The sequence below is a fragment of the Pararhizobium sp. LjRoot255 genome, from assembly GCF_964252905.1.
In the GTDB taxonomy this organism is placed as follows: domain Bacteria; phylum Pseudomonadota; class Alphaproteobacteria; order Rhizobiales; family Rhizobiaceae; genus Pararhizobium.
Map to the genome: position 1 here is coordinate 3,244,378 of NZ_CAXUPQ020000001.1, position 57,671 is coordinate 3,302,048.

51 protein-coding genes, 1 pseudogene and 1 riboswitch (2 of these 53 only partly in view) are annotated in these 57,671 nt (G+C 60.9%); of the genes and pseudogenes, 22 read left to right on the forward strand and 30 right to left on the reverse strand.

Annotated features, from left to right (window positions below; genetic code table 11):
- The 3 genes from cysT to ACSQ2W_RS15595 all read right to left on the reverse strand — a co-directional run.
- On the reverse strand, positions 1-630 hold the 5' portion of the coding sequence (cysT, locus tag ACSQ2W_RS15585; RefSeq protein WP_436087066.1) for a sulfate ABC transporter permease subunit CysT. It extends 228 nt beyond the left edge of the window; only the first 630 of its 858 coding nucleotides appear in the window; its start codon is at positions 628-630; its stop codon lies beyond the left edge, outside the window.
- A gap of 6 nt (positions 631-636) precedes the next feature.
- Entirely contained in the window at positions 637-1,662 is a 1,026-nt protein-coding gene (locus tag ACSQ2W_RS15590; RefSeq protein ID WP_436087067.1) for a sulfate ABC transporter substrate-binding protein, read from the reverse strand.
- 349 nt (positions 1,663-2,011) lie between these two features.
- Positions 2,012-2,299 carry a membrane lipoprotein lipid attachment site-containing protein gene (locus tag ACSQ2W_RS15595; protein WP_436087068.1) on the reverse strand — a complete coding sequence of 96 codons (288 nt, stop codon included), beginning with the start codon at positions 2,297-2,299 and terminating at the stop codon, positions 2,012-2,014.
- Between the two features lie 503 nt (positions 2,300-2,802).
- On the opposite strand from ACSQ2W_RS15595, the gene ACSQ2W_RS15600 reads away from it, so the two are divergent.
- The 6 genes from ACSQ2W_RS15600 (at position 2,803) to ACSQ2W_RS15625 (ending at position 11,780) form a co-directional block, all read left to right on the forward strand.
- Positions 2,803-3,363 (forward strand): DUF924 family protein, encoded by a 561-nt coding sequence (locus ACSQ2W_RS15600; RefSeq protein WP_436087069.1) that lies wholly within the window; start codon positions 2,803-2,805, stop codon positions 3,361-3,363.
- 186 nt (positions 3,364-3,549) lie between these two features.
- Positions 3,550-6,039, forward strand: a complete 2,490-nt coding sequence (locus ACSQ2W_RS15605) for a mechanosensitive ion channel domain-containing protein (protein ID WP_436087804.1) — start codon at positions 3,550-3,552, stop codon at positions 6,037-6,039.
- Positions 6,040-6,206: 167 nt separating this feature from the next.
- A complete protein-coding gene (locus tag ACSQ2W_RS15610) occupies positions 6,207-8,768 on the forward strand; it encodes a GcvT family protein (protein ID WP_436087070.1) in 2,562 nt (853 codons plus the stop codon).
- 262 nt (positions 8,769-9,030) lie between these two features.
- The gene (locus tag ACSQ2W_RS15615) at positions 9,031-9,294 is read left to right on the forward strand and encodes a hypothetical protein (RefSeq protein ID WP_436087071.1); all 264 of its coding nucleotides are present in this window, start codon (positions 9,031-9,033) and stop codon (positions 9,292-9,294) included.
- A 103-nt stretch (positions 9,295-9,397) separates the two neighbouring features.
- Positions 9,398-10,231, forward strand: a complete 834-nt coding sequence (locus tag ACSQ2W_RS15620; RefSeq protein ID WP_436087072.1) for a response regulator — start codon at positions 9,398-9,400, stop codon at positions 10,229-10,231.
- Between the two features lie 262 nt (positions 10,232-10,493).
- On the forward strand, positions 10,494-11,780 hold the full coding sequence (locus ACSQ2W_RS15625; protein ID WP_436087073.1) for a GGDEF domain-containing response regulator: 1,287 nt from the start codon (positions 10,494-10,496) through the stop codon (positions 11,778-11,780).
- A 51-nt stretch (positions 11,781-11,831) separates the two neighbouring features.
- Here the strand turns inward: ACSQ2W_RS15625 and ACSQ2W_RS15630 are convergent, their stop codons facing one another.
- From ACSQ2W_RS15630 to ACSQ2W_RS15665, 8 genes are all read right to left on the reverse strand, one after another.
- Positions 11,832-12,836, reverse strand: a complete 1,005-nt coding sequence (locus tag ACSQ2W_RS15630; RefSeq protein WP_436080959.1) for a GlxA family transcriptional regulator — start codon at positions 12,834-12,836, stop codon at positions 11,832-11,834.
- Between the two features lie 456 nt (positions 12,837-13,292).
- Positions 13,293-13,508, reverse strand: a complete 216-nt coding sequence (locus tag ACSQ2W_RS15635; protein WP_436087074.1) for a hypothetical protein — start codon at positions 13,506-13,508, stop codon at positions 13,293-13,295.
- 376 nt (positions 13,509-13,884) lie between these two features.
- Entirely contained in the window at positions 13,885-15,390 is a 1,506-nt protein-coding gene (locus ACSQ2W_RS15640; RefSeq protein ID WP_436087075.1) for a tripartite tricarboxylate transporter permease, read from the reverse strand.
- 9 nt (positions 15,391-15,399) lie between these two features.
- Positions 15,400-15,861, reverse strand: coding sequence for a tripartite tricarboxylate transporter TctB family protein (locus tag ACSQ2W_RS15645; RefSeq protein WP_436087076.1), 462 nt, complete (start codon positions 15,859-15,861; stop codon positions 15,400-15,402).
- Between the two features lie 146 nt (positions 15,862-16,007).
- A complete protein-coding gene (locus tag ACSQ2W_RS15650) occupies positions 16,008-16,991 on the reverse strand; it encodes a tripartite tricarboxylate transporter substrate-binding protein (RefSeq protein ID WP_436087077.1) in 984 nt (327 codons plus the stop codon).
- A 203-nt stretch (positions 16,992-17,194) separates the two neighbouring features.
- Complete coding sequence (locus tag ACSQ2W_RS15655; protein WP_436087078.1) at positions 17,195-18,550, reverse strand: sigma-54-dependent transcriptional regulator; 1,356 nt, start codon at positions 18,548-18,550, stop codon at positions 17,195-17,197.
- On the reverse strand, positions 18,547-20,373 hold the full coding sequence (locus ACSQ2W_RS15660; protein WP_436087079.1) for a sensor histidine kinase: 1,827 nt from the start codon (positions 20,371-20,373) through the stop codon (positions 18,547-18,549). Before ACSQ2W_RS15660 ends, ACSQ2W_RS15655 begins: the two co-directional genes overlap by 4 nt.
- 165 nt (positions 20,374-20,538) lie before the next feature.
- Positions 20,539-20,784 carry a hypothetical protein gene (locus ACSQ2W_RS15665; RefSeq protein WP_436087080.1) on the reverse strand — a complete coding sequence of 82 codons (246 nt, stop codon included), beginning with the start codon at positions 20,782-20,784 and terminating at the stop codon, positions 20,539-20,541.
- Between the two features lie 123 nt (positions 20,785-20,907).
- Between ACSQ2W_RS15665 and ACSQ2W_RS15670 the strand changes: the two genes are divergently transcribed.
- Positions 20,908-21,792, forward strand: coding sequence for a LysR substrate-binding domain-containing protein (locus ACSQ2W_RS15670; RefSeq protein ID WP_436087081.1), 885 nt, complete (start codon positions 20,908-20,910; stop codon positions 21,790-21,792).
- A 79-nt stretch (positions 21,793-21,871) separates the two neighbouring features.
- Here the strand turns inward: ACSQ2W_RS15670 and ACSQ2W_RS15675 are convergent, their stop codons facing one another.
- Positions 21,872-22,531, reverse strand: coding sequence for a TetR/AcrR family transcriptional regulator (locus tag ACSQ2W_RS15675; protein WP_436087082.1), 660 nt, complete (start codon positions 22,529-22,531; stop codon positions 21,872-21,874).
- A 96-nt stretch (positions 22,532-22,627) separates the two neighbouring features.
- On the opposite strand from ACSQ2W_RS15675, the gene ACSQ2W_RS15680 reads away from it, so the two are divergent.
- On the forward strand, positions 22,628-23,080 hold the full coding sequence (locus tag ACSQ2W_RS15680) for a hypothetical protein (protein WP_436087083.1): 453 nt from the start codon (positions 22,628-22,630) through the stop codon (positions 23,078-23,080).
- Positions 23,081-23,111: 31 nt separating this feature from the next.
- On the opposite strand, the gene ACSQ2W_RS15685 is transcribed toward ACSQ2W_RS15680, so the two are convergent.
- From ACSQ2W_RS15685 to ACSQ2W_RS15730, 10 genes are all read right to left on the reverse strand, one after another.
- A complete protein-coding gene (locus ACSQ2W_RS15685) occupies positions 23,112-24,215 on the reverse strand; it encodes a DNA topoisomerase IB (protein WP_436087084.1) in 1,104 nt (367 codons plus the stop codon).
- A 57-nt stretch (positions 24,216-24,272) separates the two neighbouring features.
- On the reverse strand, positions 24,273-26,276 hold the full coding sequence (locus ACSQ2W_RS15690) for an ASKHA domain-containing protein (protein WP_436087805.1): 2,004 nt from the start codon (positions 26,274-26,276) through the stop codon (positions 24,273-24,275).
- A 55-nt stretch (positions 26,277-26,331) separates the two neighbouring features.
- On the reverse strand, positions 26,332-26,658 hold the full coding sequence (locus tag ACSQ2W_RS15695) for a hypothetical protein (protein ID WP_436087085.1): 327 nt from the start codon (positions 26,656-26,658) through the stop codon (positions 26,332-26,334).
- A gap of 22 nt (positions 26,659-26,680) precedes the next feature.
- Positions 26,681-27,646: a methyltetrahydrofolate cobalamin methyltransferase gene (locus ACSQ2W_RS15700; protein WP_436087086.1), complete on the reverse strand. Its 966-nt coding sequence runs from the start codon at positions 27,644-27,646 to the stop codon at positions 26,681-26,683.
- Between the two features lie 100 nt (positions 27,647-27,746).
- On the reverse strand, positions 27,747-28,841 hold the full coding sequence (locus tag ACSQ2W_RS15705; RefSeq protein WP_436087087.1) for a methylenetetrahydrofolate reductase: 1,095 nt from the start codon (positions 28,839-28,841) through the stop codon (positions 27,747-27,749).
- 3 nt (positions 28,842-28,844) lie between these two features.
- Positions 28,845-29,420 (reverse strand): methylenetetrahydrofolate reductase C-terminal domain-containing protein, encoded by a 576-nt coding sequence (locus ACSQ2W_RS15710; protein WP_436087088.1) that lies wholly within the window; start codon positions 29,418-29,420, stop codon positions 28,845-28,847.
- Entirely contained in the window at positions 29,413-29,715 is a 303-nt protein-coding gene (locus ACSQ2W_RS15715; protein WP_436087089.1) for a virulence factor, read from the reverse strand. The genes ACSQ2W_RS15710 and ACSQ2W_RS15715 overlap by 8 nt, the downstream gene beginning before the upstream one ends.
- Before the next feature lie 113 nt (positions 29,716-29,828).
- Positions 29,829-30,605 carry a formyl transferase gene (locus ACSQ2W_RS15720; protein WP_436087090.1) on the reverse strand — a complete coding sequence of 259 codons (777 nt, stop codon included), beginning with the start codon at positions 30,603-30,605 and terminating at the stop codon, positions 29,829-29,831.
- Positions 30,606-30,616: 11 nt separating this feature from the next.
- Entirely contained in the window at positions 30,617-31,258 is a 642-nt protein-coding gene (locus ACSQ2W_RS15725; protein WP_113003969.1) for an exopolysaccharide biosynthesis protein, read from the reverse strand.
- A 129-nt stretch (positions 31,259-31,387) separates the two neighbouring features.
- Complete coding sequence (locus tag ACSQ2W_RS15730) at positions 31,388-32,008, reverse strand: DUF1638 domain-containing protein (protein ID WP_436087091.1); 621 nt, start codon at positions 32,006-32,008, stop codon at positions 31,388-31,390.
- A gap of 34 nt (positions 32,009-32,042) precedes the next feature.
- Between ACSQ2W_RS15730 and ACSQ2W_RS15735 the strand changes: the two genes are divergently transcribed.
- Entirely contained in the window at positions 32,043-32,201 is a 159-nt protein-coding gene (locus ACSQ2W_RS15735; protein ID WP_436087092.1) for an entericidin, read from the forward strand.
- A 78-nt stretch (positions 32,202-32,279) separates the two neighbouring features.
- Here the strand turns inward: ACSQ2W_RS15735 and ACSQ2W_RS15740 are convergent, their stop codons facing one another.
- Positions 32,280-32,978, reverse strand: coding sequence for a cobalamin B12-binding domain-containing protein (locus ACSQ2W_RS15740; RefSeq protein WP_113003972.1), 699 nt, complete (start codon positions 32,976-32,978; stop codon positions 32,280-32,282).
- Positions 32,979-33,367: 389 nt separating this feature from the next.
- Here ACSQ2W_RS15740 and ACSQ2W_RS15745 point away from each other — a divergent pair, with 389 nt between their 5' ends.
- The 5 genes from ACSQ2W_RS15745 (at position 33,368) to ACSQ2W_RS15765 (ending at position 39,303) form a co-directional block, all read left to right on the forward strand.
- Positions 33,368-34,942, forward strand: coding sequence for a trimethylamine methyltransferase family protein (locus tag ACSQ2W_RS15745; RefSeq protein ID WP_436087093.1), 1,575 nt, complete (start codon positions 33,368-33,370; stop codon positions 34,940-34,942).
- Between the two features lie 107 nt (positions 34,943-35,049).
- Positions 35,050-35,754, forward strand: coding sequence for a ferredoxin (locus tag ACSQ2W_RS15750; protein WP_436087094.1), 705 nt, complete (start codon positions 35,050-35,052; stop codon positions 35,752-35,754).
- 65 nt (positions 35,755-35,819) lie between these two features.
- Positions 35,820-36,572: a phosphodiester glycosidase family protein gene (locus tag ACSQ2W_RS15755; protein ID WP_436087095.1), complete on the forward strand. Its 753-nt coding sequence runs from the start codon at positions 35,820-35,822 to the stop codon at positions 36,570-36,572.
- A 74-nt stretch (positions 36,573-36,646) separates the two neighbouring features.
- A complete protein-coding gene (locus ACSQ2W_RS15760; protein WP_436087096.1) occupies positions 36,647-37,168 on the forward strand; it encodes an RNA polymerase sigma factor in 522 nt (173 codons plus the stop codon).
- Positions 37,165-39,303 (forward strand): vWA domain-containing protein, encoded by a 2,139-nt coding sequence (locus ACSQ2W_RS15765; RefSeq protein ID WP_436087097.1) that lies wholly within the window; start codon positions 37,165-37,167, stop codon positions 39,301-39,303. Before ACSQ2W_RS15760 ends, ACSQ2W_RS15765 begins: the two co-directional genes overlap by 4 nt.
- A 12-nt stretch (positions 39,304-39,315) precedes the next feature.
- Here the strand turns inward: ACSQ2W_RS15765 and ACSQ2W_RS15770 are convergent, their stop codons facing one another.
- The 6 genes from ACSQ2W_RS15770 to ACSQ2W_RS15795 all read right to left on the reverse strand — a co-directional run bounded on the left by ACSQ2W_RS15770 (position 39,316) and on the right by ACSQ2W_RS15795 (position 45,700).
- Positions 39,316-39,660 carry a hypothetical protein gene (locus ACSQ2W_RS15770; protein ID WP_436087098.1) on the reverse strand — a complete coding sequence of 115 codons (345 nt, stop codon included), beginning with the start codon at positions 39,658-39,660 and terminating at the stop codon, positions 39,316-39,318.
- A 182-nt stretch (positions 39,661-39,842) separates the two neighbouring features.
- Complete coding sequence (gene bmt, locus ACSQ2W_RS15775; protein ID WP_436087099.1) at positions 39,843-40,859, reverse strand: betaine--homocysteine S-methyltransferase; 1,017 nt, start codon at positions 40,857-40,859, stop codon at positions 39,843-39,845.
- Between the two features lie 74 nt (positions 40,860-40,933).
- The gene (locus tag ACSQ2W_RS15780; protein ID WP_436087100.1) at positions 40,934-42,184 is read right to left on the reverse strand and encodes an O-antigen ligase family protein; all 1,251 of its coding nucleotides are present in this window, start codon (positions 42,182-42,184) and stop codon (positions 40,934-40,936) included.
- A gap of 243 nt (positions 42,185-42,427) precedes the next feature.
- Positions 42,428-43,480 (reverse strand): quaternary amine ABC transporter ATP-binding protein, encoded by a 1,053-nt coding sequence (locus ACSQ2W_RS15785; protein ID WP_436087101.1) that lies wholly within the window; start codon positions 43,478-43,480, stop codon positions 42,428-42,430.
- On the reverse strand, positions 43,473-44,381 hold the full coding sequence (locus ACSQ2W_RS15790; RefSeq protein ID WP_436087102.1) for an ABC transporter permease: 909 nt from the start codon (positions 44,379-44,381) through the stop codon (positions 43,473-43,475). Before ACSQ2W_RS15790 ends, ACSQ2W_RS15785 begins: the two co-directional genes overlap by 8 nt.
- A 320-nt stretch (positions 44,382-44,701) precedes the next feature.
- On the reverse strand, positions 44,702-45,700 hold the full coding sequence (locus tag ACSQ2W_RS15795) for an ABC transporter substrate-binding protein (RefSeq protein ID WP_436087103.1): 999 nt from the start codon (positions 45,698-45,700) through the stop codon (positions 44,702-44,704).
- 748 nt (positions 45,701-46,448) lie between these two features.
- Here ACSQ2W_RS15795 and ACSQ2W_RS15800 point away from each other — a divergent pair.
- The 6 genes from ACSQ2W_RS15800 to cobO all read left to right on the forward strand — a co-directional run bounded on the left by ACSQ2W_RS15800 (position 46,449) and on the right by cobO (position 55,461).
- Entirely contained in the window at positions 46,449-46,754 is a 306-nt protein-coding gene (locus tag ACSQ2W_RS15800) for a hypothetical protein (RefSeq protein WP_436087839.1), read from the forward strand.
- An 88-nt stretch (positions 46,755-46,842) separates the two neighbouring features.
- On the forward strand, positions 46,843-48,297 hold the full coding sequence (locus tag ACSQ2W_RS15805) for a cobyric acid synthase (protein ID WP_436087104.1): 1,455 nt from the start codon (positions 46,843-46,845) through the stop codon (positions 48,295-48,297).
- Between the two features lie 50 nt (positions 48,298-48,347).
- Positions 48,348-48,745: riboswitch (cobalamin riboswitch) on the forward strand.
- A gap of 141 nt (positions 48,746-48,886) precedes the next feature.
- Positions 48,887-49,411, forward strand: a complete 525-nt coding sequence (cobU, locus tag ACSQ2W_RS15810) for a bifunctional adenosylcobinamide kinase/adenosylcobinamide-phosphate guanylyltransferase (RefSeq protein WP_436087105.1) — start codon at positions 48,887-48,889, stop codon at positions 49,409-49,411.
- Positions 49,412-49,414: 3 nt separating this feature from the next.
- Positions 49,415-50,479, forward strand: coding sequence for a cobalamin biosynthesis protein CobW (gene cobW, locus ACSQ2W_RS15815; RefSeq protein WP_436087106.1), 1,065 nt, complete (start codon positions 49,415-49,417; stop codon positions 50,477-50,479).
- Positions 50,480-50,670: 191 nt separating this feature from the next.
- On the forward strand, positions 50,671-54,771 hold the full coding sequence (gene cobN, locus ACSQ2W_RS15820; protein WP_436087107.1) for a cobaltochelatase subunit CobN: 4,101 nt from the start codon (positions 50,671-50,673) through the stop codon (positions 54,769-54,771).
- A gap of 45 nt (positions 54,772-54,816) precedes the next feature.
- Entirely contained in the window at positions 54,817-55,461 is a 645-nt protein-coding gene (gene cobO / locus ACSQ2W_RS15825) for a cob(I)yrinic acid a,c-diamide adenosyltransferase (protein WP_436087108.1), read from the forward strand.
- Positions 55,462-55,473: 12 nt separating this feature from the next.
- Here the strand turns inward: cobO and ACSQ2W_RS15830 are convergent, their stop codons facing one another.
- A complete protein-coding gene (locus ACSQ2W_RS15830) occupies positions 55,474-56,259 on the reverse strand; it encodes a TSUP family transporter (RefSeq protein WP_436087109.1) in 786 nt (261 codons plus the stop codon).
- A 333-nt stretch (positions 56,260-56,592) separates the two neighbouring features.
- Here ACSQ2W_RS15830 and ACSQ2W_RS15835 point away from each other — a divergent pair.
- Together ACSQ2W_RS15835 and cobA are read left to right on the forward strand one after the other, a co-directional pair.
- A pseudogene (locus ACSQ2W_RS15835) lies at positions 56,593-57,003 on the forward strand (cobalamin biosynthesis protein); the annotation flags it as partial.
- 107 nt (positions 57,004-57,110) lie between these two features.
- On the forward strand, positions 57,111-57,671 hold the 5' portion of the coding sequence (gene cobA / locus ACSQ2W_RS15840) for a uroporphyrinogen-III C-methyltransferase (RefSeq protein WP_436087110.1). The gene runs 282 nt beyond the window's last position; 561 of the gene's 843 nt are visible here — the first part of the coding sequence; it begins with the start codon at positions 57,111-57,113; its stop codon lies beyond the right edge, outside the window.

The window sequence follows — 57,671 nt, forward strand, 5'->3', positions numbered from 1 at the left end:
CAGCGCGAAACCGGTGAGAACCGCGGGAGAGAGCCCCGGCAACAGCACGCGTCGAATCGTCTGGAGACGGTTGGCACCGAGCGTTGCCGCCGCTTCCTCCACTTCCTTGTCGATTTCCTCCATGATCGGCTGCACGGTCCGGACGACGAAGGGCAGGCCGACGAAGACGAGCGCGAAGACGATGCCGAGCGGGGTGAAGGCGACCTTGATGCCGAGCGGCGTCAAGAGGCTGCCGATCCAGCCGTTCGGTGCGTAGAGCGTCGTCAGCGCGATGCCGGCGACGGCCGTCGGCAGCGCGAACGGAAGGTCGACCATGGCATCGATGACGCGCTTGCCGGGGAACCGATAGCGCACGAGGACCCAGGCGAGGATGACGCCGAAGACGACATTGATCAGCGCGGCAAGAAAGGCCGTGCCGAAGCTGATGCGAAGCGCGTTGACCGTGCGCTGGTCGGTGGCCAGTTCCCAGAAGGTTGCCCAGCCCAAGGCGCTGGAGCGCCAGACGAGGCCGGAGAGAGGAATGAGAATGATGAGAGTGAGCCATGACAAAGTAACGCCGAGCGCCAATCCGAATCCCGGAATGACGCTCGGCTGTCTGATTTGCCACAGCGAAGCTGTGCGTGTGCTCATAAAGTCTTATTGTCCTGGCTTGTAGATCTGGTCAAAGAGCCCACCGTCCCCAAAATATTTTGGCTGAGCTTCCTTCCATCCGCCGAATTCGTCAATAGTCACGAGCTTAACATCGGCAAAACGTTTGATGTCCTCCGGGTCGGCGGCCTCCGGTTTGAAGGGGCGATAGTAGTGTTTTGCCGCGATCTTCTGGCCGACGTCCGAATAGAGATACTGCAGATAGGCCTCCGCTACCTTGCGGGTTCCCTTGGCATCGACGTTACCATCGACCAGCGCGACCGGCGGTTCAGCCTTGATCGAGATGGACGGTGTGACGATATCGAAGTTATCCGGGCCGAGTTCCTCGAGCGAGAGATAGGCTTCGTTCTCCCAGGCAAGCAGAACGTCGCCGAGACCGCGCTGCACGAAGGTGGTCGTCGCACCGCGGGCACCGGTGTCGAGCACGGGAACATGCTTGAAGAGCTGGCCGACATATTCCTGCGCCTTGGCATCGTCGCCGCCATTGGCCGCGCGCGCCCATGCCCAGGCGGCCAGGAAGTTCCAGCGGGCACCGCCCGAGGTCTTCGGGTTCGGCGTGATCACCTGGATGTCATCCTTCACCAGGTCGCCCCAGTCCTTGATGCCCTTGGGATTGCCCTTGCGCACCAGGAACACGATGGTTGAGGTATAAGGAGCGCTGTTGTTTTCGAGTTTCGTCTTCCAGTCCGCCGGAATCTTGCCGGTTCCCTTGGCGATGGCGTCGATGTCGGCCTCGAGCGCCAATGTCACGACGTCGGCTTCCAGCCCGTCGATGACGGCACGCGCCTGTTTGCCGGAGCCGCCGTGCGATGCCTGGATCGTCACCGTTTCTCCCGTATCCGCCTTCCACTTTTCAGCGAAGGCTGCGTTGAAATCCTTGTAGAGTTCGCGCGTCGGGTCATAGGAGACATTGAGGAGCGTCGTATCGGCAAATGCGAAACCAAGCCCGCCGATCTGGATGCTGCTGGCGAGAATCGCCATCGTAAAAAAATTCGTGAGTCGTTTCGCTCGCATGTCTACCTCCGTTGTTAGCAGGCATACTCTATTCATTAAGTGGGATATTATAACGCAGAACTTTTCCTTTCCCGGATCACAGGGAGAAAGTCCTGCCCTTGGCATGGGCCAATGCCGAAATCATTTGCTTCAAGCCACCTCAGGCTCCTTGGCCGTTGCTGGGAGGCTACCACATCGCAGCGCCTTCCGGAACGTCAATCCTCGGCAAAGCCGCTAAAACCATGTTTTGCTGGCGACATGCTTGAGCGACGCGGTCGACTATAATGCCATAGATCGCCTCGATCCGTTCACCCGGGGCAGGGGCAGGGCGCGCAAAGCGGTGATCTGAGCATCCCTCGTCCGGAACGTCCTACAATCGGCCGCCCGGGTTCAGCGTGAACTCCAGGGATCTGCGTCTTGCAATAAGCTTGAGCGAGCGATCGGGTTGTATCTGGTAGGTCTCGCTCCAGCCGTTTCCGGCAGGGTCGAGGAAGGTGTGACTGAACGTGCTGCCGATCGGCGATTTGGTCAACTTGGTTCGGGGCTGGCCGCCATAGGTGATGCTGCCCGCTATCGGCTGAAGTTCGCTGTTGGATTGAGTTTGTGCGCAGGACGTCACGAGCAGAGCGGCAAAGGCCGCAATGATTATCTTTTTCATCGCAGAATTCCCCCTGGGGATATTTTGATCCCCTGCTTCTGCGGACATAGTGTTTGCGCGGATATATTCCAACCCTCAGAGGCTGGCTTGGAGGCGCGAAGACGTGATGGAAAAGATCGCCGACATCGTCGCCTTCGCCCGTATACGTCCAGCGCTGGAGATGGATACGGTTTTCGGTAACCGCGATCGCCACCAGCCAGAAAATCGGAAAATCCAACCGCGATTACGACGAGATCGACGCGATGACCAATGCGCGTGACGATGCGATGCGCCGCGGCAACGCTGAAGTTGCATGCGAAACCGGCAGGCAGCAGTATCGGCCGGGCGGGAATGCCTTGCCGGGCCTGCTGCGCAAGAGATAAGCTTTCCCAAAGCCGCGCGGACTTCCAGGCGCGGAATCCTGACCTCGAAGCGCGCCATGGAAAGCGAGAACACGTTTCTATGTCCGTCCAGCGGCGATAGCGGCGCTTTGCGGTTCCGAACGGATGACGAAGGAGGCGATCATGGCGGATGCCGCCGGCATATGTTTACCGGGCGAAATTCTGTCGTTCTGGTTTGATGAACTGCGTCCCGAACATTGGTTCAATCCCCCTCCGGGGCTGGACCAGCAATGCGACCGGCGGTTCCGCACGACGCATCTGGCGCTTTCGAGGGGTGTTGAAGCCGAATGGCGGGAGACGCCGGAGACCCGGCTTGCTGCCGTGATCGTCCTCGACCAGATGCCGCGCAACATGTACCGGGCCTCGCCGATGGCTTTTGCGACAGACGGTCTGGCGCTGAGGGAAGCAAGCCTTGCGCTGGACGCGGGTGTCGATCAGGAGATGTCGGTCGATCAGCGCGCCTTCCTCTACCTACCGTTCACGCATTCGGAAAATCTCGTCGATCAGGCGCGTGGCGTGAAGCTCTTTACCGAGCTTGGCGATGCCGAATACCTCAATTTTGCCATCCGCCACTGCGAGATCATCCGGAAATTCGGCCGGTTCCCGCATCGCAACGCGATTCTGGGTCGCGTCTCGACGGCAGCGGAGATCGACTTCCTGTCGCAACCGGGTTCTCGGTTCTGATGCGCGCGAAGGATCAACTGCTCCGCAACGCCAAAATCGGATTTTGCATCTGGCGGCGCCCCGGCCTATGCAACGCCGACCCGTCCGAGCCGCGCTTCGATTCTGTTTTGCAGTGCCGGCCGCCGGAAAAGGAAAATGTGATTGCCGATGATGTCGAAACTCTTTGCCACCCTTCTGTCCTTGTGGATGGTTGCAGCCCCCGCGCTCGTCATGGCGCAGCAACCGGCCGCGAATGTCATTCCGCAGCAGGCTGAGGAGGTAGCGAGCCCACAGGCGCAGCCTGGCGAGCAACTTGAGACGGCCCGCAAGAACCTGGCGCGGCTGGCAGAGCTTGTGTCAAAGGAGAAAGATAACGATAGCCGCCTTGCCGAACTCAAGGTCGAGGTCGATGCGACGGCCAAGCAGATTATAGCGACCTCGGTCGCCACCCGGCCGCGTCTGGATGAACTCAAGGCGCGATTGACGGAATTGGGGGATCCGCCCGGCGACGGCGCGCCGCCAGAGGCCGAAGTCGTGGCGCAGGAACGCAAGCGCCTTCTCGCCGAGCGGGGCGAGATCAACGCGCTGACGGGCACCGCTGAAGATCTGTCGATCCAGGCAACGAAACTGTCGAACAGCATCACGGCGACGCGGCGTGCTCTGTTCAGCAATACGCTGCTCAAGCACACCGATATCAACCGGACCATGGTGATGGATGCGATCGCCGCTATCAACCTGGAACGCCAGACATTTATGCGCACGGTCGGCAGCTGGCTGACCTTCGCGTGGAACTTCAAGCGTTTGCAATTGCTTTCGGCTCTGTTCCTGTCGCTCTGTGCGGCACTCGTTCTGCTTGCAGGCACGCGCCGGTTGTTTTCTCCGTTCATCCACCGCGAGGTCCGGAGCGAAGAGCCGGGCTACATCACCCGCCTGTCGGTGGCATTCTGGTCAACGATGATACCGACTATGGCGATGGCGGCCTTTGCCACGACGAGTTACTTTTTCCTGCAGAATTTCAATGTGCTGCGGCCCGACATTGCGCCGATCGTTTCGGTCACCTTGGCGGTTTGTGTCGCCTTGCTGTTTGTCTCGACCTTGTCGAACGCCGTTCTTGCGCCCCGACAGAGCGGCTGGCGCCTTGTGCGCGTTTCCGATCGCGGTGCGCGTTTGCTGGTTTGGTCGATCTTCGCCATGACGGTTGTCAATGGTCTCGATTATCTGGCCGGCACGATCAGCGAGGTGATGGGATCGCCGATCGTTCTCACTGTCGTCAAAAGCCTGATCGCGTCGATCATCATCGGCCTGATCCTGATGGCCATGTCGTTGATCAAGCCGATCGTTCCGGCCGGCAAAACGCTGGATAGTCAAGGCACGCCCTGGCCGCGCGCCGTTTGGTTGCTGTTCGTTTTGACCGGCGCTGCGCTCATCATTGCCGCGCTGTCGGGGTACGTTGGTCTTGCCCGGTTCGTTGCAACGCAGATCGTCATGACCGGTGCGATCCTGGTGACGATGTATATCGGCATCCTGACGGGCAAGGCCGTCGCCAAGCAGAACGCGCTCGCCGACACGATCGTTGGCCGCTATCTCGAAAAGCGTTTCCGGATGGAGCAGATCGCTCTCGATCAGGCGGGACTGGTTGCCGGTCTCGGCATCTATGCGCTGGTTATTCTGTTCTTCATCCCGCTCTTCCTTTTGCAGTGGGGCTTCCAGATCGCCGACATCCAGGCATGGGCGTACCGTATTTTCACGGAAATCAAGATCGGAGGCATCACCATTTCCATTACCGGCATTCTTGCCGGGATATTGCTTTTTGCCGCGGTTTATGTCGTCACCCGCTGGTTCCAGCGCTGGCTCGACGGCAGTGTCATGGCCCGCAGCCGCGTCGATCCGGGCGTTCGCAATTCGGTGAAGACCGGGGTCGGCTATCTCGGCTTGGGGCTCGCCGGCCTGATGGCGATTTCGGCGGCAGGGCTCGACCTTTCGAACCTGGCGCTGGTTGCCGGTGCGCTTTCCCTCGGCGTCGGTTTCGGTCTGCAGAACATCGTTTCCAACTTCGTTTCCGGGCTCATTCTGCTGGTCGAACGGCCGTTCAAGGTCGGGGACTGGGTGGTGACGGGCACGACGGAAGGGTTTGTGCGGCGCATCTCCGTTCGCGCGACTGAGATCGAGACGTTCCAGCGCCAGACGATCATGGTGCCGAACTCCCTGTTCATCAACGCTTCCGTCGGTAACTGGACGCATCGCAACAGGCTCGGCCGGTCGGATATTCCAGTGACGGTCAGCTACGATGCTGTGCCCCGGCAGGTGATGGATACGCTGCTGCAGATTGCAGGCGCCCATCCGCTGGTATTGAAGAACCCCGAGCCGCAGGCCGTATTCACGACTTTCGGCGAAACGACCATGACCTTCGAAGTGCGCGTTTATCTGGCCGATATCGTCAATGGCAACAGCGTGCGCAACGATCTCAGGCTGGCGATTTACGAGCGTTTCCGGGAAGAGGGGCTGGGGGCGCCGTTTCCCAGGGATGAACTCGAACCGGAGGAGCCAATGCCCGAGCTGGCGCTGGACACGCCGGCGCAACAGACCGCGCCCGCAGAAGGCGTTGAGAAACCGGTCGTCGACGAGCCGGTCAAGCGCAGCGGCACGCAGCGGCGGCCCCGCAGGGTCAGCGTCGAGGCGGTGGGCGACAGGGATTGAGAGCCCGGCGATCAACCACCAGCGTCTCATCCCAGTTACCAACTGGTCCCCATCCGTGGACTGCGCGGCTCTGGTCGTGCAGCATGATGATTATGTCGTAGACAGGCTCTACTCCTCCAGGGCCAAGCCCTAAAGTCCGCTTCCAGTATTCAATCAGGGTCCAAGCAATGGCAGAATTTCCTCAAAAGGCGAAGGTCGTAATTATCGGGCTGGGCGGTATCGTCGGCGCATCAATCGCTCATCACCTGATCGAGCGGGGATGGGACGACATCGTCGGCATCGACAAGTCCGGCATTCCGACCGACATCGGCTCGACCGCGCACGCTTCCGACTTCTGCTATACGACAAGCCACGACTATCTCTCGGTCTGGACGACGCAGTATTCGATCGATTTCTACGAGAAAATGGGTCACTACGCCCGCATCGGCGGCCTTGAAGTCGCGCGTACCGGCGATGAAACCTGGATGGAAGAGATCAAGCGCAAGGTGTCTTCCGCCAAGGCCTTCGGCACCCGCGCCCATTATGTTTCGCCTGCCGAGATCAAGGAAAGGTTCCCGCTGATCGAGGAAGATCAGGTTATGGGCGGCCTGTTCGATCCCGACGCCGGCCTCGTCGTTCCGCGCTCGCAGACGGTTGCCGGCAAGCTGGTCGATGCTGCCGAGAAGTCGGGCAAGCTTCAGATGTTCGGCAATACGCCGGCCCAGTCGCTGATCGTCGAAAATGGCCGCATCAAGGGCGTCGTCACCCATCGCGGCACGATCATGGCCGATCACGTGATCGTCTGTGCTGGGCTTTGGGGTCGGCTGATCGCCGAGATGGTTGGCGAGGACCTGCCGGTCATGCCGGTCGATCACCCGCTGACCTTCTTCGGTCCGTATAACGAGTTCGAAGGTACCGGCAAGGAAATCGGCTATCCGCTGCTGCGTGACCAGGGCAATTCCGCCTATATGCGCGACACCGGCGACCCGAAGACCACCGAAGGCGGTCAGATCGAATGGGGTTACTACGAGAAGGACAATCCGCGCATGTGCCATCCGCGCGAATTGCTCGAGAAGCACGAGGCGCGCCTGTCGCCCTCGCAGCGCGACCTCGATATGGAGCAGATCATCGAGCCCCTCGAGCGCGCCATGGAACTCACCCCGATCCTCGGAGAACTCGGCTATAACGAAGGCCACTCCTTCAACGGCCTGCTGCAGGTCTCCGCCGCCGGCGGCCCGTCCTGCGGCGAGAGCCAGAAGGTACGCGGCCTCTGGTACTGCGTTGCCATCTGGGTCAAGGACGGCCCGGGCTACGGCAAGCTGATCGCCGACTGGTTGACGGATGGCCGCACCGAGATTGATCATAACAGCATCGACTATGCACGCTTCTATCCGCACCAACTGACGGAAGAGTTCATCGCCAACCGCTGCTACGAGGCTGCCCAGAAGATCTACTTCCCGGCCGTGCATACCCGCGAACCCTATGCCTCCAGCCGTGGCGTCAAGCGCTCGCCCTTCCACGAGCGCGAGAAGGAACTCGGCGGCTACTTCATGGAGCTCGGCGGCTGGGAGCGCGCGCACGGCTACGCCGCCAACGAGCACCTGCTGGAGAAGTACGGCGACCGCGTGCCGGTGCGCGAGAACGAATGGGACAACCGCCATTTCTGGCGTGTCTCCAATGCCGAGCATCTGGCGATGAGCGAGGATTGCGGCATCGTCAACCTCTCGCATTTCCACATGGTGGACATCGAGGGACCCGATCATGTCGAGCTGCTGGAATGGCTGTGCGCTGCCAAGATCGGCGGCGACAACAATATCGGCAAGGGCATCTACACCCACTTCCTCGATGATGAGGGCATGGTCCGCGCCGACTTCACCGTCATCCGCATGGCCGACCGCTGCCGCCTGATCAACGGCGCCGATGCCGGCCCGCGCGATTTCCACTATATGCGCCGCGTCGCCGAAGACCGGGGCCTTGACGTCACCATCACCGATGTGACCGAGAAGTTCATCACCATCGGCATCTGGGGCCCGAATGCCCGCGAGACGCTGAGACAAGTCGTCGCTGATCCGGCCGGTCTTGATCCGGAAAACTTCGCCTTCGCCGCCATCAAGCAGATCGAGATCGGCGGCAAGCCGGTCACCGCTTTCCGCATCTCCTATGTCGGCGAGCAGGGCTGGGAACTGCATATGAAATACGAGGATGGCCTCGCCGTATGGGACGCGCTGCGCTCCACCGGCGTCATGGCCTTCGGTGTCGAAACCTATGCCAATTCGCGCCGCATGGAAAAGAGCCTGCGCCTGCAGAACGCCGACCTCATCACCCAGTACAACCTCATCGAGTGCGACCTTGCGCGCCCGAAGGTCAAGGAAGCCGATTTCCGCGGCAAGGCCAAGCATTTGGAATACAAGGCCCGCGATCATCAGCCGGCCATGCTCTGCACGCTGGTGATGAGCGACAATGTCGATGCCAAGGGCGTGGCCCGCTATCCGGTTGGCTCGATGCCGGTCATGGACCCCGCGTCCGGCGAGACGCTGGTCGACGAACTCGGCCGCCGCTCCTACACGACCTCGGTCGCCTATGGCCCGACGATCGGCAAGAACATCGCGCTTGCCTATCTGCCTTGGGCCTATTGCCAGGAGGGGCGCAAGCTCAATGTCGAGTATTTCGGTGAGACCTTCCCGGTTGAGGTGGCAGGTGTCGGCTACAAGCCGCTCTACGATCCGCAGAACCTGAAGCCGCGGAGCTGATCTTCCCAGACGGTTCGATAGACCATCTGCCAACGATCTTGGCGCGCCTGCCCGAAACCGAGCAGGCGCGCTTTTTCATGGCTGCGTAGCCCAAGCCACGCGGCCATTCAGCCTCTATTCAGCCGACCCGCAATATTTATCATGCAATTCTTCCGGCGTGAGTTACGTTGAAGTCGGGCTGAAGGGGTGTCTCGTCTCGTCCGGGTACGTCGCCTGGAACCGCAAGACGCCAAGAGGGGCGGCGCTGGGGCGCTGATGGGCAATGAAAACATTCGTAAGTGCATGTGTTCTGACTGTACTCACAGCTCTGCCGGCGTGGTCCGCCACCGTGACCAACACGGACGGTGAGGCTGCCGTGCTTGTTGTCGTTGAAGGCGAAAGCCGTATGGAAGTGGCAATCAGTGCCGGCGGCACGGAATCGATCTGCCCCAGCGGCTGTTTCATCACGACGCCGAGCGGCGACCGCATTGGCCTGCAGGGCGATGAAACCATCGAGATCGTCAACGGTTCGGCGGTCGTGAAATAATACCATCGACGATCCCTGGTATATTTCAGCAAGCGATTAACGACTGCGAAAACCTTTCTGCGTAGCTTGGGCCTAGGGGACAATCTTTTCAGATAGGCGATCTATGTCATTTTTCGGTGTGTCCGGAATGTACTATTCCGGTGAATCCTTGCAGCAGCATCGCATTGTGCTTGCAGAGGACTCCAATCTCTTCTCCGCCATGGTTTCCAAGCGGCTGAAGGAACTTTTCGACATCGACGTGATCGTGTGCCGTGACTATGAAGAACTGCAGTTTTCCGTCGAAAACGCCTCCTTTCCGGCAACGCTTGCCATTTCCAATATCAATCTCCCTGGTGCCGAGAACGGCGAGGCTTTGTCCTACCTCATCGACATGAGCGTACCGACGGTCGTCTTCACCGGCACCTTCAAGGAAAGCACGCGCGAGACGATCCTCGCCCAGGACATTGTCGACTACGTCATCAAGGACAGCGTTTTTGCCGTCGACATGCTGGCCGAATCCGTCTGCCGGTTCCTGACGAACCACCGGCACCACGTGCTGATCGTCGATGACAGCCCGACGGCGCGCGCGCTGCTGACGACGCAGTTGAAGCGCTACAATTTCCGCACGAGCTCCGCCGAAAGTGGCGCTGCGGCACTGGAACTGCTGAAGAAGCATCCCGACATCGGCCTGGTCATCACCGATTACAACATGCCCGATATCGACGGTTTTGAGCTGACGCGCCGCATCCGCGCGGCCTATGGGCCACATCAATTGCGGATCATCGGCGTTTCGTCCTCGGACAACCGGCTCCTGTCGGCACGGTTCCTGAAGGCGGGCGGCAACGATTTCATGCTGCGCCCGTTCGTCAACGAGGAGTTCTACTGCCGCGTCAACCAAAACCTCGACACCTTGACGAAAATCCAGACTTCGGGTGCAAAAATTGCCCGTAAGGCCTGAGATCGGGCACTGAGCGGTAACATTTTCCCGTACGCGGGTGGTCATTTTTGCCGTAAGGCATGAGCAATTAACGAATTTGCAATCACAAGTGGATTTGATGGCGTGACGGGACGAGGATGGGAAGCGGCGTCAGTCCGCTCACAAAATCCATTATCGTGAAAATGTTATCTGAGAGCCAGCGTTCAGCAATAGCGGCGCCTGCGGCTCATATGGGACTGGCAGGAACGTGGGCTTTCGCAAAGTGTCGGGGCTGGGAAACAGCGTGCAGAAGCATTCGGGCCGGCGAATGCTCCTCGTCGAGGATTCCCGCATGTTCTCGACGGTGCTCAAATACGCACTGGAAACCATCCACGGTCTCTCCGTCACCCATTGCTCGTCGCTTTCGGCTCTTCGCAGTGCTGTGGACGATGGCTATGGCGAATTTTCTCTCGCGGTCCTCGATCTCAATCTTCCCGATGCGCCGAATTGCGAGGCGTTGGACTATGTGATCTCCAGGAGCATCGCCGCGATCGTGTTTACCGGTTCGTTCAATGATGGCACTCGGGACACCGTCCTTAATCGAAATGTCGTGGATTGTGTCATCAAGAACCAGCCGGATTCCATCGGTCACCTCATTTCGGTCGTTGATCGGGCGCTGACCAATGGGCGCACCCATGTTCTTTTGGCCGATTCCGAGGAGGCCTCGCGCGCCGAGCTTCTGGCGCTTCTGCGGCAGCAGCAATTCAACGTGACCGAGGCCGGCAGCGGCGCCGAGGCTCTGCGCCTGCTCGACGCCCGCGACGACATCGACATGGTGCTGTGCGATATCGCGCTCTGCGACATGACGGCCTACGGCCTGCTCGGTGAAATTCGTCAGCGACATCACGAGGATGCCGTCAGCGTCGTCGCTGCCTCCGACGATCGCGCCCACGCCGCCAAGTTCCTGCAGAGCGGCGGCACGGAGTTCATTCAGAAGCCCCTTTTCGTTGAGGAGTTCAACGGCCGCCTGTTTCAGGTCGCAAACATCCAGAAGCGCATCCAGGCCCTGCACCGCCTTGCCGCTCGCGACTATCTGACCGACATCTACAACCGCCGCTACTTTTTCCAGTACGGTCCAAGAATGGTCGATCAATGCCTGCGGCGAGGCGGGACGACCTCGATCGCCATCCTCGACATCGATCATTTCAAGCGGTTGAACGACACCTATGGCCACGAGGTTGGTGATCTTGTGCTCAAGGCGGTGGCAAGACGCCTTCGCGCGCTGGTTGGAGACGAGCACCTGCTCGCCCGCCTCGGTGGCGAGGAGTTCGGCATCCTTTTCAACGAACTCGACGTCTCCGCTGCCCATGATTTCTGCGAGACCGTGCGCCTTGATATCGCGGGAGCCAAGGTGATAGCCGATGACGAGGAATTATCGATCACGATATCGATCGGGCTTGCCACGATCGAGGGGCCGGAAACCTTCGACAACTACCTGCACGCCGCCGACCAGTTCCTTTACATGGCTAAATATGACGGCCGTAACCGGATCGTTTCCGAACGGACCGTTCTCAAGGCCATGGTGTCCTGAACTGCGGCTGGTTTCGCCGTCATGTCTGGTCCGAAGATCGAACCGTGTGTTTTATCGCGCTGCCTGCAGCGTGAGTTTGCGCTCGGCGCGCTCTTGCTGAGGGGAACGGTTGTAGAGCTCGCGATAACACTTCGAGAAGTGCGAGGCGGAAACGAAACCGCAGGCGACGGCCACCTCGACCACCGGCATGGCCGATTGCACCAGCAGGTGGCGGGCGCGATCGAGCCGGATTTCCAGGTAGTAGCGGGCCGGGGAGCGCCCCATTTCCTGCCGGAACAGCCGCTCGATCTGGCGCCGCGACAGACCGGCGCCGTCGGCGATTTCGAGAAGCGAAAGCGGCTCGGAGAGATTGCCTTCCATCAGTTCGATGATCGACAGAACCTTGGCGTTCTGGACGCCGAGGCGGGCACGCAGCGGCAGGCGCTGGCGGTCGTGCGGGCCGCGCACCCGGTCGGTCAGCGCCTGTTCGCAGACGCGGTTGACGAGGTTCTCGCCGAAATCCTGGTCGATCAGGTTCAGCATCATGTCGAGCGACGCGGTGCCGCCGGCGCAGGTGTAGATGTTGCTGTCGATTTCATAGAGGTCGGCATAGACATCGACCTGCGGGAAGCTCTCAGCAAAGCCGGGCAGGTTTTCCCAGTGGATCGCACAGCGCTTGCCCGTCAGCAGACCCGCTGACGCCAGCACATGCGCGCCAGTACAGAGGCTGCCGACCGAGACGCCGCGATTGTAGACTTCGCGCAGCCAGGCATTGACCGACTTGTTGTTGAAGTCCTCCACATAGATGCCGGAACAGACGAGAACCATCGAGGGCCGGTTCTCGCCGCCGAGGAACTTGCGTTCGTCGGCAAGCGAGGTGTTGACCTCAAGCCCGATACCGCTCGACGACAGGACCTGGGTGCCGTCGGTGGAGGCGAGCCGCCAGGTATAGGCCTCATAGCCCAGCATGCGATTGGCGATCCGAAGTGTTTCGATTGCCGCGGAAAACGGCAACATGGAAAAGTTCGGTACCAGGAAGAAGACGAGCGAACGTTTTTTGGTCAATGGCTTGTTCATTGAAAGGGTTCCATGCGCCGCAGATGTCGCATTTGTCACGCGGAAAAGCGGCATCTGGCTTTTCTGAAAACGACATTGGCATGGACGCGAGCGACTGCAAAGAAATAAATGTTTGCGACATCGAACAATCTGCTGCGAAAATCGGCATGAGTCCTAAAAAGCGCCCAGTTTTTTCACTCTGAACGACAAAAATGTCGCATTCCAATCTTGTATCTACAGGCGCATGGAATGCCACCAACGCGCATTGTGATGTTCTGTTTGCAATTTGCGACATACGTTGCTGCGGCGAACCTGTCGGAAACAGACTATGCCGAACGGCGGCGCCAGTGCCTCGAGATTGCTAGCCGGAAAATGGAAAGGGCATTTCGCCATCATGGTCGAAATGCCCTTTTCAAGCGTCATTCACATTTGTTCGACACGGAGGACCATCCTCGGCCGCTACGGGTGTCCGATCCGTCATTTGGCCGGCGTATCCTTGTGGGCCATGCCTTCCGCCATGTCGATGGACGGAAAGCCGATGTCCTTGAGCGTATCATAGGAAAGGCTTTCGAGAGCCCGCTCCGCGCGGTGACGCTGCCAGGATGCGACGGCGCGAGCGCGCAGGCCCGCGAGGCCAGACACAAAGGACGAATGCCTTGGATCGGGTGTATGTTCTAGACTGAAGAATGCCATGTTGTGGTTTCCTTTTGATTGGGAGGCTTCAAAAGGTCGCGACCATGAAAGAGTAATGCCGCACGGCCATTCATCATTCAAGCGAATATAATTGATCTCATGCATCAAATATCATGATGCTTCGTGAGGGTTGAAACATCTTTGTCAGGTCCTCGAAAGCAGAGGAACAGCTTGGCTCTCCAGCCGTTTTCCTTAGAATTTTTTGGCTGTTTTTAAGGCTGAGCCGGAGGCAGGGTGCTCCACATCGTTTGAGCATCCTGGTTGAAATTCGCAGTTAAGGCTCGGAAGACCGGCCTTTGTTTTTGGACAAACCGCGATGTTGAACGCATGACCGGTATGCCCGGCAAGCCGGTCATGCGTGTCGGCGACGGGTAGATCAATCCTCTTCCTGGAAAACCGCTTCGCGTTTGGCTTTGACGGCCGGCAGGAACACGACGACCAGGACTGCGAGCGCAATCAACAGCAGGAAGGCGCTGATCGGCCGTGTGACGAACGTCATCGGATCGCCGCGCGACAGGATCATCGCCCGCCGCAGGTTTTCCTCCAAAAGCGGCCCGAGAACGAAGCCGAGCAGCAGCGGCGCCGGCTCGCAGCGCAGCTTGACCAACAGGTAGCCTGCGATGCCGAAGAAGGCCACGGCATAGAGGTCGTAGACGTTGGAATTGACGCTGTAGACCCCGATCGAGCAGAAGGCCATGATGATCGGGAAAAGCACGTAGTAGGGGATGGTGAGCAGCTTCACCCAAAGCCCGATCAGCGGCAGGTTGAGCACGACCAGCATCAGGTTGCCGATCCACATCGAGGCGATGATGCCCCAGAACAGCGCCGGCTGCTCGATAGCCACATTCGGGCCGGGCACGATCCCTTGAATGATCATCGCGCCGACCATCAGAGCCATGACCGGATTGGCCGGGATACCGAGGGTCAGAAGCGGAATGAACGATGTCTGCGCACCGGCATTGTTGGCCGACTCCGGTCCGGCGACGCCGGCGACCGCACCGCGGCCGAATTCCTCCGGCGTATTGGAAAGCCGCTTCTCGACGGTATAGGAGGCAAAGGCTGCAAGAATGGCGCCACCGCCCGGCAGGATGCCAAGCGCCGAACCGATAACGGTACCGCGTAAGACCGGTGCGAACATCTGCCTGAAATCGTCGCGCGTCGGCAAAAGGCCGCTGACCTTGGCCATCAGCACCGTGCGGGTCTTCTCGCCCTCCAGATTGCGCAGGATTTCGGCGACGCCGAAGACGCCGACAGCGACCGCGACGAAGTTCAATCCGTCGGCATATTCGCGGATGCCGAGGGTAAAGCGAGGCGTGCCAGTGTAAATATCCGTACCGACGAGGCCGAGCAGCAAGCCGAGCGCCACCATGGCCAGCGCCTTGACGATGGAGCCATGCGCGAGCGCGATCGACGAGACGAGGCCAACGACCATCAACGAGAAATATTCGGCGGCCCCGAATTGCAGTGCGATGCCGGTGAGCGGAATGGCAAAGATCGCCACCAGAAAAGTCGAGACGGTCCCGGCGAAGAATGAGCCGAGGGCGGCGATCGACAGTGCCGCGCCGGCCCGGCCCTTGCGGGCCATCTGGTAGCCGTCGATGGCGGTGACGGCGGAGGAGGATTCGCCCGGCATGTTGATCAGGATCGCCGTGGTCGAGCCGCCATATTGGGCGCCGTAGTAGATGCCGGCAAGCATGATCAGCGAGGAGACGGGCTCCAACTGGAAAGTGATCGGCAAAAGCATGGCGATCGTCGCGGTGGCACCGATGCCGGGCAAAACGCCGATCAACGTACCGAGCAGCACGCCGATCAGGCAGAACAGGAGGTTTTCGGGCGAACCTGCGGTGGAGAAGCCGAGTGCGAGATTACTGAAAAGGTCCATGATAATGTCCTAGAATCTGACCCAGGGGCCGAAACGCACGAAGGGCAGGCCGAGCGCGTAACTGAACACGCCGACCGAAAAGAACGTCAGCGCGATCGAGAGCACGATTGCGGTCAGCGGCTTCATGCGGTGAGAGGCGAAGCAGGCGATCAGCGTGGTGAAGAACAATGAGGGCACGAAGCCGAGGCCGCGCACCGTCAGCCCGAAAAAGATCGGCGCGGGCAGGATGAACAGCATGCCGCGCCAAGCGATTGGGCCGAATGGTTCCCCGTGCACACGCGCCGCCTGGATCAGGATGACGAAACCAAGAAGAGTCAGGATAACGGCGAGGATCAGCGGAAAATAGCCAGGCCCCATTCTCAGCCCCGTGCCGAGCTCAAGACCGAGGCATTGATAGACGAAGAAGCCGCCGGTGGCGATAAAGAGCGCGCCGCACAGCGCATTGGTCGTGTCGAGTGATAGGGATTTCATAGTTGCCTCCGTGAAATCGGCCCAGTCGTCAACGTTCATCATCTCTTGAAAGGACAGCGAAGGGAAGAGAGGTAAACGGGCGCCTTCCCCCTCGAGAGGCGGAAGGCGCAAGACGTGTCAGGCCCTTGCCATGACGGGAACAAGGATCAGTCGGCGTACTGGCCAGCTGATTCGATGACCGGCTTCCAGCGGGCGATCTCGCCTTCGAGCTTGGCCTTCAGGGCGGCCGGCGTTGCGTCGGCTTCGGAGGACGGGACCGTGCCGAGCTCGGCGAAGCGCGCGACGACGTTCGGATCCTTCAGCGCCACCTGCAGCGCCTTCGACAGGCGTTCGACCGCTTCCGCCGGCGTGCCCTTCGGCGCATAGACGCCATGCCAGATGCCGACCTGGAATTCCGGCAGGCCGCTTTCGGCCGCTGTCGGGACGTCCGGCAGGATGGGCAGGCGCGCCGCCGAGGTGACGGCATAGGCCTTGATCGTACCGCCGAGGATCTGCTTGGTCGTGTTGGTGCTCTGGTCGCACATGATATCGACCTGGCCGCCGAGCAGATCGGTCATCGCCGGGCCGGTGCCCTTGTAGGGGACGGTAACGAGCGGCGTTTCAATGGCGCTCATGAACATCATGCCGCAGAGATGCGAGGCGGCACCGATGCCGGCATTGGCGACGGTCACCTTGTCCTTGTTGGCCTTGACGTAATCGATCAGGCCCTTGAGATCGGTCGGCTCGAAATCCTTGCGCGCGACGATGGTCATCGGCACCTCGGTGACGAGGCCGACATATTCGAAGGCGTTCAGCGTGTCATAGGCGAGCTTGCGATAAAGCGTGGCGCTGGTCGCCATGCCGATATGGTGCAGGAGCACGGTGTAGCCGTCCGGATCGGACTGTGCCACCCGGCCGGCACCGAGCGTTCCGCCGGCGCCGCCGACGTTTTCGACGATGATCTGCTGGCCGAGATCCTTCGACATGGATTCAGCGACGAGACGGGCGACCGTATCTGTCGGTCCGCCGGCCGAGAAGGGGACGACCATGGTGATCGTGCGCTCGGGATAGGTCTGGGCATTTGCAGAAACGGAAATGAGCGAAGCGGCAGCAAGAGCCGTCATGCCAAGCATGGCTTTGAAGATTTTCATCGAAGTCCTCCCGGATGAATATGTGACCAGCTGGCGCAGCTCCTCCCGCGCCGATTCTGGATGCGTCATTTGCGACCGATATCGAAAAGGGATCAACGGTTTCACCGAGGCATTCGTTCCTTTTTCTCAATGCGTGCGGTGCATCATGGGTGAGATCGGAAACAATTGCCGTTTTGAATGGGTGGATTTCCACCCAATTCCGCTCAAACGACGTAATCATCATCCGTAATCGTCATCTTCTTGTCGAGGCCGTACCGCTGCATTTTCTCGTAGAGCGTCTTTCGCGAAATACCGAGTTGCTCGTAAACGGGTCGTAAACTGCCGCCATGGGCAGCCAGCGCGCTTGCGATAATGCCCCGCTCGTAGGCTGCCACCTTGTCTGCCAACCGCTGCCGCTCCGCCGGGGCGGGCGTCTCCTCCGGTTTTGGATCGAGGCCGAGCACAAGCCGGTCGGCAGCGTTGCGCAATTCGCGAACATTGCCCGGCCAGGTTCGCTCGGCGATCTCGGACACCAGTTCGGGCGGCACATCGATATCGTTGCGCATATAGCGGGCTGCCGCCTCTCGGACGAGCTGGAGAAAGAGGAGCGGGATGTCGGCCTTGCGCTGCGTGAGCGACGGCACGTGCAGCGTCGCGACGTTCAGCCGGTAGAGTAGGTCGGCGCGAAAGCGACCGGCGGCAACCTCCGCCTCGAGATCGACCTTGCTGGTGGCGATGAAGCGAACGTCGAGCGGCACCGGCTCGTTCGATCCGAGGCGGGTGATAACCCGTTCCTGCAGAACACGTAGAAACTTTGCCTGCAGATCGAAGGGCATGGAGCCGATCTCGTCGAGCAGGATAGTGCCGCCGCGGCCGTGCTCAAACTTGCCGTAGCGGGGGCGAAGCGCGCCGGGAAAGGCGCCGGCTTCATGGCCGAAGAGTTCACTTTCGATCAGGTTTTCCGGAAGTGCTGCGCAGTTGATGGCGATCAGCGGCCGGTCGGCGCGGGCGCTGATATCGTGCAGCGCCCGCGCGACCACTTCCTTGCCGACCCCGGTTTCGCCGATGATCAGCGTATCGGCGTCGGTTGCGCCGATGGCACGCAGCCGGTAGCGCAGATCAACCATCGCCTGGGTCCGTCCAGGAAGCCTCGCCTCGATGTCATCGCGCTTGCCGGCAACGGCCCGTAGCCGGCGGTTTTCCAGAACAAGGCTGCGGCGGTCCATGGCGCGACGGGCGATGGCGGCCAGATGCTGCGCGGCGAACGGCTTTTCGATGAAATCATAGACGCCTTCGCGCATCGCCTTGACGGCCAGCTGCACATCGCCATGGCCGGTGACCAGGATCACCGGGATTTCGGCATCCACTTCGCGGATGCGCTGCAAAAGGGTCATGCCGTCCATGCCGTGCATGCGAATATCGCTGACCACCACACCGGAAAAACTATAGCCGATCAGTTCCAACACATTCTCGGCGCTGGAAAACGTATCGACGTCAAGCCCGAACAGACCCAGCGCCTGCGCGGTGGAATGGCGCATTTCCTCTTCGTCGTCGACCAGAAGGACGCGGGTTTCACTCATTCGGCGGCCTCCTGTGCCACCGTGGCGGCCTCCAGTTCGATGCGAAACAGGGCGCCACCCTCGGTATGGTTCGAAACGGACAGGCTGCCGCCGAAATCCTTGATGATGTTGTAAGAGATGGAGAGGCCAAGGCCGAGCCCCTTGCCGACGCCCTTGGTGGTGAAGAAGGGGTCGAAGATGCGCTCGGCGATCGCGGCCGCCACGCCCGGGCCGTGGTCCCTGATTGTCAGGATGACCTTACCGTCGAGATGCTCAGCGGAAGCGTGAATGCGCCGGTCAGCGAGGCCTTCGACCGCGTCCGCCGCATTTGTGATGATGTTGACGAGAACCTGCTGCAGCCGAACGGAGCCCGCCTTGACCATCGGTGTATCGGCCAGATCGATCTGTAGATCGGCATCGGCTGTTTTCAAGCGCGCGGCGACGATTTCCAACGTGTCGGCCATGACGGCATCCAATGCCACCGGCCCGAGTTTCTCGTTCGGCTTACGGGCGAAATTGCGCAAGTGGCGGCTGATCGAGGCCATGCGGTCGATCAGGCCGGAAATGCGCCGGACATTGTCGCGGGCTTCGTCCACCCGCTCGAGGTCGATCAGCATTGCGGCGCTGTCGGCGTAGGTCTTGGCCGCAGCCAGCGGCTGATTGAGTTCATGGCTCAGTGCTGCCGACATCTGGCCCAGTCCGGCGAGCTTGCCTGCCTGGATGAGATCGGCTTGCGTCTTGCGCAGTTCCTGCTCGGTCAGCCGCCGCTCGGCAATCTCCTCCTCGATGCGCCGGTTGACGAGGGCGAGATCGGCAGTGCGCTCTTCGACCCGGTGCTCCAACTCGTTGCGCGCTTCAAGTTGCATGCGCATGCGCTCCTCCAGCCGGGCTCGCCGCTGCAGGAAAATCGCAAGCGCAAGGCCTGCGAGGCAGAGGAACAGCACGATGGCGACGATGGTGGTGCGCGCCTGGGCGCGCGCGGAGGCCGTGTCCATCAGGACGTTCACCGTCCAGTCAGCTTCCGGCATATATTGCGACAGCACCAGATATTCCCGCCCGCCGGGGTCGTTCGCGGTCATCAGCTGGTGGCCTTCCAGGCTGCTGCGCTTTATCGGAAGGTGTTTGAGCTCAGCCTCGGCATAGCGCCGCGACGCCTGCGTCCTTTGCAGGCGTTCGGCGTTCAGAGGCAGGATGCTGGAATAGAGCCATTCCGGGCTGCCGGTCATGAAGATGATGCCTTCGGGGTCGGAGACGAAGATCTTGTATTCGCCGCCGCGCCAGGAGGTCTCGATGGAATCGATATCGACCTTGAAGACGATGACGCCGCTGATTCGGCCGTCGACGTTTATCGGCGAGGCGAAGTAATAGCCGCGTTTCAGGGAGGTCGTTCCGAGCGCGTAAAACCGCGACTGGCCTCCCTTGGCTGCTTCCTGGAAATAAGGCCGGTAGCTGAAATTCTGGCCGACGAAGCTTGTCGGCTGCTCGTAGTTGCTGGCGGCAATGGTGCTGCCATCCATCGTCATGACGTAGATGTCGGAGGATTCGAGCAACGTGTTGATCTCTCTCAGGTAGAGGTTCGCCGCCTCTCGCAGGGAGTTGTCGTTCGGATGCGCAACCAGGTCCTTGATGCCGTCATGATCGGCGATCAGCGCCGGCAGCGGTTCGTAGCGGCTGAGATGTCCGCTCAATGCCGAGACCGCCAGACGCAAGGCCGAGCCAGCCTGAAGCGATGCTTCATTCATATAGCTTTGTGTCGCCAGCGCTCCGCCCTGGAAAATCACGGCGTAGAGAAGGGCGGGAATCAGGCAAATCGCCAGGACAAGGCGGTATCTAACGGACTGCAAGGCTCCTCCCTCATTCCTCCCGGCGGCCTTGGCGCAGCCGAGAGAAAGAGTTTAGAGGTCAATGCCACCGTTTCCAAGAGCCGTCGTGATGGGGCTCCGCTTGTGCGTCATCGGGTTCGATCTTGGCGAGCCCGATGAGAAGTGCGTGCTGTTCACCGCTTTTGATTAGGACCAGTCACGCTCGATAACTGCGCCGTCGGCCAATCCGAGATCCTGCCGCAGGCTGGGTGGCAAAGTGGCGATCTCGCGCTCAGCGGCTCTGCGCGTTTCTTCGATCTTGCGAGCGTGGTGCCTCTCGCTGACCTGACGAATAAGGGGCGCAAACATTTGGCGCATTGCGAATGTAAAACTGCCGGCGCGCAGGCTGACGGCATTCTTCCGGCTTGTCGTCGTGTCGTGTTGCAGGGACATGGGAAGCTCCTTTCATCACGTCTTCGATGTTTGCAACTTGACTATCGCCCTCCAATGAGGTTCAATCAAACGAAATGAAGTAATGGTATCATTCAGAAAATCTGATCCGAGAGGTTTCGACCCATGAACATGATGCTGCGGCATGTCCTTCCGCTTCTCGAATTGGACATCCTGAAAACCTTCGTCGCCATTGCCGAAACCGGGAACTTCACCACGGCTGCCGAGACCGTCTACCGGACGCCGTCGGCCGTCTCGATGCAGATCAAGAAACTCGAGGAAATGCTTGGCTGCGTTCTGTTTTTGCGCGACGCCCGGTCCGTATCGCTGACCCCGAAGGGCGAGGTGCTGCTCGGCTTTGCGCGGCGCATGCTGGCGCTCAACAACGAGACGGTCTCGCGCTTCTTGCTGCCGGACATGAACGGCGTCGTGAGGGTCGGCGCGCCCGAAGATATCGGCGAGCGTATCCTGCCGGAAGTACTCAAGCGCTTTGCCGAATCCTATCCGAACGTCACCGTCGACGTGACCATCGGCAACAGCAGCGCCCTACGCAAGCGTGTCGATGAACACCGAATGGATGTCGCCCTCTTCAACAGTATGGCCGGTGAAAATACCGGCGGCGGGGAAATCCTCGTGTCCGAGAAGCTGGTCTGGGCCGGAACGAAATGCGGTACCGCGCATACGCGCGATCCGTTGCCGATCTCCATGTGGGAGGACGGTTGCGTCTGGCGTGCCGATGCGGTGGAGCAGCTCTCCAGAGCCGGTCGCAAGTTCCGTGTCGCCTTCCTGAGCGCCCACACGACCGGACAGCGCGCCGCCATCCAGGCGGATCTGGCGATTGCGCCGCTGCCGCGTTATCTGGTCCAGGGCGATCTGGTCGCGCTCGGCGACGCGGAGGGCCTGCCGGAATTGGGCCACTACAATATCGGCCTGCAGGTGATCGACAACGCCTCGGCCCCGGTTCTGGCCGTTGCGGAACACGTCCGGACCGCCTTCGTCGGTCTGCAATAGTTCAGACAAGGGCGGCGCTCGCTGGATCTCATGCGTACAGGCTTGTCCACACGCGTTGAGAGGGCCTTTTGGGCGCTCCCTAACGCGCTATGTCCGACGAGACGGTCATCTGGCTCATGAAAAGACTGAGAGCCCTTTGTGCTGCACGGGATGGCGGATCGGATGGATGCCACTCCGGGAAATGACCATCTATCGCCATACGTGCCAAACCGTATACGAGCGCGCGGGCAGCAAGCACCAGATGATCAAAGTCGATGTTGCGGGCAAGCTTGCCGTGTTGCTGCGCTTGGGCAAGGAGATCGACCATGCTCCGGCGAATGGCTTCGTTCTGATTGCGAAGGCTGTCCGATGCCTCGAAATCGATTAGGGTGCGGGAACTGATAATCTGGAAATGTGTGGGATTGGCGATCGCCCATTGCAAATAGCCGTGTCCGATTGCCTCGAAGGCCGCGAGCGGATCCGCGCTATCGACGGTTGACCGGGCCTTCCCGACAGCCTCTGTCAACCGATCCATCGCCTGTTCAGCGACTGCAGTCAACAGTGCTGTTTTCGACCGAAAGTGCCGGAACGGGGCGCCTGGCGAAACGCCGGCCCGTTTTGCTGCCTCACGTACAGACACATGCTCGACGCCACGTTCCTGGATGATCTCCACGGTTGCGGTGATGAGCGCCTCGACCAAATTGCCGTGGTGGTAACGCTTGGAATGGTCGGGAACATTGCTGCTTGAACTCTTGGCCATGTGGGAGCGATATCACAATATCGTTATGTAATCACCGTTTATTTTCTTGCGACGGTCCATTATGTAATCGTCGATTACATACCAACGGAGGTTCCCATGTTTCGTTCAGTCGCACTTACCAGCTTTGCCCTCATCGCAGCGTCATTCGTGCCGGTCCAGGCTCAGGATCGGCCCACGCTCGAAATCGTCTGGCCCAACAAGGGCTCCGTCATTGAGCTCGCAGGTGATCCGGAGAAGGCCATAGGGGTCGTCGTAAGGAGCAACTTCACATTGCTTCCCGCGGGGCAGTGCGGCGAAAACAGACAATGCGGTCATGTGCATATGAAGATCGATCCCGATGGCGACACCTGCAATATTCCCGGGAAGCCGTACAACAGCATGAACAGCGATTTCGGCGGTAGTCTCATCATGGCTCGCTTTGGCCATTGCCCGAACGCCGCGGGCACGCACGTCATTGGGATACTCCTCGCCGACGACCATCATCGCCCCGTTCTCGTGGACGGAAAACCGGTTACCGTTTTGGTGACCGTGATAACGAAGGAGAGGTGATCAGACGCTGTGCGAGAACGGACGGCGGCGGCTACGCCGTTGGACTCGATCGTTGCCCGGCGTCGCCCTTCTTCAGCCAGCGCTGCACCCTGATCTCGTCGTCGTCCATCCAGCGCGTCAGCGTTTCGCTCCTGCTCGGCCGCATCTGCAGGAGGCCGCCGAGTTCACCACTCTCGAAATCCTCGAAAACCTGCGGATGAATATAGGATGACCGGCAGACTGCGCGGGTATTGACCAAACGTGCGGCGATGGCATCGACAACATCGTTGACCTGCTGCTTTCGCTGCCGCTGGCTGGGACCGCGCTCGACGGCCGCCAATGCCGTCGCTGCCATACGGGTCGCTCCCCACGTGCGGAATTGGCGTGAGGAGAAATCGGCGCCGCAGGCCTCACGGATATAGGCATTGACGTCTTGCGAGCGGATCGGACGGCGATTGCCATCTTCGTCGAGATACTGAAACAACAGTTGGCCCGGCAATTCCTGCAGCATGCGGATCGCCTTGGTGATCCGCCGGTCGCGGTAGCTGAGGCGCCATTCCTTGCCGGACTTGCCCGTGAAATTGAAATGAACGCTGTAGCCCTCAGTCTTCACATGACGGTTGCGCAGTGTCGTCAGTCCGTAGGAACCGTTTTCTTCGGCGTAACTGGTGTTGCCGACGCGGATATAAAGATTGTCCATGAGCCAGACGACCGTCGCCAGGGCCTTGTCCATGCCCGGTTTTCTGGGGCGCAGGTCGGTATCGACCTTTTCGCGGATGTTCGGCAACCTGGCGGCGAAGTCCGGTAACAGGGCGAATTTGGCCTTGTCGCGCTCGGCCGACCAATCGGGATGATAGCGATATTGCTTGCGACCCTTGGCGTCACGTCCGGTTGCCTGCAGATGCGAGTTCGGATCGGGAGAGATCAGCACATCGGTATAGGCGGGCGGGATGGCAAGGGCTGCGATCCGGTCAAGTTCCGCCCGGTCCGTAATCCGCCGACCGGCGGCATCGTAGTACAGGAATGCGTGTTTGCCCGGTCTGCGGGTTATGCCGCCGTCGAGATCGGCGCGATAGACGAGCTCCGTCGATCGCGGTGCTACCGCATCGGTTTCTTGCGCGTTTGGTTTTCCGGTGTGAGAGGGTGTCTGGTCCACAGTGACGCAAAAACGCCGCCGTGATCATTTGGTTCCAGTCGTGAACCTGGTCCTGCGTTATTCGCGGCTGCGACGCCGACGTCGGCCGCCACCTTCGCCGCCGCCATCGTCGGCAAGCAGCTTGCGCTCCGGCAGTGTGACCACCTGAGCCAGTTTCGGGAAGGTGTCGACCTTGTTCGGAAGAGCCATCGCGTACACGAAATGCTCCTGAAATTTCGATTCAAGCGCCGTCTCTATCTTCTCGATTTTCTTGATGGTTTCCTCGATCTCGCGGCGATGGCCGCGGTTGAGCAGCGCCATCAACGCGCCGGTACCGGCGGCGTTGCCGACGGCCTTGACCTCGGAGAGCTCGCAGTCGGGAATGAGGCCGAGAACCATCGCATATTTCGGATCGATGAAGGAGCCGAACGCGCCGGCGAAGCGGATCGTATCGACATGGTCGATATCGAGCTTTTCCATCAAGAGCTTGATGCCAGCATAAAGCGCAGCCTTGGCGAGCTGGATGGCGCGCACGTCGTTCTGCGTCACCGTGATGCGCTGGTCGCCCTCATGGAGCAGATAGGAGAACGTGCGGCCGTTCTGGATGATGCGCGGGCTTTTTTCCGCCATCGCGCCATCGACCACGCCGTCCTCCGAAATGATCCCCGAGAGATACATCTCGGCGACGACTTCGATGATCGCCGAGCCGCAGATACCGGTGACGCCGACTGCCGCCGATGCCTCGGCAAAACCATCCTCGTCGGACCATTTGTCGACGCCGATGACACGGAATTTCGGCTCCAGCGTTTGCGGATCGATGCGCACGCGCTCGATCGCTCCCGGTGCCGCGCGCTGGCCAGACGATATCTCGGCACCTTCGAAGGCAGGGCCGGTGGGCGAGGAGGCGGCGACGACACGCTGACGATTGCCGAGCACGATTTCGGCGTTGGTGCCGACATCGACCAGAAGCATCATCCGGTCCTGCCGATATGGACCTTCAGCAAGCGTCGCCCCGGCGGCGTCGGCGCCAACATGGCCGGCGATGCAGGGCAGCATATAGAGGCGGGCGCCGCGGTTGACGTCGATATCGATCTCATGCGCCCAATATTGCAGAGCCCCTGAAACGGCGAGCGCAAACGGCGCCTGGCCAAGCTCCGTCGGGTCGATGCCGAGGAAGAGATGGTGCATGATCGGGTTGCCGACGAAGACCATGTCGAGAATGTCGTGCCGGTCGACTTCGCCCTCTTCGCAGACCTTGCCGATCAGCGAATTGACGGCGCCGCGCACGGCCTTGGTCATCGCCTCGCGGCCGTCCGGGTTCATCATCACATAGGAGACGCGGCTCATCAGGTCTTCGCCGAAGCGGATCTGCGGGTTCGAGGTGCCGGACGAGGCGACGATACGGCCGGAGAGCAGCGACACCAGATGCATGGCGATCGTCGTCGAGCCGATATCGCAGGCAATGCCATAGGCTTCGTTCTTCAGGCCGGGCCAGAGGCCGACGATGAAGGGGCGCGAGGAATCCATGTCGCGGTGGATGGCGGCCGTGACGCCCCAATTGCCCTTGCGGAGAATCCCTTGAATCTGCGGAATCAGATGCGGCGCGATGAGAAGGTCTTTCCAGCCCCAGTCCTTTTCCAGCATCACCTTCAGGCGATCGAGATCGCCGAGCGGCTTGTGCATGTCGGGCTCGTCCACCTCTACATAGCAGAGCTGGACGGCGGCATTGCGCTCGATCACCCGGTCGGTCGCAGCCTTGCGCACCACCTGCGCATTGATGACGGTGTCCTGCGGCACGTCAATGACGAGATCGCCGAGGACCTGCGAGGAGCAGGAGAGGCGGCGACCATCCGGCAGGCCGCGAATGCTCTCGTAGCGCTCTTCCTTTGGTCCCTTGACGGAAATGTTTTCGAGCGAGGAGACGATCTTGTGCTTGGCGAAATTGCCTTCCTGAACCGACACCTGGCAGCGCCCGCAGGTGGCGCGACCGCCGCAGACGCTTTCGACGTAGACCCCTAAAGAACGTGCCGCATCGAGGATCGGCGTGCCGATGGGAAAACGGCCGCGTTTGCCGGACGGCATGAAAAGGACGAGGGGATCGCTTTTGTTTTCCTGGGCCGACACGGTCAATTCATTCCTATTTGCTGAGGCGCAGCACGTTGGCGCGGACCCGCTCGCCATATGGTTTCAGCGCCGCCACTGCAACGCGGTCGGAAGCGCCGGCCAGGCCGGCGCTCGTTCCCATCGCAAAGCCCGCGGCCGCGTCAATGCCTTCCTTCACGAGCGCCACATTCACGGCAGAGACGCTTTCCATCGCGGCCGCCAGTTTCTCGGTCACCATTCGGCCCATCTCGCTCGAACCGCCGAACACGCCGGAGAAAGCAAAATCCTGCATGCGGCTGGACATTACGAGGGGTGCCTGAAACCACAGGACGGCGAATTCTTCGATGAGGTCGGCTTTCACGGGCTTATCTCTTTCCGGGCGGTCATTCCGCCCTTGCGTTTCCGCCGGCGCGCCCGGCGCGACCGCCACGGCGGCCGCCGCCGGCACCTGCCGGGGATGCTGCGGCGGCAACAGCGCCACCTTCAGCCGGCTTGTGATCACGATAGGTCATGATCCAGTTGCCGCAGTTCGGATCGGTGCCGTTCAGGACGTTGGCCGCGCGAACGGCTTCCATTTCCTGCGGACGGCAGGGGTTCATGATCGCCGACGTCATGCCCGCACCGATAACCATCGGGATGAAGCCGGCATTGATGCCATGACGATGCGGCAGGCCGAACGAGATATTCGACAGGCCGCAGGTGGTGTTGACCTTCAATTCGTTGCGCAGGCGGTGCAGCAGCGCGAAGACTTGGCGGCCAGCATCGCCGAGAGCGCCGATCGGCATAACGAGCGGATCGACCACGATGTCGTGCGGCTTGATACCATAGTCCATGGCCCGTTCGACAATTTTCTTCGCAACTGCGAAACGAACGTCCGGATCCATGGAAATACCGGTCTCGTCATTCGAGATCGCAACGACCGGAACATCGTATTTCTTGACGAGCGGCAGAATGGCTTCGAGCTTTTCCTCTTCGCCGGTGACGGAGTTGACCAGCGGCCGGCCCTTGGCGACACGCAGGCCGGCTTCGATCGCGGCGGTTACCGAGCTGTCGATCGACAGCGGCACGTCGACGAGCCCCTGCACGATTTCCAGCGTCTTGACGAGCAGGCCCGGTTCGGTCTCGTTAGGATTGACGGAAGTGACGCCGGCATTGACGTCGAGCATGGTGGCGCCCGCTGCCACCTGTTCCAGCGCATCCCTGATGACGGTCTCGAAATTGCCCATGATCATCTCGGCTGCCAGCTTCTTGCGGCCGGTCGGGTTGATGCGTTCACCAATGACGCAGAAGGGCTGGTCGAAGCCGATGATGATTTCGCGGGTGGCGGAGGCAACGATGGTGCGGGTCATACTGGTCCTCTGGGTCGGTGGGCGCGTCTTCTAGTACAGCGCCGTAATGGATTGCGATAGGCGCGGATGTCGCGACGCCTTGAGTTGTTCACTGGCATTGTCAATGCGGATGATGTGCGGCGATGTCGGCCATCTCTTCCTGATTTTCCGTCTTGCCGTCCTTCAGTTGCTCCAGCCGCTGGGCGACCATGCTGTCGCCCGGATTTTCCTCGCGCTTCCACGGCGTGCGGCCCTTCAGCACGCCCGACTCATGGACGATCTCGGCGACATATTCCTCCTGCCGGTAGGCCATGACATGCACTCCGGAGACGCCCTTGATCTCCTTCACCTCGTTGATGATGTCGATGCAGAGCTGCTTGCCTTCCTTCTTCTGGTCCTGTGCGCCTTCCAGCCGCTTGATGACCGCGTCGGGAATGTGGATGCCCGGCACGTTGTTGCGGATCCAGTTGGCGGTCTTGGCTGACGCCATCGGGCCGACGCCGACGAGGATGAAGCATTTTTCGTCAAGCCCGAGGTCGCGGACCTTCTTCATGTATTCCCTGAACATCGGAACATCGAAGCAATACTGGCTCTGGACGAACTGCGCGCCGGCCTCGATCTTCTTGGCGAGGCGGTAGGGGCGGAAGTCGTAGGGCGGTGCGAAAGGGTTGATGGCAGCGCCGAGGAAAACCTGCGGCGGCGAAGTCAGCTTTCGGCCCGACAGGAATTTCGCATTGTCGCGCATGATGCGCACGGTTTCGAGCAGCGACATGCAGTCGAGGTCAAACACCGGCTTCGCGCCCGGCTGGTCGCCGGCCTGCACGCCGTCGCCCGTCAGGCACATGATGTTGGCGACGCCCATGGCGGCTGCCCCCAGCACGTCACCCTGAATGGCGATGCGGTTCTTGTCGCGGCAGGCGATCTGCATGATTGGCGCGTAACCCATGCGGGTCAAAAGCGCGCAGATGCCGACGGACGACATATGGCAATTGGCGCCCGACGCATCGACCGCATTGATGCCGTCGACCCAGCCTTCGAAGATCGCTGCGCGTTCGTAGACGTCCTCCGGATTGGCGCTGTCGGGCGGGTTGAGTTCCGCCGTGACGGCGAATTCGCCGCGGCGCAGGACGCGCTCGAGACGGCCCCGCGAAGAATGTCCGGGCAGGGGATCGAGCGGCAGGTGGCGGCCGAGCGGATTTTCGTCGATATGGGCCATGCATCAAGCGTCCTTGTTTGCCGCAGCTTCGCGGGCTTCGGCGGCCTGCGCCGTCACCCGCAGCCAGGAGGAGGTTTCCCTCAGCGACTGGTTGACGGGCTTCTGCACGTTCATGATTGCATCGCCCCTCACCATGTTGCGCGAGCCTTCCCAGGCCTTCACCCAGACGCAGGGCATATCCGGCTCGACTTCGCAGTTGCCATTGGCGCGCACGCCACCGCAGGGGCCGTTGCGCAGCTGTTTCGGGCAGTTCATCGGGCAGGACATGCCGGTCGACGACAAAACGCACTGGCCGCACATGCGACAGTCGAACAGCAGGCCCTTGACGTTGCGCTCGACGAAGGTGATCGGTGTTTCCACGCGGTCATAGCCGAGCGCCTTCCACAGAGGATGGAGAAGCAGGAACATGTCGGCGAAACGGCTGTAGAACCATTCGAGGAAACGCGAATGGCGCACCGCCCAAAGGCGGATCGTGTAGCTGCGGCGGGCGCGGCGATTGGGCGAGACGCCGGAGGGCGTATAGGCGCCGGTCGCGGCCTTCTTGGCGGGAGCGGCATTGCCGGGTTTTGGATCAGCCATTGTCTTTGCCACCGGATTTGACGAGGGCGACGAGACGCTGCTTGTCGTAGGCTGCCTCGAGCTCTGCGGCGGCCTTGTCGGCCTCCGCCTCCAGATCGTCGGATACAGGGACCGGGTCGGCCTTGCGCCATTCCGCGAGATAATCGCCGCTGTCGGCAGCACCGGTGCGCATCGCGCACATGTCGATCGCCTCAGTGAAACGCAGGGTCAGTTCCCGCTTGGCGCTCTTGCGGCCCTGCTTGATGATGACCTGTGCGGGAATGTCACGCCAGTAAACGATAATGCGATCTGCCATATGCCCGAAATCTCCTCTTGGCCGACAATGCGCATCTATGCGCCTCATGGCTCACCTTGGCACGACGCGCGCCATGCTCAAAAGCGACCCCGTTGTCCATGCTGAGGATATAACTACCAGATGCCGCGCGTGAAGCCGTTCCAGAGCCACGTCCAGATCGGCGGATGATACCATTGGCGGGAAGATCCGTTTGCTGGCAAGGGTTTGAGGGTGCCAGAAAGGGCGTCTTCGACAGCACGGATCGTGATGGCGGTTGAGGCTGCCGTCTGAAGCAACGGGTAGGTGTGCAGCGTGTCGCTTTTCGACGGTTTCATGCGCGACTGATAGAGAACGTCGCCGGTATCGACGCCTGCATCAACCAGATGCACGGTCGCACCGAAATTCTCCTCGTCGTCCTCGACTCGCGCCCAGTATCCACCCATCAGGCCGCGATATTGCGGGTTGATGCCGGCATGGAAATTGATAACCGGGCAGGGCATGGCCGCCAGAGTCGAAACCGAGAGCATGCGGCAGCTGACGAGGAATACGACCGCGGGACCGATTCGCCGGATGTGCTCGATCGCCGCCGTGCTGTTGATCGATTCGATCTCGGTGATCGGGACCGTTGGATCGACCGCGTCGCTGACGCCATAGTCGCGCACGATGTCTTCGGCGCGTTGCTCGGCAAACCGTTTTCCAAACTTCGACACCACCATCGTCGCGAACTGACCGGCAGCGGTCGTCCAGCCGAGTTTGCGGGCGCGGCGCTTCAGGAAGAGCGTCTTTGATTCCGGCTGTTCGATGAGAACCGTGACGTTGGCAAAACGGGCATTGAGCGCATTGATCAGGACCTGCGGGTTTCGCCCGCCCGCTGTCACGACCACGATCGGTTTGTTTGTTGCCGTTTCCATTGCCGCAATTTTCAGACGATGAAGGTAAGAACCGCACCGGCGGCGGCAATGACGGCGCCGGCCACCACCAGCGACGCGACGCCAATCAGGGCGCCGGCAACGAGCCCGAGGCCATCCCGCTCCATGTGGGCGAAGCCGATGACGGCCAGCGCGAAGGCGGGAAGCCAGTTGCCGAAGGGAATGGGCAGGAAGATCACGATCGCGAGGATCAGGGCCAGCAGGCCGATCATGCGCTCGGCCAGCCTGCCGCCGAGAAACCAGCCGCGCGGCTTGATCAGCGTCTCGGCGCGTTGCAGCCAGGGCGAGATCCGGTTGACGAAGACGAAGAAGGTAGCATTTTCAAAAGCGTAGTCACCCATGCGCTTCGGCAGCCAGATGCGGGTGTGCCGCGATACCAGCATCTGCCAGGCGACGAAAATCAGCGGCAGGCCAAGAATGAAGGTCGCACCAGGCGGCAGCGGGATGAGGTTGGGAAGGGCAAAAACGACGAGAAATGCGCCGAACGATCGATCTTCCATGGCGACCGCAAGATCACGCAGCGTAACTTTCGGCCCGGCGGTGAGCGAGAGATTGCGCAGAAGCTGGGAAAGTTGTTGCGGGTGGCTATGTGCGCCAGTCCTCGGCAGTGCCACCGTCGCGAAAGTGTCCGTCATCCCCGTCCCCCTTTTGTTGTTTTGTTCGGGGAGTGTGGCGGGCAGCCGTTACGATGAACTTAAATCAAATGCGATCATCGCCGCAAAATTCAGCGCAGGGCTAACAGATGGTTTCCGCACCGAGAAACGTCAGGCGTGAAGCAGCGCCTGCGTCAGGTCGCCATAACCGGTAAAGCGGTACTCATAGGTGAGGCCGAGCGTCTCTGCCGCAGCTCTTGCCTTTTGCTGCAGCTTTTCATCCTCGACCTGCGACAGGTAGACGAGCTTCTTGTAGTGTCCGAAATACATGTCGCGCAGCTCCGGATGGCGGTCCAGCCCAAGGGGCTCGATGACGAAGGCTTCGAACTGGCGTGCCAGGAAATCGGTGAGGAAAAAAGAGGTGAAATCGTCATCCCAGCGAGCCTCGAAGGCTGCATTACCGGCGAAGAAGGAAAAACAGTGCGGTCCGGCAATGCGCTCGACCTTTTCCTCTTCGCAGAGCCTGTCCAGCAGGCCTCCCGTGCCGCAATCGGCATAGGCGATGAAGATGCGGCCGAACCCTTCGGCGCGCGCCTTGTGGATAGCGGCCTTGATGCCGGGCGTGATCTTTTCGGGGGTGTTGTGCCAGATCGCCGGCAAGCATATGAGGTCGATGTGGTCGAGCCCGTTTGCTTCGCACACCGCGAGGATTTCGCGGGCAATTGCGCCACAACCGATGACGTGAACTTTTTCCGCTTTCGCGCGTTGCATAGCCGAAGATGATTCTGCCATCTTGCCCACCTGTTCAGTTCAAGGAACCCAAGCCATGACAGCAAAGACAATCGCCACCATCGGCCTCGTGCTCTTCTCGATCGCCACGCTCACTTCATGCGGCAACACGATTCGCGGCATGGGCCGGGATACTGCGAACGTGGTGGATGCAACCCAAGACGCCGGCCGTTCGGTCGAGCGCTCTGCCAATTAAGGCTTGGCCCAGTATATAAGAAAACCGGCCGCGCTTTTCATCATCGCGGCCGGTTTTGCATGGTCAAATTTGTCTTAATCACGCGCCGGACAGCTGGTTGTGCTTGCGCTTCATGAAGTCCTTCGCCGTTTCGACAGCGACCGCGGCATCGCGGCAATACGCGTCGGCGCCGACGGCCTTGCCGAATTCCTCGTTGAGCGGCGCACCGCCGACGAGAACGACGTAATCGTCGCGCATGCCCTTTTCCTTCATCGTGTCGATCACGACCTTCATATAGGGCATGGTGGTGGTCAGAAGCGCCGACATGCCGAGAATGTCCGGCTTTTCGCGCTCGATGGCGTCGAGGTAGTTTTCGACGGGGTTGTTGATGCCGAGGTCGACGACGTCGAAACCGGCGCCTTCCATCATCATGCCGACGAGGTTCTTGCCAATGTCGTGGATGTCGCCCTTGACGGTGCCAATGACGACCTTGCCCTGCTTCGGTGCGCCGGTGGCGGCAAGCAGCGGGCGGAGAATGAACATACCGGCCTTCATCGCGTTGGCGGATAGGAGAACTTCGGGAACGAACAGAATGCCGTCGCGGAAGTCGATGCCGACGATGCGCATGCCTTCGACGAGAGCCTGGGTCAGGATGTCGTAGGGCGCCCAGCCGCGCTTCAGAAGGATGTTGGTGCCATCCTCGATCTCTTCCTTCAACCCGTCATAGAGGTCGTCATGCATCTGCTGCACGAGTTCGTCGTCGGAGAGATCCTCGAGAATGATTTCGTCGTCTGCCATGATAGGTTTCCTCGGTTCCTGGCGCTGCCGGCTCACCCCCGGACGCACGCACTATACTTAGCTTTGTTGGTTCCAAAAGCTCTTTTCGAATGCGACGTCGCAAGCGATGAAAAACGACGGCACTCGGATGATCCGTCCTCGCCGCCATCTGTACCTAACAAAAACAAGGTTTTATATGACAGCTCGGCAGCGATTCTGCCAGATATTGACTCTTTTGTTCATGAGGATAGGCGAAAATGCGGCACGCCCTGTCTTCGGGCGGGGAGCTCTGTTAAGGCCCGTGTCCGAGTTGCGCCACTTGTTGGCGCATAGAGAACCGTTCCGGTGCCGAGGCTTGGTAGCATAGGCTCGACAAGTGCGCAGGATTAGGCGCGGGAAGAGGATATCAAATGACCGAAGTTACGGAACAGACGGAAGAAAGTGGTGGCGGCCGGCGTACGCGCGGCGAGGGCCGGGGTGCCGCGGCAAGGCGCGCCTCGCGCACCGGCGGCGGCGCGGGTCCGTCGCTTCCCTATATCACCCGCAAGATCCGCGAATACGAGGTCCTTGATGAGGAAGGCCTGCAACTGATCGAGCGCAATGCCGATACGGTGCTCGAAGAAATCGGCATCGAATTCCGTGAAGACGCCGAAGCCTTGGCGCTGTGGAAGGAAGCCGGCGCCGACGTCAAGGGCGAGCGGGTGCATTTCCCGAAGGGCCTGTGCCGCGAACTCCTTAAGTCCGCGCCGCCGGTCTTCACCTGGCACGCGCGCAACCCCGAGCGCAGCGTGCAGATCGGTGGCAAGGCCACCGTATTCGCGCCGGTCTACGGCCCTCCCTTCGTGCGCGATCTCGAAGGCGTCCGGCGCTATGCGACGATCGAAGACTTCCGCAATTTCGTGAAGCTCGCCTATATGGCGCCGTCCATGCATTCCTCGGGCGGCACGGTCTGCGAACCGGTCGATATTCCGGTCAACAAGCGCCATCTCGACATGGTCTACAGCCATATCAAATATTCCGACAAGCCGTTCATGGGCTCGGTAACGGCGCCCGAGCGCGCCGAGGACACGATCGCGATGGCCAAGCTCGTTTTCGGCGATGATTTCGTCGAGAACAATTGTGTCACGCTGAACCTGATCAACGCCAACTCGCCAATGGTCTTCGACGAGACCATGGTCGGCGCCTTGAAGGTCTATGCGCGTCACAACCAGGCAACGGTGATCTCGCCGTTCATCCTTTCGGGCGCCATGAGCCCGGTGACGGTCACCGGCACGCTGACGCAGATCCTCGCCGAGGTGCTGGCGGGGGCCTCGTTCACGCAGCTGATCCGCAAGGGCGCGCCGGTGCTGTTCGGCACGTTCGCGGCTTCGATTTCGATGCAGTCCGGTGCGCCAACCTTCGGTACGCCGGAGCCGTCGCTGGTCTCCTACGGTGCGGCCCAGCTTGCGCGACGCCTGGGTCTGCCGTTCCGCACCGGCGGGTCGCTTTGCGGCTCCAAGGTTCCGGATGCGCAGGCGGCGCATGAGTCGGCCAATACGCTCAACATGACGCTGCTTGCCGGCACCAACTTCTCGCTGCATGCCGCCGGCTGGCTCGAAGGCGGTCTGGTATCGTCCTACGAGAAGTTCATGATCGACCAGGACCAACTCGGCATGATGCAGAAGATGGCCGAAGGTGTCGATCTCTCCGAAAACGCGCAGGCGCTCGATGCCATCCGCGAAGTCGGCCCCGGTAGCCACTATCTCGGCTGCGCCCATACGCAGGCCAACTTCCAGACGGCGTTCTATCGCTCGGCACTGGCCGACAACAATTCCTTCGAGCAGTGGGAAATAGAGGGCGAGAAGCGGATCGAACAGCGCGCCAATGCGTTGGCCCGAAGCTGGCTGGAACACTACGAGGCGCCGTATCTCGATCCGGCGATTGACGACGCGCTCAAGGACTTTATCGCCCGCAAGAAGGACTCCATGCCGGACGCCTTCACCTGAAGCGAGCCCGAGAACGCCAGGGAGCAAGGCGGCGCGGCACAGGTGGCTGACCTCATCCAGAAGGAGGTCTGGCGTCCGCACTACGACAGGCGGGGGCCGAAGCCGAAATGAGCGGCCCACTGACATCATCGGACGATGTTTTGGAGAAACTCCGTGCGGTCCTTGAACCGCACGGATTTTTTTTGCGCGGGGTCGTCAATTTTGCCGAAGGGGACGAGGCGCCAGTCCTCAAAGACGGACAGGTGGCTTCAAGTATCGTCCTGCTCGGGAATATCGGCAGTTCCATCTGGCCGGCGTTCGAACGCTGGGGCGACGTGCCTGGGAACAAGGACGCGCAGAACCCGCTCGACACCTGGTCGAAAGCCGTGATCGGGCCGGTCGCGCTCGACTTCGGCGCAACCGCCTATTTCCCGTCCGATCCGCCGTGGCAGCCTTTCCAGCAATGGGCGACGCGCGCCGAGGATCTACGGCCGTCGCCTCTCGGCATTCTCATTCATCCGGAATACGGCCTGTGGCACGGCTATCGCGGTGCGCTCGGCTTTGGTCGTGCTCTTGCCGCCGCGCCGCCAGCGCGCCATACGCATCCCTGCGACACTTGTTCCGGCAAGCCCTGCCTTTCAGGTTGTCCCGTGGATGCTGTCTTGACGTCGGGTTTTCAGATTGCGCCTTGCCGCACGCACCTGAAAACGGCGGAAGGCAAGACCAACTGCATGATCGCCGGGTGCCTTGCCCGAAACCTCTGTCCTGTCGGAACGGAGTATCGCTATCAGCCGGAACAGCTGCGTTTTCATATGGCTGCGCTCAATTTGTAGTATTTCAAACTTCATTTTGCGTTTGTCCCTTGGCAGGGTCGGATGCGGCATGAAAAGGTAGTTGAATGCTCCGCTTGCGTATCGGGTTGGCCGTGATTGTTTTCGCTTCTTCCGCTGACGACGCTGCTGCCGCCTGCCGTAAGGTGATGCATCTGACCCAAACGTATGCGGTATGCAGCTTCGACCCCGCGGCGAGCGATATCCGCGTCTACCATCGTGGCCGCGACGGCCTGCCCTATGCCGGTTTTGAAAACATTGCCCGCGACCTGCGGCAGGAGGGGCAATACCTCGAATTCGCGATGAACGGCGGCATGTACGAGTCGGACCTGACGTCTGTCGGCCTGCTGGTTATCAACGGCGTCGAGCGCAAACCGATCGATCGCGACAAAGGCTGGGGCAATTTCTATCTGAAACCGAACGGCGTATTCTTCCTGCGTGGTGACCGGGCAGGGGTGATGGAAACCGAGGCCTATGTCGCGGCGGAGATAAAACCGGATTTCGCGACGCAATCCGGGCCGATGCTCGTCATCGAGGGGACGCTGCACCCGGCCTTCCTGCCGCGAAGCGACAGCCTGCAGGTTCGCAACGGCGTCGGGGTCGCCCGTGACGGAAAAGCGGTTTTCGCCGTTTCGCTGGAACCGGTGCGCTTTCATGATTTCGCGACGCTGTTTCGCGATCAGCTTGATTGCGCCAACGCGCTTTTTCTTGACGGATCGATCTCCAGCTTGTTCGCGCCCACTCTGAACCGCTACGACAATACCCATCCGATGGGGCCGATCATCGCCGTGACGAAAAAAGAACCCGGCGCGCAAAAATAATTTGCGCGTCGCCCCAAAGGATCGGGCCACGCGGAACGTCTCAATACCAGTTGCAACAAATCCGGGCTGATGACTTGGACCAAGAGCTGATCGAAAAGGCGCAGAGCGGCGATCGGAATGCCTTCGGCCTGCTCGTCGAAAGACACTATGATTTTGTGCATTCCGTTGCCTGGCGCTGGTCCGGCAATGTCAGCGATGCCGAGGATATCACGCAGACGGTTTGCGTGAAGCTCGCGAATACGATCCGGACCTTCCGTGGGGCCAGCCGGTTTCGAACCTGGCTCTATGCGCTGACGCTGAACACGGCGCGCGACCATCAGCGCCGCCAGGCGCGAGAGCGGCGCAATGCGGCGAGTTTTTTCGCCGATCCGACCAGCACTGCAGCCAATGACAATCACGATCAGGTCGAGGCGCTCTGGGAGGCGGTGCGGCAATTGCCCGACAAACAGGGTGACGCGGTCCTCCTCGTCTATGGCGAGGGGCTCAGCCATTCCGCCGCGGCCGATGTGATGGGATGCTCCGAGGCGACGGTGTCATGGCACGTGCATGAGGCTCGTAAACGCCTGAAGATCCTGCTCGGCAGGGAGATGGTATGATGAACGACGAACTGAAGAATCTTGGCCACATGACCCCGCCGGCGCCGTCTTCCGAAGCGCGGGGCCGGGCGCTGTCGCTTGCGATGCAGGCGTTCGACGCGGCGGAAAATAATTCGACTATCACCCAAGGAACCGCCGAGCGTCGGCGTCAAAGCTCCATATTCAACAGGCTATGGAGCCCCGTCATGAACAGGAAATTTCTCGCAGGTTCGGCGCTTGCCACACTGCTCGTCGTGCCTGCCGCTGCTTTTCTCACGCTGGAACTGACACGCAACGGGTTGCCGGTCGATACCAAGGGGCAACAGGTTGTAGTGCCCGGAGAGGCATTGAAAGGTGCCGAAACGCACGTGGCGTTGCCGGAAAAACAGAAGTCGGAGATTTCCGTTGATCAACGCCCCGCATCCGAACGGATCGGAGCGTTGCAATCGAACTCCGACGCCCTAAAGGCTCCGGACAACCTTTCGAGCGAAGCGGAAATCCGGAGGCTTCGCGAAGAAGACATAAGTGGTACGGGCACCACGGCGGCGGAGCCTCAGCCGCAAATTGCCGAGCAGGGTACGTCGGGCGCCATAGCGAGGAGGGCCCAGAGCGCAGTGCCGGAAAGTCGGGCGGTTGATGCCCAATCGTTGGCCGGCGGTTCGGTGATGCAGACAATGCCGGCACCGTCCATCGTTCCCGGCGACATCGTGATTCCCCGGGAAGAAAATCGTGATCGCTTCACCTCGGACGAAACCAATCCCGTCAAGAGCGTCGCCACCGATCCGGTTTCGACCTTCTCCGCGGACGTCGATACCGCCTCCTATTCCTTCGTGCGCAAGGCACTGATGGCCGGAGAGATTCCGGACACTGACAGCGTGCGCGTCGAGGAGATGATCAATTATTTCCCCTATGACTGGCCGGGTCCGGAAAGCGAAGCCGAGCCGTTCAAGGCGACCGTCACCGTTGTGCCGACGCCGTGGAATGCCAATACGCGGCTGATGCATGTGGGGATCAAAGGCTATGATGTCGCTCCGGCAACGGCGCCGCGCGCCAATCTGGTGTTCCTGATCGATGTTTCCGGCTCCATGGACGAGCCCGACAAGCTGCCGCTCCTGAAAAGTGCCTTCCGCCTTCTGGTCGACAAGCTGAAGCCGGAGGATACGGTCGCGATCGTCACCTATGCCGGCAATGCCGGCACGGTGCTCGAGCCGACCGCCATCAAGGACAAGGCAAAAATCCTTGCGGCGATCGACACGCTCCAGCCGGGCGGCTCGACTGCCGGTGCGCAGGGGCTGGAGGCGGCCTATGATCTGGCAGAGCGGGCCTTTATCAAGGGCGGCGTCAACCGGATCATGCTGGCGACCGACGGCGATTTCAATGTCGGCCCATCCAGCGACGCGGAACTGAAAGCGGCGATCGAACAGAAGCGCAAGAGCGGCATCTTCCTCTCGGTTCTCGGCTTTGGCCGCGGCAATTACAACGATGCGCTGATGCAGACGCTTGCACAAAACGGCAATGGCACGGCAAGCTATGTCGATACGTTGGCTGAAGCGCAGAAGTCACTGGTGGAGGAGGCGGGCTCTTCGCTCTTCCCGATCGCCAAGGACGTGAAGTTCCAGGTTGAGTTCAATCCGCGTGAGATCGCCGAATACCGGCTGATCGGCTACGAGACCCGCGCCCTGAAGCGCGATGACTTCAACAACGACAAGGTGGATGCCGGCGACATCGGCTCCGGCCACTGTGTCACCGCGATCTACGAGATCACGCCGAAGGGCAGCCCCGCGGTCTTGAACGACGACCTGCGCTATGGTGCTGCGCCGGCAGCGCAGCAGGCCGAACCGGCGGAGAAGTCGGGCGAACTGGCCTTCCTGAAAATCCGCTACAAGAAGCCGGACAGCGACACCAGCAACCTGATCACCACGCCGGTCACTGAAGAAAACGCCGTGCCGTCGCTGCAGCAGGCCCGGCAGGATGTCCGATTCTCGGTCGCGGTCGCGGCCTTCGGCCAGAAGCTGCGGGGAACGGACGCCGTATCCGCCTATCCCTACGGTTCGATCCTTGATCTGGCCGCGGGGGCCAAAGGTGAAGACACCTACGGATACCGCGCCGAGTTCCTCAATCTGGTTCGCCTGGCAAAGAGCCTTGGCGGCGAATGAGGCAGCGAAAGGTCAGGCTTTCGGGTAGGCTCTTTCCAGGCCACCCGACCTGACCAGCCCGGTCCTGAAAGCCTGGTAAGCGGCGTGCTGACTGGAGCGCGCCGTTTCCATTAGGCGGATCTGCAGCCGGGCAGGGGCGTTCGCACCCAACCATCCGCCCAGTTTTTCGAGCTTGAGCGAATTCAGCAGACGTGCTTCCGCGGCAAGGCTTAAGTGCCGGTACAGTCCCTCGATCAGATTTTCATCCTGTGCGGCATTTTCCATCAGCAGCATCAGGTAGGATTGGTCGCTCTCGCCGAGGGCTGCGAATTTTTCTGCAACGGAATCGCGGCCCGGAAAAGTTGCTGCTGCCTGCATTGTCGATCGTCTCTCGTCATATTCGTCTTGTGATGGGACCAGCGTCTAGCAGATCAGGCTGGGGCAAAACTGGATTCGACGGGATCGTGGGATGCAACTGTTGTGTTGATGGTTGGGCTGATATGCAAAAGGGCTCGGGAACCGTCCGGTCCCGAGCCCTTCCGTCGCATGTTGTTTTGCGCTTATCCCCGGCGGCGGCCGCGTTCGCGCACTGGCGCCGAAGGCACTTCATTGGCGGTTTTGTTGCGCATCGGGCCGATGCGTTCGACGATGGTTTCGACCGTCGGCCGCTCGCCCGGTACATAGGTGTCGAGCGCGACGCGCATCGCGGCCAGATGTTCGCAGGAGGTGCCGCAGCAGCCGCCGATGATCTTGGCGCCAGCATCGCGGGCAAGGCGCGCATAGTCGGCCATCAGCGGCGGTGTGCCGGAATAGTAGATTTCCGAACCGCGGAATTCCGGGATGCCGCAATTGCCCTTGACGATGATCGCTGCAGCCGGGTTGGCCTCCGTCATGTCCAGCAGCGAGGACAGGATGTCCGAGGCGCCGACGCCGCAATTGGCACCGGTGGCGACCGGGCCATCGCCGATATCCCTGGCAACGCCGTGAATATCCTTCGGATGGAGGCCCATCATCGTCTTGCCTGCCGTATCGAACGATCCGGTGTAGACATAGGGAAGCCCAACCTTGACAGCAGCTTCTGCCGCCGCGCGAATTTCGTCGGGTGAGGACATCGTCTCGATCCAGGCGACTTCCGCGCCGCCGGCCTTCAAGCCTTCGATCTGCTCGACGAAGGCCGCGACGGCATCGTCGTAAGTCATGGCACCGAGCGGGACCAGCAACTCCCCGGTCGGACCGACGGAACCGGCCGTGATCACCTTGCGCGGCGCCTTGTCGGCAACGGCGCGGGCGATTTCCGCAGCCCGCTTGTTGAGGTCGTGGACGCGGTCCTGTGCCTGGTGCAGCTTGAGCCGGTGGCGCGTGCCGCCAAACGAATTGGTCAGGATGATATCGGCGCCGGCATCGACGAAGTCCTGATGTAGCTTGGTGATGTTTTCAGGCTTGGCCTCATTCCACAGTTCCGGTGCTTCGCCAGCCTCGAGACCCATCGCGAACAGCGAAGTGCCGGTCGCGCCATCGGCGAGCAGCACGCCCTTGGCGTTGAGAAGGTCGGAAAGCGGGTTAGCGTGCGCGGTCATGGTGGATTCCTGATTTAATCGAGTGACACAAGCATATAAAGATATCTTTATGTGATTGCAATGGCTCGCTTTGATCAGTGCGGCATCCGCACGCCCATTCGCGCCGCAATTCCCAAGCCGAAAACGGCCAATGCCATCATGAGCCACATCGGATCGGCGCGGTTGAGCAGGAAACTTTCCATCATGCCGTTATAGGTCATGAAGATGATGACCATGATGCAGAAGTCCGCGAAATGACGGCTCGCTGCCTGTCGGGTCGCGCGCATATAGTCGTAGAGCGGCTTGGCGAAAAGCAGGACGATCATCGACAACCCGCCCGGCAAGCCGAAGGTGAGGACGGTGTCTAGATAGCTGTTATGGCCTGAGACGATGCCGCGCACGTCCCAATTCGCCTCGAAATTTGCTTCCAGGCCGCGAATGATCGGCGACAGCCAGAAACTTGCATAGCCATGGCCGCCCCACAGATGATCGGCAATGCTTGCGCTTGCAAACTTCCAGATGTCGTCGCGTCCGGTGAAGGTCGGATCTTCGAGCAGCGCAGTGGTGATCGACAGGAACAGGTTCGAATAGATGGTACCGAGCGTCAGGCAGAAAATCAGAATCGAGAAGAGAAAGTGGGCAAAGACCGTCAGGCCTGGCTTGCCGACCGCACGGCTGCCGAGCACCAGCATGATTGCCAGCGGCAGGAACCCGATCGTGGTCTTCGAGCCGGTGTGAAGTACGAAATTGGCGGCAAGAAGGGCAATCAGCAGGCCCCGCACGGTGGCGCCCGCCCGCAGGCAGTAGATGCCGAACATGCACAGTACGGAAAACACCGGTGCCGTGACGTTCTTATGGATCAAGTGTCCCTTCCAGAAGCCTGCATGCCACGGTTCAGAACCGGTGGCGGTGTGAATGGCAATGCCGGGTGCGACGACGAGTGCCGCATAGTCGACGAGGATCAGAAAGAGGATGGCGTTTGCGCCGGCATTGACGAAATCCTTCTCGCTGCGCGGCAGGACCAGCACGCCAGCCACCAGGATCATCGCCACCAAACTCAACATCAGGCCGCGGGCTGATGCCGTCGGATCATAGGATTGCAGGCAGGACAGGAAGGCGATGGCGAAGACGGCGACCCATGTCGGCGATACGATCCGCTTCAACACGCGCCTGTCGACGATCAAAAGCATGGCGAAAAGATATATGCCGCCGAGGCCGAGGTAGCCGAGTTGATTGACGATATTGCCTTCGTTGGCTTTAGAGGGGTCGAGGTCATAGGTGCCCTGAAACGGAATGAGCGTGAAGGCGATCAGGAACAGGCCGGCGCCGGACAGGAAGGCGGCCACTTTTCGCGTGATCCGGGCCGTGAAAAAGCCCGCGCTTCCCAAGGGAGGGATGGCAAGGCGGTGAAAATCCCGCGACGCTGTCGAAGCATGATCCTGCATCTCATCGGCCGGATTGAGGACCGCCCGACGGACGGGGCGTTTCTGATACCATGACGGTTTATGGTTAAATCGAGGTGAATGGCAGGCCCAACAAAAAAAGCGCCCGTTTCCAGGCGCTTTGCGGTGCTCCACGGCGGTTTGCGATCATTCCGCCGCCTGGGGCACCTTTTCGTGGCTGATTGGCGTCACCATGGCGGAAATGATCGTGCCGAGGTCGATCGATCCAACGGCTTTGCCGTTGGCATCGACGACATGCGCGATGTTCTGGTTGGCGACGGTCATCATCCGCGCAGCACTTTCGAGCACGGTGCCGACCACGACAGGCACACCTTCCGGAATGCCAGACAGCGGCCTCATGATCGTTTCGACATTGATCACGCGGCCACGGTTCACTTCCTTGACGAAGGCGGTGATATATTCGTCGGCCGGCTTCAGCACGATGTCCTGGCCCGTGCCCTGCTGGATCACCTTGCCGTCACGCAGGATGGCGATCTTGTCGCCGAGTCTCAGCGCTTCGTCGAGATCGTGCGTGATGAAAACCACCGTCTTCTTCAATTCCTTCTGCAGGTCGAGCAGGACGGTCTGCATGTCGACGCGGATCAGCGGATCGAGCGCTGAATAGGCCTCGTCCATCAGGAGGATGTCGGCATCGTTGGTCAGCGCCCGGGCCAGGCCGACGCGCTGCTGCATGCCGCCGGAAAGCTGGTTCGGATAGTGGTTCTCGAAGCCGTTGAGGCCGACCCTTTCGATCCAGCCCTGTGCCCGCTTGCGGCTTTCCGCATCCGGCACACCTTGGATTTCCAACCCGTAGATGGTGTTCTCGATGACTGTGCGGTGCGGCAAGAGCGCGAACTTCTGGAACACCATCGCCGTCTTGTGGCGGCGGAATTCGCGCAGGTCGTTTTCGTTCATCTTGCAGACGTCGACGCCGTCATAGAGCACTTCGCCTGCCGTCGGATCGATCAGGCGGTTGATATGCCGGATCAGGGTCGACTTGCCGGAGCCCGACAGACCCATGACCACCATGACGCCGCCGGCAGGCATGGAGATGTTGATGTCCTGAAGTCCGAGCACATGGCCGTGCTTCTCGTTCAGTTCGCCCTTGGTCATTCCGGCTTTCACCCGGTCGACGAAGGCGTCGCCGCGGGGCCCGAAGATCTTGTAGAGGTTCTTGACCTCGATTGCATGACTAGCCATGAACTACCTCCGAGTGCTTCTGCAGCCGCTTGCCATAGGCTTGGCTGGTGCGGTCAAAAATGATGGCAATCGCAACGAGCGCGAAACCATTGAAGAAGCCGACGGTGAAGAACTGATTGTTGATCGCCTGCAGCACGTTGCGGCCGAGACCGCCGACACCGACCATCGATGCGACCACGACCATGGCCAGCGACATCATGATGGTCTGGTTGATGCCGGCCATGATGGTGGGCAGGGCGAGCGGCATCTGGACGTTCTTCAGCCGCTGCCAGGGCGACGAGCCGAAGGCGTCCGCGGCTTCGAGCACCTCCTTGTCGACGAGACGAATGCCGAGGTTGGTCAGACGGATCATCGGCGGGACGGCATAGATGACGACGGCGATCAGGCCGGGAACCTTGCCGATACCGAAGATCATGACGACCGGGATCAGGTAAACGAAGCTCGGCATCGTCTGCATTACGTCGAGAATCGGGTTGATGATCGACTGCACTTTTTCGGAGCGGGCCATGACGATCCCGATCGGAATGCCGACGAGGATGGCAATCAGCGTACAGACCGTGACCATGGCCAGCGTGATCATGGTATCGTTCCACAGGCCGACAAAACCGATCGCTAGCATGGATACGACGGTGCCGATGGCGATGCGCATATTGCGGCTGCCGTAATACACAATCACGACCATCAGGGTGATGATAACGATCCATGGAGAACTGACGAACAGCCTTTCAAGATAGTTTAGAAACCATTGAAGCGGCTGGACAAGCACGTCGATGGCGGTGCCGTAGCTGCGGACAAGGCCTTTGAAGCCTTCGTCCACGCTCTTGCGTGCCATGCGAATTGTCGTGTCGTCGATCGCCGGAAATTTACAAAGCAGATCTGGCAAGTAACTGCATATTGCCATTGTGTTCCCCTTTTAACCGGAAATTTTATGGTGCCGGCTACGTCATCGGGCCTGTTCAAGGCTCGCGCGCAGACTTGGGTGGTCTCTGCGGACCCCGGCATTTGAGAATATGACAAGTTTCGCCGCAAGCGACTATGCCGTTTGCGACGATCTTCGTTTTCACATTCGCATTTGGTGAAACACCAGCGGCATCTCGCGCCGCCGGGCACCGGCCCGTTGTCTTCCGGTTGCTGCGATTTGCTGCGTTGCCGGATCATTCGGATAGTCACAAGAATTGAGACGGCGAAGCGTGAAGCTTCGCCGCCCATCGGCACTCGTCGTTAGAGAGCAGCCTTGACCTTCTCTGCGACGTCAGGCGCGACCCATTTGCTCCACATGTCGGCATAGTTTTCCAGGAAGTGCTTTGCTGCATCTTCATTCGTGCCCTGGTTTTCGTCCATCCAGGCGAGAACTTTGTTGACCGTGCCGTTGTCCCACTTGCGGACCTTGACGTAGTCCATGGCAACGCCGGCCTTCTCGGAAAATGCCTTGGTCACGACGGTGTAGACGTCCGAGGTCGGATAGGAATTGACCTTCGGGTTCGGGCAATCCGGAACCGCGGTGCAGGAATCCCACTCGGCCTTGTCGTTCTCGACGCCGAAGCTGAGGCGGGTCATCTCGTACTTGCCGAGAATGGCGGTCGGAGCCCAGTAATAGCCGAGCCAGCCGGCCTTCTTTTCAAAGGCGTTGGAGATCGAGCCGTCGAGGCCTGCCGCCGAACCGGTGTCGATCAACTCGAAGCCGAGCTTTTCGGCACCGAGCGCCTTGTAGAGGTTGGCGGAGGACACCTGGCAGTTCCAGCCCGACGGGCAGTTGTAGATCGCAGCCTTGGACGGATCCTCAGGCGCCGGGAACAGTTCCGGATGCTTCAGCGCGTCCTGCACCGTCTTGATGTCGGGATGTGCGTCGGCGATGAACTTCGGAATCCACCAGCCTTCGACACCGCCTTCGCTGAGCAGCGGTGCGGCTTCGATCAGGCGACCTTCTTTGATGGCGGCGTCGAGAGGCGTGCGCACGGCATTGACCCACAATTCGGGCGCCATGTCGGGCTGGGCCTTCTCGTTCATGGAGGTGAATGTCGGCATGGTGTCGCCGGTGACGAGCGTTACCGTGCAGCCGTAGCCATTTTCAAGGATGAACTTGTCGACATGCGCCGCAACGCCGGCCGATGCCCAGTTCATTTCTGCAATGCTGACTTCGCCGCACTCTGCGGCCTGCGCCGATCCGGCCATAGCGTAAAGGCCGGCGGCGAGAATGGTGGAAGCGAGGAGCTTCTTCATGTTTAAGACCTCCCAGTCTTAATGCAGTCAAAAATCTTGGGGGCGGACCAGAATACTGCAGTCCTGGGCGCCCAATCGTTCAGGTTGAAGCAGGCAGGGGCTTTTTTGAGCCAGTCTTTATCCCCGCTGCAACGGTGTTCGAGTTTCTCGCCTGACCGCAGACCATAGTCTCCAGTCATCTCTCTTTTTACCGTTGCGGGCAGCGTAAGTATTCCTCCGGAGAAATCAACCTCCGCGATCGCCCGGCAAGGTTTTTGAAGTGCGAGAATGCAGGCGCAAGCTGTTGAAGTTTAACCAGATGGGCAAGATTTTTGTGCAAATTCCGCCGTCCTTGGTGGAAAATTAGCACTGCTTCACAAAGCGTCCTTAGGGCGCGTTTTATCACAGACAAATTGTGTTCCGTATGCGCCTCGGAAATGTTTTTTGAGAGCGCGAAAAAAAATCTTAAAAAATACGGAATTCACCTTTGGTTAAGCTCTCACTAACCATCCGGTAACACTGTCAGGCTAATTGTCTCCCTGCGGCGGGGGAAACTTGCCGCCCGCCCGGATCAGGTATTGCGTCCCGGGCCGGAGCGTTCTGCGGGTGTAGGCCGCAGAAGCCATGCGTATATTGGCAGGCCGCACAGTTCCGAGAGGGGCGGGTGCGGTTTTCGCGTTTTGGGCCAGGAAGATTTCGAGCGTGCATTCCGGCAAAAGAAAAACCGCGCCGGTGGTGAGGCGCGGTTTAAGTCGTCGTCCGGGAGGAAATGAATCAGCCGACGCTGCGCGTCCTGATGAAACCGAGCGGGCCGAACGGTGCCGGCATTACGGTGTTGCGAATGCGCGACTGGCTTTCCGGTGCCTTGGAGTTCCAGGCGATCTGCACGAAATTGGGCTTGCTGAAGATGAACAACACTGGGAGTGACCTCGGGGGTAGAGCACTTGCGCTCGGTGATCTGATTGATGCTCATATACGCCTGTTCTTGCGCAACGCAACAATCGTTTTCGCCGTGCGATGTCGTTTTCCGGATAGTCCGGCGGTGAAGCTGTACAAGGCTTGCTGCGTTCTGTAATACGGCGTGAAAGGGCGGCTGAAAAGGCGGCAAAAATGCGACAAAACATGGCTTTGCTTGTGGCGGCGGCGATGCTAGACGAGACGTCATGACAAAGACGATCATGCTTCAGGGAACCGGCTCCGATGTCGGAAAAACGGTACTCGTGGCGGGCCTTTGCCGCCTCATGGCCAATCGTGGGGTAAAGGTTGCTCCGTTCAAGCCGCAGAACATGTCCAACAACGCTGCCGTTTCGGATGACGGCGGCGAGATAGGTCGTGCCCAGTGGCTGCAGTCGATGGCCGCGCGGATACCATCTTCGGTTCACATGAACCCGGTTCTCCTAAAACCCCAGTCTGAAACCGGCAGCCAGATCATCGTGCAGGGCAAGGTGGCAGGGCAGGCGAGAGGACGGGACTATCAGGCCCTGAAGCCGAGGCTGATGGCCGCCGTCATGGAAAGCTTCGAAACGGTCGGCGGCGGGCGTGATCTTGTTGTCGTTGAAGGGGCAGGATCGCCCGCCGAGATCAATCTTCGCGCCGGCGACATCGCCAATATGGGCTTCGCCACCCGCGCCAACGTTCCCGTTGTGCTTGTCGGCGATATCGACCGCGGTGGTGTCATTGCATCGCTGGTCGGCACCCACACGATCCTGTCTGATGAAGACCGGCGGATGATCAGTGGCTATATCATCAACAAGTTCCGAGGCGACGTTTCGCTTTTCGACGATGGGATCAAAGCTGTCCAGGGCTTCACCGGCTGGCCGTGTTTCGGCGTCGTGCCCTGGCTGAAAAGTGCAGGCCGGCTGCCTGCCGAGGATTCCGTCGTGCTGGAAAGGCTGGCGCGAGGTGGCGGCAAGGCGCTGAAGGTTGCCGTCCCCGTGCTCTCGCGCATCGCTAATTTCGACGATCTCGACCCGCTGGCCGCTGAACCGGAGGTCGATCTGGTCTTCGTCCGCGCTGGAGAACGCATTCCGGCCGATGCCGGTTTGGTGGTCATCCCGGGCTCGAAGGCGACGATCGCCGATCTCTCCGATTTTCGCGCTCAAGGATGGGACCGTGATCTTCAGGCGCATGTGCGGCGCGGCGGCCGCGTCATCGGCATCTGCGGCGGCTACCAGATGCTGGGCGAGCGCGTCACCGACCCGCACGGCATCGAGGGAAATGTGGGCGAGATCGAGGGCCTGGGCCTTCTTTCCGTCGAAACAGAAATGGCGCCTGAAAAGACAGTGCGCAACAGCAGCGCGCGCTCCGCCATCTATGATGTGGCTCTGGAGGGCTACGAAATCCATTTGGGCCGGACGACCGGATCGGACTGCGCTCGTCCTGCCGTGATCATCGACGGCCGGGCGGACGGTGCCGTCTCGGCGGACGGCCAGGTCAGCGGCACCTATCTGCATGGGCTCTTCACCAGCGACGCCTATCGCGCTGCGCTTCTCAAAAGTTTCGGCATCGAAGGCGGCGGCGAAAACTATCGTCAATCCGTTGATCGGGCGCTCGATGATGTCGCAATCGAACTGGAAGCCGTTCTCGACCCGCGATGGCTCGATTCTCTGATGCCGTGACGTTTTCGTGGCGGCCGGTGTTTCAATTGACAGGGTCCGGCGGAGCGCCTAATCATCAGCCATTGGATGGTTCCCGGACCGGCGTTTCGGTTCGGGAGTAAATGGGAATGTGAAGGAATGGACCCAAGCCGGGCATTCTTATCGCAGCCGACCCCGCGACTGTAGAACGGTCAGGGTTCGCCATCCGGGAAAGCCGGTATTCGGACAGGCCGCGCGGTGCGTCCTGCGGAATGGCCGGTCCAACCGGAGAAGCCACTGGAGTGGCATCATGATCAGCCGGGGCCGGACGCCTCTATTTCTACGAATCGTCCACCTCTTCGTGATGCCCGTCGATTGCGGTCACGCAATCTGGCGCGAAAACTTCGGGAAGGCGAGGCGGACCCGTTCGGGCCTTGAAAAGGTCCGTGACGCCGTGAGCCAGGAGACCTGCCATCCGCAGGGCATCGTGCCCGATCCAGGGAGAGACGCTCCCGATGCCAGCACGGAGGTTGTCATGGCTTTTTCGTTCCGTTTCCCCAGCGGCCATTCTTGCGTTTCTCGCCTCAGCGCCTGCGTATTTCCCGGCGAACATTAAGGCTGGGATCGTTCCATGACATCGACGACAGCGGGACCTGTGCTGGTCCTTGGCGGCGCCCGTTCAGGAAAATCCTCCTTCGCTGAAAAATTCGCGATAGCGTCGGGTCTCGGCATGCATTACGTCGCGACCGGAAGGGCCTGGGACGGCGAGATGCAGGCAAGGATTGACGAGCATCGCGACCGGCGGGGGCTGGATTGGCAGACGCATGAGGAGCCTCTTGAACTTGCCGCCTGTCTGAAAGCGATCGACGCGCCCGACCGTGTCATCCTGATCGATTGCCTGACCCTCTGGGTCACCAATCTCATGATGGAAAACCGCAATATGGCGGCGGAATTTCAGAACCTGGCCGCCTGGCTGCCGCAGGCGCGGGCGCGGCTGGTGTTCGTTTCGAACGAGGTCGGGCTCGGCATCGTGCCGGAAAACCGCATGGCGCGCGACTTTCGCGATCATGCCGGTCGGCTGCACCAGTTCGTTGCGGAGAAATCCGCGGAAGTCTATTTTATCGCGGCCGGATTGCCGCTGAAAATGAAGGGTTGATCCATGACCACCGCAAAAACCGCCCACGGCAAGATCCCGGCAACCGTCATCACCGGCTTTCTCGGCGCCGGCAAGACGACGATGATCCGCAACATTCTGGAGAATGCCAACGGCCGGCGTATCGCGCTGATCATCAACGAGTTCGGCGATCTCGGTGTCGATGGCGACGTGCTGAAGGGCTGCGGTGCCGAAGCCTGCAGCGAGGACGACATCATCGAACTGACCAATGGTTGCATCTGCTGCACCGTCGCCGACGATTTCATCCCGACCATGACGAAGCTGCTCGAACGCGAGAACCGCCCGGACCACATCATCATCGAAACCTCCGGTCTGGCGCTGCCGCAGCCGCTGATCGCTGCCTTCAACTGGCCGGACATCCGCAGCGAAGTCACCGTCGATGGCGTCATTACCGTCGTTGACAGTGCTGCGGTTGCCGCCGGCCGGTTTGCCGATGACCACGACAAGGTCGATGCCCTGCGCGTCGAGGACGACAATCTCGATCACGAAAGCCCGATCGAGGAGCTGTTCGAAGACCAACTCACAGCCGCCGACCTGATCGTTCTCAACAAGACCGACCTGCTCGATTCGACCGGCCTCGCTTTCGTCCGCAACGAGGTTGCCGCCCGCACCAGCCGCAAGCCGTCGATGATCGAGGCGAAGAACGGCGAGGTTTCGGCGGCCGTGCTTCTCGGTCTGGGCGTCGGCAGCGAAAGCGATATCGCCAACCGCAAATCCCATCACGAGAGGGAGCATCAAAATGGCGAGGAGCACGATCACGACGAATTCGACAGCTTCGTCGTCGAACTCGGTGCGATCGCTCATCCGGCGGGCTTCGTCGAAAAACTGAAGACCGTCATCGGGAAACATGACGTGCTGCGGATTAAGGGGTTCGCCGACGTGCCCGGCAAGCCGATGCGCCTCCTGATCCAGGCCGTCGGCGCCCGCATCGACCAGTATTTCGACCGCGCCTGGGCGCCGGGCGAGACGCGCGGCACCCGCCTCGTCGTCATCGGCCTGCACGATATGGATGAGACGGCCGTGCGCGCCGCCATCGCTGCGGCGGTTTAGAGAATGGTGATTGCGGCATACCCCCCTCTGTCCTGTCGGACATCTCCCCCTCAAGGGGGGAGATTGGCTGGGGCAACCTCGCATTCAAAAAAGTTGCGTGGTTATAGGTTCCGCTTGCTCCCGATCTCTCCCCTTGAGGGGGAGATGTCACGCAGTGACAGAGGGGGGTACTTCGGCCCCCGGAGAATGCCATGCATCTCCTCCTAGCCCAGAAGGGCACCATTTCGGATGGCGAGGAAGCGATCGACCTCGGCCAGTCGCCTGCCGATATCCTGTTCCTGTCCGCAGCCGACACCGAGCTTTCGGCGGTCGCCGCCGCGCACCGCGTGCGGCAGGGCAAATCCAGCCTGCGGGTCGCAAGCCTTCTGACCCTGAAGCACCCGATGTCGGTCGATACCTATGTCGAGCGCACCGCACGGCATGCAACGTTGATCATCGTCCGCCCGCTCGGCGGCGCCAGCTATTTCCAGTATGTGCTGGAAGCGTTGCATGCCGCTGCCGTCACGCACAAATTCCAGATCGCCGTCCTGCCTGGCCACGACAAGCCGGATCCGGGCCTGGAACCGTTTTCGACGGTTTCCGCCGAGGACCGCACCCGGATGTGGGCCTATTTCACCGAGGGCGGTGCCGACAACATGGCGCGGCTGCTCGCTTATGCCGAGGCGCTGATCGGCGGTTCGGAGAAACCGGAACCTGCCGCGCCGTTGCTCAAGGCCGGTATCTGGTGGCCGGGCGAAGGTGTTATCGGCGTCGAGGCATGGAAGAATGCGGTTGGGTTCGTCACGAGTGGAGAGCTACCCCCCTCTGTCAGCTTTGCTGACATCTCCCCCACAAGGGGGGAGATTGACCCGCGGCAACTGGGGCAGCCCAACGTAGGTTTCGAGATTGTTGCAAGTTCATTGGAGGCGGGAGCGCGCGCTCCAGCGATCTCCGCCCTTGTGGGGGAGATGCCCGGCAGGGCAGAGGGGGGTAAAGCCTCCACCCATCCGAAAGCGCGAAACGGTACGCCCATCGTCGCCCTCTGCTTCTACCGAGCCCTCGTCCAGAGCGGCGAAACCAAACCCGTCGAGGCCCTGATCGAGACGCTCGCTGCCGAGGAAATGAGCGTCCTGCCGGTCTTCGTCTCGAGCCTCAAGGACGCCGTGTCGATCGGCACGCTGGAGGCGATTTTCGGCGAGGCGCCGCCGGACGTGGTGATGAACGCCACCGGCTTTGCCGTCTCCGCGCCGGGTGCCGACCGCCAGCCGACGGTGCTGGAATTCACCGACGCGCCGGTCCTGCAGGTCATCTTCTCGGGTTCCACCCGGAAGGCATGGGAAGCCTCGCCCCAGGGTCTCATGGCGCGCGACCTGGCGATGAACGTGGCGTTGCCCGAGGTGGATGGCCGCATTCTTTCTCGCGCCGTGTCGTTCAAGGCGGCCGCCGTCTACGATCCGGACGTCGAGGCCAATATCATTGGCCACGAGCCTCTTGCCGACCGGATCGCTTTCACCGCGAAACTGGCGGCCAACTGGGCGAAACTGCGCAAGACCGCGCCGCGCGATCGGCGGGTGGCGATCGTCATGGCGAATTATCCGAACCGCGACGGACGGCTCGGCAACGGTGTTGGATTGGATACGCCGGCCGGGACGATCGAAGTGATGAAGGCCATGGCCGCAGGTGGCTACGAGATCGATAATATCCCGGACGACGGTGATGCGTTGATCCGCCACCTGATGGCGGGGCCTACCAACGCGTTGCGGGTGGATTGCGAAATCAGAGAGACGATTTCGCTCAATCAATACAATGCCTTCTTCGCGTCTCTTCCGGTTCAGATTCAGAATCAGGTCGCGGGTAGATGGGGCAAGCCGGAGGCTGATCCGTTCTTCCGCGACGGCCGGTTTGCGCTGCCGCTTGCCCGCTTCGGCGAGACCCTGGTCGGCATCCAGCCCGCGCGCGGCTATAATATCGATCCGAAGGAAACCTATCATTCGCCGGACCTCGTGCCGCCGCACGGCTATCTCGCCTTCTATGCGTTTCTGCGGCTGGAATTCGGCGCTCACGCTGTCGTCCATATGGGCAAACACGGCAATCTCGAATGGCTGCCAGGCAAGGCGCTGGCGTTGTCCGAAACCTGCTATCCGGAAGCGGTCTTCGGGCCGATGCCGCATCTCTATCCGTTCATCGTCAACGATCCGGGCGAGGGCACGCAGGCCAAGCGCCGCACCAGCGCCGTGATCATCGACCATCTGACGCCGCCGCTGACCCGCGCGGAATCCTACGGACCGCTGAAAGACCTTGAGGCGCTGGTCGACGAATATTACGACGCGGCCGGCGGCGACCCCCGGCGCCTGCGGCTGCTGAGCAAGCAGATCCTCGAACTCGTGCGCGACATCGGCCTCGATCAGGACGCCGGCATCGCGCGCTCGGACGCCGAGGACAAGGCGCTCGAAAAACTCGATGCCTATCTCTGCGACCTCAAGGAGTTGCAGATCCGCGACGGCCTGCATGTCTTTGGCGTTGCGCCCGAAGGCCGGCTTCTCACCGACCTGACGGTTGCTCTGGCGCGCGTGCCGCGCGGGCAGGGCGAGGGCGGTGATCAAAGCCTGCAGCGGGCGATAGCCAAGGATGCGGGGTTGGTGGGCGCCGCATCGATCTCCCCCCTTGAGGGGGAGATGTCCGACAGGACAGAGGGGGGTAAAGCCTCCGCAAACTCAGACGCCGCGGTACCCCCCTCTGTCGGCCGGGCCGACATCTCCCCCTCAAGGGGGGAGATCAACCCGGGGCGAGCTTTCGACCCGCTCGACTGTGTCCTCTCCGATCCCTGGACCGGTCGGAAGCCTGCGATCCTGGCCGAGCTCAGCGATACCCCTTGGCGCACCGCGGGTGACGCCGTCGAACGCATCGAGCTTCTGGCTGCAAAATTGGTCGCCGGCGATTTGCCGTGCCCTGAAAACTGGACTGCCACGCAAGCGGTCCTGCAGGACGTCGAAGCCCGCCTGAAACCGTCGATCGTCCAATCCGGTCCCGCCGAGATCGCGGCACTGATGACCGGCCTCGACGGCCGCTTCGTTGCTCCAGGCCCCTCCGGCGCGCCGACACGCGGCCGGCCGGATGTCTTGCCGACCGGCCGCAATTTCTATTCGGTCGACAGCCGCGCCGTGCCGACGCCGGCGGCCTTCGAACTCGGCAAGAAGTCTGCCGAGCTCTTGATCCGCCGGTACCTGCAGGACCACGGCGAATGGCCGACCTCCTTTGGCTTGACGGCCTGGGGCACCTCGAACATGCGCACGGGCGGCGACGATATTGCCCAAGCTTTGGCATTGATCGGCGCCAAGCCGACCTGGGACATGATGTCCCGCCGGGTGACGGGCTATGAGATTGTCCCACTTGCGCTCCTGGGGCGCCCGCGCGTCGATGTGACCTTGCGCATTTCCGGCTTCTTCCGCGATGCGTTCCCGGATCAGATCGCCCTCTTCGATAACGCGATCCGAGCCATCGGCGCGCTTGAGGAAGACGATGCCGACAATATGATCGCGGCCCGGATGCGGGCGGAAACCGTGCGGCTTGAAGCGGCCGGTGTTACGCCGAAGGAAGCCGCGCGGCGCGCCTCCTACCGCGTCTTCGGCGCCAAGCCGGGTGCCTATGGCGCAGGGCTGCAGGCCTTGATGGATGAACAGGGTTGGGAAAACCGCGCCGATCTGGCCGACGCCTATCTCACCTGGGGAAGCTATGCCTATGGCGCCGGTGAAGATGGGAAGGCGGAGCGCGGGTTGCTCGAGGCAAGACTGAAGACGGTCGAGGCGGTGGTGCAGAACCAGGACAACCGCGAACATGACCTGCTCGACAGCGACGACTACTATCAGTTCGAAGGCGGCATGAGCCTTGCCGTCGAACAGATGAGCGGAACCCGTCCGTCGATCTACCACAACGATCATTCTCGCCCGGAAAAACCGGTGATCCGGTCGCTGGAGGAAGAGATCGGCCGGGTGGTGCGCGGCCGCGTCGTCAATCCGAAATGGATCGAGGGCGTCATGCGCCACGGCTACAAGGGGGCGTTCGAGATTGCCGCGACGGTCGACTACATGTTCGCCTTCGCGGCGACGACCGGGGCGGTGCGCAGCCACCATTTCGAGGCGGTCTACCAGGCCTATGTCATGGACGAACGCGTCCGCCAGTTCATGGAAGACAAGAACCCGGCGGCGTTTCGCGAGATGACCGACAAAATGCTGGAAGCGATCGACCGCGGCCTGTGGTCGCCGCGTTCCAATTCGGCGCGTTTCGAACTGCAGGGCCGGGCGGCCGCGGAATAAGCCAATGCCCGTCCCCAAGACAATCAAATTCTGAGAGGACACACCATGAGCGAAGACGATCTGCCAACGACCGAGACCGGCCCCGTCCATGACGAGGCGCGCCATGCCATGAAAATGGCGAAGAAGAAGACCGCGCGCGAAAAGATCATGGCGACAAAGACCGACCAGAAGGGCCTGATCATCGTCAATACCGGCAAGGGCAAGGGCAAGTCGACGGCCGGTTTCGGCATGATCTTCCGCCACATCGCCCATGGCATGCCCTGCGCTGTCGTCCAATTCATCAAGGGAGCGATGGTGACGGGCGAGCGCGATCTGATCGAAAAGCATTTTGGCGATCTCTGCCAGTTTTACACGCTTGGCGAGGGCTTTACCTGGGAAACCCAGGATCGCGCCCGTGACGTCGCCATGGCTGAGAAGGCCTGGGAGAAGGCCAAGGAACTGATCCGCGACGAGCGCAATTCCATGGTCCTGCTCGACGAGATCAACATCGCCCTTCGCTACGACTACATCGATGTCGCGGACGTCGTGCGCTTCCTCAAAGAAGAAAAGCCGCACATGACCCATGTCGTTCTGACCGGCCGCAATGCCAAGGAAGAACTGATCGAGGCGGCCGATCTCGTCACCGAAATGGAATTGATCAAGCACCCCTTCCGCTCCGGCATCAAGGCGCAGATCGGCGTCGAATATTGACCGCCTCTGCGGCTACAATCCAAGCCAAGTCCGGAGCGGATGGGCCGGATCGGCCAGCAGCCTGATTGCCAGCGCGATGCAGGTGACGACCAAGAGCGGCTTGATGATGTTCGCGCCGTTCTTCATGGCGAAACGCGAGCCGACCTGCGCGCCGGCGAATTGGCCGGCGCCCATCAGGAGGCCGACTTTCCAGAGGACTGCGCCATAGAACAGGAAGACGATCAAGGCACCGATATTGGAGCCGAAGTTGAGGAATTTCGTGTGGGCGGTTGCCTTCAATACGCCGAACCCGGCAAGCGCGATGAAGGAAAGCATGAAGAACGAACCCGTACCTGGGCCGAAGACGCCATCGTAGAAGCCGATCGCGGGTACCAGCGTCAGCGAAAACAGGAAGGGTGTCATCCGCCGCGCCTTGTCGGCATCGCCGAGGCTCGGCTTGACGGCGAAATAGAGCGCGATCGCCACGAGCAGGAAAGGAAGAACCGTCTTCAGCACGTCGCCCGGAACCACTGTTGCCAGGATGGCGCCGAGCGCCGCTCCCAACGCCGACGTTGCGGCCATCGGCAATTGTTCACGAAGGTTGACATGACCGTGCCAGGCATAGGCAAGGCTTGCCGAGCCCGAGCCGAACAGCGACTGCAGCTTGTTGGTGCCGAGCGTTTCGAGCGGCGGAATGCCGGCGATCAGCATGGCCGGAATGGTGATCATGCCGCCGCCACCGGCGATCGAATCGATAAAACCGGCGAGAAAGGCGGCGGCAAACAGCAAGGCGAAGAGTTGGGGGGCAAGATCGTGCAAGAGAGACTCGCGAGAGGTGGGAATTCAGCCCTGTTTGTCAGAGGTCGAACGGAAATGCAAAGGTCGCCGCACACTGATTCCGGGCCAAGCAGTCGCTTTCTACGCCATGGCGTTGGCCGCATGCCGTATGACGCAATCCGGTTTGACCGGCCGGATGCCGTTCGGTAAAAAGAATGGACGTGCGACGGCGCCCATCATGGTGGGCTGAAAGAGCGTCCGGTGCGGCCGACCCATCCAGGGGGCTTCATCCGGTGCTGTCCAGACCGCTTCGAAGCTCTGTGGCGTCGAAGGCCCGCGTATCGTGACCATACGGCGTGGGAGGCCTCTTTTCTGATGCATGTGAATACCGGCAATCCGGCGGGTGTTGCGCCGTTTTTTCTCGGCCTTGGCTGCGAGCGCGGCACACCGTCTGACGAGGTGATCCTGCTTGCCGAAGAGGCGATGGCGGCCGCAGGGATCGATCGCCATGCGCTTGCCTGTGTCGCGTCACTCGATGCGCGCGCAACGGAGCCGGCGATGATCGCCGCGGCCGCCCATTTCTCCGTTCCCTTCCGGGTCTTCGACGCCGAGACGCTGGAGGCCGAAGCCACGCGGCTGGAGAATCCCTCGGAGATCGTTTTTGCGCTGACTGGCTGCCACGGTGTGGCGGAGGCTGCGGCGCTGGCGGCGGCGGGCAAGGCGAGTTGGTTGATCGTGCCGAAAATCAAATCCGCCGGGGCAACCGCTGCCGTTGCCGGCGGCGCATTTATCGAATCAATTGAGGATGTTGCCGCAGATTGTGAGCAAAACGATTCTGCATCTTCACAGTCTGATTCATTTCGGATGCTGCGGGTCATGTCGAGGATGAAGCCATGACGGATGCACTGTTTTCCGGTCTGCCCGAACTTGAGCCGGGCTCCGTCTGGCTCGTTGGCGCGGGTCCCGGCGATCCCGGCCTGCTGACGCTGCATGCCGTCAATGCGCTTCGCCTGGCCGATGTCATCGTCCACGACGCGCTGGTCAATTCCGATTGCCTGGCAATGGCAAAGACCGGCGCGGTTCTGGAGTTTGCCGGAAAGCGCGGCGGCAAGCCGTCGCCGAAGCAGCGGGACATTTCCCTGCGCCTGGTCGAACTGGCGCGCCAGGGCAAGCGCGTGCTGCGGCTGAAGGGCGGCGATCCATTCGTCTTCGGAAGGGGTGGGGAGGAGGCCCTGACGCTGGTCGAACACGGCATCCCGTTCCGCATCGTCCCGGGCATCACGGCCGGTATCGGCGGGCTTGCCTATGCAGGCATTCCGGTCACGCATCGCGAGGTCAATCACGCCGTGACCTTCCTCACCGGCCACGATTCGTCCGGCGTCGTTCCCGACCGCATCAATTGGGAGGGCATCGCCAAGGGCTCGCCGGTCATCGTCATGTACATGGCAATGAAG

Bases quoted from the DNA above. Each gene is read 5' to 3' on its own strand.
- ACSQ2W_RS15590 (WP_436087067.1), bottom strand. From the start codon at position 1,662: ATGCGAGCGAAACGACTCACGAATTTTTTTACGATGGCGATTCTCGCC.
- ACSQ2W_RS15595 (WP_436087068.1), bottom strand. From the start codon at position 2,299: ATGAAAAAGATAATCATTGCGGCCTTTGCCGCTCTGCTCGTGACGTCC.
- ACSQ2W_RS15600 (WP_436087069.1), top strand. From the start codon at position 2,803: ATGGCGGATGCCGCCGGCATATGTTTACCGGGCGAAATTCTGTCGTTC.
- ACSQ2W_RS15605 (WP_436087804.1), top strand. From the start codon at position 3,550: ATGGTTGCAGCCCCCGCGCTCGTCATGGCGCAGCAACCGGCCGCGAAT.
- ACSQ2W_RS15610 (WP_436087070.1), top strand. From the start codon at position 6,207: ATGGCAGAATTTCCTCAAAAGGCGAAGGTCGTAATTATCGGGCTGGGC.
- ACSQ2W_RS15615 (WP_436087071.1), top strand. From the start codon at position 9,031: ATGAAAACATTCGTAAGTGCATGTGTTCTGACTGTACTCACAGCTCTG.
- ACSQ2W_RS15620 (WP_436087072.1), top strand. From the start codon at position 9,398: ATGTCATTTTTCGGTGTGTCCGGAATGTACTATTCCGGTGAATCCTTG.
- ACSQ2W_RS15630 (WP_436080959.1), bottom strand. From the start codon at position 12,836: ATGAACAAGCCATTGACCAAAAAACGTTCGCTCGTCTTCTTCCTGGTA.
- ACSQ2W_RS15635 (WP_436087074.1), bottom strand. From the start codon at position 13,508: ATGGCATTCTTCAGTCTAGAACATACACCCGATCCAAGGCATTCGTCC.
- ACSQ2W_RS15640 (WP_436087075.1), bottom strand. From the start codon at position 15,390: ATGGACCTTTTCAGTAATCTCGCACTCGGCTTCTCCACCGCAGGTTCG.
- ACSQ2W_RS15645 (WP_436087076.1), bottom strand. From the start codon at position 15,861: ATGAAATCCCTATCACTCGACACGACCAATGCGCTGTGCGGCGCGCTC.
- ACSQ2W_RS15650 (WP_436087077.1), bottom strand. From the start codon at position 16,991: ATGAAAATCTTCAAAGCCATGCTTGGCATGACGGCTCTTGCTGCCGCT.
- ACSQ2W_RS15655 (WP_436087078.1), bottom strand. From the start codon at position 18,550: ATGAGTGAAACCCGCGTCCTTCTGGTCGACGACGAAGAGGAAATGCGC.
- ACSQ2W_RS15665 (WP_436087080.1), bottom strand. From the start codon at position 20,784: ATGTCCCTGCAACACGACACGACGACAAGCCGGAAGAATGCCGTCAGC.
- ACSQ2W_RS15670 (WP_436087081.1), top strand. From the start codon at position 20,908: ATGAACATGATGCTGCGGCATGTCCTTCCGCTTCTCGAATTGGACATC.
- ACSQ2W_RS15675 (WP_436087082.1), bottom strand. From the start codon at position 22,531: ATGGCCAAGAGTTCAAGCAGCAATGTTCCCGACCATTCCAAGCGTTAC.
- ACSQ2W_RS15680 (WP_436087083.1), top strand. From the start codon at position 22,628: ATGTTTCGTTCAGTCGCACTTACCAGCTTTGCCCTCATCGCAGCGTCA.
- ACSQ2W_RS15690 (WP_436087805.1), bottom strand. From the start codon at position 26,276: ATGCCGTCCGGCAAACGCGGCCGTTTTCCCATCGGCACGCCGATCCTC.
- ACSQ2W_RS15700 (WP_436087086.1), bottom strand. From the start codon at position 27,646: ATGACCCGCACCATCGTTGCCTCCGCCACCCGCGAAATCATCATCGGC.
- ACSQ2W_RS15705 (WP_436087087.1), bottom strand. From the start codon at position 28,841: ATGGCCCATATCGACGAAAATCCGCTCGGCCGCCACCTGCCGCTCGAT.
- ACSQ2W_RS15710 (WP_436087088.1), bottom strand. From the start codon at position 29,420: ATGGCTGATCCAAAACCCGGCAATGCCGCTCCCGCCAAGAAGGCCGCG.
- ACSQ2W_RS15715 (WP_436087089.1), bottom strand. From the start codon at position 29,715: ATGGCAGATCGCATTATCGTTTACTGGCGTGACATTCCCGCACAGGTC.
- ACSQ2W_RS15720 (WP_436087090.1), bottom strand. From the start codon at position 30,605: ATGGAAACGGCAACAAACAAACCGATCGTGGTCGTGACAGCGGGCGGG.
- ACSQ2W_RS15725 (WP_113003969.1), bottom strand. From the start codon at position 31,258: ATGACGGACACTTTCGCGACGGTGGCACTGCCGAGGACTGGCGCACAT.
- ACSQ2W_RS15730 (WP_436087091.1), bottom strand. From the start codon at position 32,008: ATGGCAGAATCATCTTCGGCTATGCAACGCGCGAAAGCGGAAAAAGTT.
- ACSQ2W_RS15735 (WP_436087092.1), top strand. From the start codon at position 32,043: ATGACAGCAAAGACAATCGCCACCATCGGCCTCGTGCTCTTCTCGATC.
- ACSQ2W_RS15740 (WP_113003972.1), bottom strand. From the start codon at position 32,978: ATGGCAGACGACGAAATCATTCTCGAGGATCTCTCCGACGACGAACTC.
- ACSQ2W_RS15745 (WP_436087093.1), top strand. From the start codon at position 33,368: ATGACCGAAGTTACGGAACAGACGGAAGAAAGTGGTGGCGGCCGGCGT.
- ACSQ2W_RS15750 (WP_436087094.1), top strand. From the start codon at position 35,050: ATGAGCGGCCCACTGACATCATCGGACGATGTTTTGGAGAAACTCCGT.
- ACSQ2W_RS15755 (WP_436087095.1), top strand. From the start codon at position 35,820: ATGCTCCGCTTGCGTATCGGGTTGGCCGTGATTGTTTTCGCTTCTTCC.
- ACSQ2W_RS15765 (WP_436087097.1), top strand. From the start codon at position 37,165: ATGATGAACGACGAACTGAAGAATCTTGGCCACATGACCCCGCCGGCG.
- ACSQ2W_RS15770 (WP_436087098.1), bottom strand. From the start codon at position 39,660: ATGCAGGCAGCAGCAACTTTTCCGGGCCGCGATTCCGTTGCAGAAAAA.
- bmt (WP_436087099.1), bottom strand. From the start codon at position 40,859: ATGACCGCGCACGCTAACCCGCTTTCCGACCTTCTCAACGCCAAGGGC.
- ACSQ2W_RS15785 (WP_436087101.1), bottom strand. From the start codon at position 43,480: ATGGCTAGTCATGCAATCGAGGTCAAGAACCTCTACAAGATCTTCGGG.
- ACSQ2W_RS15790 (WP_436087102.1), bottom strand. From the start codon at position 44,381: ATGGCAATATGCAGTTACTTGCCAGATCTGCTTTGTAAATTTCCGGCG.
- ACSQ2W_RS15795 (WP_436087103.1), bottom strand. From the start codon at position 45,700: ATGAAGAAGCTCCTCGCTTCCACCATTCTCGCCGCCGGCCTTTACGCT.
- ACSQ2W_RS15800 (WP_436087839.1), top strand. From the start codon at position 46,449: ATGAATCAGCCGACGCTGCGCGTCCTGATGAAACCGAGCGGGCCGAAC.
- ACSQ2W_RS15805 (WP_436087104.1), top strand. From the start codon at position 46,843: ATGACAAAGACGATCATGCTTCAGGGAACCGGCTCCGATGTCGGAAAA.
- cobU (WP_436087105.1), top strand. From the start codon at position 48,887: ATGACATCGACGACAGCGGGACCTGTGCTGGTCCTTGGCGGCGCCCGT.
- cobW (WP_436087106.1), top strand. From the start codon at position 49,415: ATGACCACCGCAAAAACCGCCCACGGCAAGATCCCGGCAACCGTCATC.
- cobN (WP_436087107.1), top strand. From the start codon at position 50,671: ATGCATCTCCTCCTAGCCCAGAAGGGCACCATTTCGGATGGCGAGGAA.
- cobO (WP_436087108.1), top strand. From the start codon at position 54,817: ATGAGCGAAGACGATCTGCCAACGACCGAGACCGGCCCCGTCCATGAC.